This is a genomic window from Aromatoleum toluclasticum ATCC 700605, from assembly GCF_000378245.1.
GTDB lineage: Bacteria > Pseudomonadota > Gammaproteobacteria > Burkholderiales > Rhodocyclaceae > Aromatoleum > Aromatoleum toluclasticum.
On the sequence record NZ_KB899508.1, the window covers coordinates 1 to 56,281 of the forward strand.

Annotated in this window: 51 protein-coding genes and 3 tRNA genes (1 of these 54 cut by a window edge); 39 read left to right on the forward strand and 15 right to left on the reverse strand. The window is 63.4% G+C overall.

The genetic code is table 11. From position 1 onward, the window contains the following. The first annotated feature begins 19 nt into the window (after positions 1-19). The 4 genes from F464_RS0122690 to F464_RS0122705 all read left to right on the forward strand — a co-directional run bounded on the left by F464_RS0122690 (position 20) and on the right by F464_RS0122705 (position 1,402). Positions 20-95, forward strand: a tRNA-Ala gene (locus tag F464_RS0122690). A gap of 19 nt (positions 96-114) precedes the next feature. Continuing rightward, positions 115-190: transfer RNA gene (locus F464_RS0122695), tRNA-Glu, on the forward strand. 64 nt (positions 191-254) lie between these two features. Continuing rightward, positions 255-331 (forward strand) — tRNA-Asp (locus F464_RS0122700). A gap of 219 nt (positions 332-550) precedes the next feature. Beyond that, complete coding sequence (locus F464_RS0122705; RefSeq protein WP_018992158.1) at positions 551-1,402, forward strand: 3-hydroxybutyryl-CoA dehydrogenase; 852 nt, start codon at positions 551-553, stop codon at positions 1,400-1,402. 90 nt (positions 1,403-1,492) lie between these two features. Here F464_RS0122705 and rho read toward each other — a convergent pair whose 3' ends face one another. After that, positions 1,493-2,752 carry a transcription termination factor Rho gene (rho, locus tag F464_RS0122710; RefSeq protein WP_040395732.1) on the reverse strand — a complete coding sequence of 420 codons (1,260 nt, stop codon included), beginning with the start codon at positions 2,750-2,752 and terminating at the stop codon, positions 1,493-1,495. A 137-nt stretch (positions 2,753-2,889) separates the two neighbouring features. Continuing rightward, positions 2,890-3,216 carry a thioredoxin TrxA gene (trxA, locus tag F464_RS0122715; RefSeq protein WP_018992160.1) on the reverse strand — a complete coding sequence of 109 codons (327 nt, stop codon included), beginning with the start codon at positions 3,214-3,216 and terminating at the stop codon, positions 2,890-2,892. A 275-nt stretch (positions 3,217-3,491) separates the two neighbouring features. Between trxA and fdxA the strand changes: the two genes are divergently transcribed. From fdxA to F464_RS0122835, 24 genes are all read left to right on the forward strand, one after another. Then, positions 3,492-3,815, forward strand: coding sequence for a ferredoxin FdxA (fdxA, locus tag F464_RS0122720; protein ID WP_018992161.1), 324 nt, complete (start codon positions 3,492-3,494; stop codon positions 3,813-3,815). A 121-nt stretch (positions 3,816-3,936) separates the two neighbouring features. Then, the gene (locus F464_RS0122725; RefSeq protein WP_018992162.1) at positions 3,937-4,389 is read left to right on the forward strand and encodes a CBS domain-containing protein; all 453 of its coding nucleotides are present in this window, start codon (positions 3,937-3,939) and stop codon (positions 4,387-4,389) included. Positions 4,390-4,591: 202 nt separating this feature from the next. Further along, on the forward strand, positions 4,592-6,259 hold the full coding sequence (locus tag F464_RS0122730; protein ID WP_018992163.1) for a long-chain-fatty-acid--CoA ligase: 1,668 nt from the start codon (positions 4,592-4,594) through the stop codon (positions 6,257-6,259). Positions 6,260-6,525: 266 nt separating this feature from the next. Beyond that, positions 6,526-8,193, forward strand: a complete 1,668-nt coding sequence (ilvB, locus tag F464_RS0122735; RefSeq protein WP_026296242.1) for an acetolactate synthase large subunit — start codon at positions 6,526-6,528, stop codon at positions 8,191-8,193. 2 nt (positions 8,194-8,195) lie between these two features. After that, the gene (ilvN, locus tag F464_RS0122740; protein WP_018992165.1) at positions 8,196-8,510 is read left to right on the forward strand and encodes an acetolactate synthase small subunit; all 315 of its coding nucleotides are present in this window, start codon (positions 8,196-8,198) and stop codon (positions 8,508-8,510) included. A 102-nt stretch (positions 8,511-8,612) separates the two neighbouring features. Beyond that, entirely contained in the window at positions 8,613-9,746 is a 1,134-nt protein-coding gene (gene aroC, locus F464_RS0122745) for a chorismate synthase (protein ID WP_026296243.1), read from the forward strand. Between the two features lie 63 nt (positions 9,747-9,809). Further along, positions 9,810-10,991, forward strand: a complete 1,182-nt coding sequence (locus F464_RS0122750) for an MFS transporter (protein ID WP_018992167.1) — start codon at positions 9,810-9,812, stop codon at positions 10,989-10,991. 47 nt (positions 10,992-11,038) lie between these two features. Beyond that, complete coding sequence (locus tag F464_RS0122755; RefSeq protein WP_018992168.1) at positions 11,039-11,803, forward strand: M48 family metallopeptidase; 765 nt, start codon at positions 11,039-11,041, stop codon at positions 11,801-11,803. Positions 11,804-11,897: 94 nt separating this feature from the next. Then, the gene (gene leuC / locus F464_RS0122760) at positions 11,898-13,307 is read left to right on the forward strand and encodes a 3-isopropylmalate dehydratase large subunit (protein WP_018992169.1); all 1,410 of its coding nucleotides are present in this window, start codon (positions 11,898-11,900) and stop codon (positions 13,305-13,307) included. A 75-nt stretch (positions 13,308-13,382) separates the two neighbouring features. Further along, a complete protein-coding gene (gene leuD / locus F464_RS0122765) occupies positions 13,383-14,021 on the forward strand; it encodes a 3-isopropylmalate dehydratase small subunit (protein ID WP_018992170.1) in 639 nt (212 codons plus the stop codon). Between the two features lie 34 nt (positions 14,022-14,055). Then, on the forward strand, positions 14,056-15,108 hold the full coding sequence (gene leuB, locus F464_RS0122770) for a 3-isopropylmalate dehydrogenase (RefSeq protein WP_018992171.1): 1,053 nt from the start codon (positions 14,056-14,058) through the stop codon (positions 15,106-15,108). A gap of 27 nt (positions 15,109-15,135) precedes the next feature. Further along, entirely contained in the window at positions 15,136-16,269 is a 1,134-nt protein-coding gene (asd, locus tag F464_RS0122775) for an aspartate-semialdehyde dehydrogenase (RefSeq protein WP_018992172.1), read from the forward strand. A 236-nt stretch (positions 16,270-16,505) separates the two neighbouring features. After that, entirely contained in the window at positions 16,506-19,313 is a 2,808-nt protein-coding gene (locus F464_RS0122780) for a FimV/HubP family polar landmark protein (protein ID WP_018992173.1), read from the forward strand. A gap of 86 nt (positions 19,314-19,399) precedes the next feature. Then, positions 19,400-19,981: a CbiQ family ECF transporter T component gene (locus F464_RS0122785; RefSeq protein WP_018992174.1), complete on the forward strand. Its 582-nt coding sequence runs from the start codon at positions 19,400-19,402 to the stop codon at positions 19,979-19,981. Beyond that, positions 19,978-20,772 carry a tRNA pseudouridine(38-40) synthase TruA gene (gene truA, locus F464_RS0122790; RefSeq protein ID WP_018992175.1) on the forward strand — a complete coding sequence of 265 codons (795 nt, stop codon included), beginning with the start codon at positions 19,978-19,980 and terminating at the stop codon, positions 20,770-20,772. Before F464_RS0122785 ends, truA begins: the two co-directional genes overlap by 4 nt. Then, a complete protein-coding gene (locus tag F464_RS0122795; protein WP_018992176.1) occupies positions 20,773-21,396 on the forward strand; it encodes a phosphoribosylanthranilate isomerase in 624 nt (207 codons plus the stop codon). Then, positions 21,383-22,594, forward strand: coding sequence for a tryptophan synthase subunit beta (gene trpB / locus F464_RS0122800; protein ID WP_018992177.1), 1,212 nt, complete (start codon positions 21,383-21,385; stop codon positions 22,592-22,594). The genes F464_RS0122795 and trpB overlap by 14 nt, the downstream gene beginning before the upstream one ends. A 41-nt stretch (positions 22,595-22,635) precedes the next feature. Then, positions 22,636-23,451, forward strand: coding sequence for a tryptophan synthase subunit alpha (gene trpA / locus F464_RS0122805; RefSeq protein ID WP_026296247.1), 816 nt, complete (start codon positions 22,636-22,638; stop codon positions 23,449-23,451). Next, the gene (gene accD / locus F464_RS0122810; protein WP_018992179.1) at positions 23,448-24,317 is read left to right on the forward strand and encodes an acetyl-CoA carboxylase, carboxyltransferase subunit beta; all 870 of its coding nucleotides are present in this window, start codon (positions 23,448-23,450) and stop codon (positions 24,315-24,317) included. The genes trpA and accD overlap by 4 nt, the downstream gene beginning before the upstream one ends. 15 nt (positions 24,318-24,332) lie before the next feature. Further along, positions 24,333-25,610 (forward strand): bifunctional tetrahydrofolate synthase/dihydrofolate synthase, encoded by a 1,278-nt coding sequence (gene folC, locus F464_RS0122815; protein ID WP_018992180.1) that lies wholly within the window; start codon positions 24,333-24,335, stop codon positions 25,608-25,610. Positions 25,611-25,618: 8 nt separating this feature from the next. Continuing rightward, complete coding sequence (locus F464_RS0122820; protein WP_018992181.1) at positions 25,619-26,329, forward strand: SPOR domain-containing protein; 711 nt, start codon at positions 25,619-25,621, stop codon at positions 26,327-26,329. A gap of 19 nt (positions 26,330-26,348) precedes the next feature. Then, positions 26,349-26,840 carry a CvpA family protein gene (locus tag F464_RS0122825; RefSeq protein ID WP_018992182.1) on the forward strand — a complete coding sequence of 164 codons (492 nt, stop codon included), beginning with the start codon at positions 26,349-26,351 and terminating at the stop codon, positions 26,838-26,840. A gap of 10 nt (positions 26,841-26,850) precedes the next feature. After that, on the forward strand, positions 26,851-28,374 hold the full coding sequence (gene purF, locus F464_RS0122830; RefSeq protein WP_026296248.1) for an amidophosphoribosyltransferase: 1,524 nt from the start codon (positions 26,851-26,853) through the stop codon (positions 28,372-28,374). A gap of 19 nt (positions 28,375-28,393) precedes the next feature. After that, complete coding sequence (locus F464_RS0122835; RefSeq protein ID WP_018992184.1) at positions 28,394-29,563, forward strand: O-succinylhomoserine sulfhydrylase; 1,170 nt, start codon at positions 28,394-28,396, stop codon at positions 29,561-29,563. 42 nt (positions 29,564-29,605) lie between these two features. Here F464_RS0122835 and F464_RS30605 read toward each other — a convergent pair whose 3' ends face one another. Genes F464_RS30605 through F464_RS0122860 form a run of 5 tightly spaced genes read right to left on the reverse strand, consistent with a single transcriptional unit; the run spans position 29,606 to position 33,852 of the window. Continuing rightward, positions 29,606-30,322, reverse strand: coding sequence for a UDP-2,3-diacylglucosamine diphosphatase (locus tag F464_RS30605; RefSeq protein WP_084600586.1), 717 nt, complete (start codon positions 30,320-30,322; stop codon positions 29,606-29,608). Positions 30,323-30,360: 38 nt separating this feature from the next. After that, positions 30,361-30,855, reverse strand: coding sequence for a peptidylprolyl isomerase (locus F464_RS0122845; protein WP_018992186.1), 495 nt, complete (start codon positions 30,853-30,855; stop codon positions 30,361-30,363). A gap of 19 nt (positions 30,856-30,874) precedes the next feature. Beyond that, the gene (locus F464_RS0122850; protein WP_018992187.1) at positions 30,875-31,453 is read right to left on the reverse strand and encodes a peptidylprolyl isomerase; all 579 of its coding nucleotides are present in this window, start codon (positions 31,451-31,453) and stop codon (positions 30,875-30,877) included. Between the two features lie 39 nt (positions 31,454-31,492). Further along, positions 31,493-32,707 (reverse strand): L,D-transpeptidase family protein, encoded by a 1,215-nt coding sequence (locus F464_RS0122855; protein ID WP_040395733.1) that lies wholly within the window; start codon positions 32,705-32,707, stop codon positions 31,493-31,495. After that, a complete protein-coding gene (locus tag F464_RS0122860) occupies positions 32,704-33,852 on the reverse strand; it encodes a nuclear transport factor 2 family protein (RefSeq protein ID WP_018992189.1) in 1,149 nt (382 codons plus the stop codon). The genes F464_RS0122855 and F464_RS0122860 overlap by 4 nt, the downstream gene beginning before the upstream one ends. A gap of 204 nt (positions 33,853-34,056) precedes the next feature. Here F464_RS0122860 and cysS point away from each other — a divergent pair, with 204 nt between their 5' ends. Next, a complete protein-coding gene (gene cysS, locus F464_RS0122865; RefSeq protein WP_018992190.1) occupies positions 34,057-35,439 on the forward strand; it encodes a cysteine--tRNA ligase in 1,383 nt (460 codons plus the stop codon). A gap of 112 nt (positions 35,440-35,551) precedes the next feature. Here cysS and dnaJ read toward each other — a convergent pair whose 3' ends face one another. The 3 genes from dnaJ to grpE form a co-directional block, all read right to left on the reverse strand. After that, on the reverse strand, positions 35,552-36,679 hold the full coding sequence (dnaJ, locus tag F464_RS0122870; RefSeq protein WP_018992191.1) for a molecular chaperone DnaJ: 1,128 nt from the start codon (positions 36,677-36,679) through the stop codon (positions 35,552-35,554). 116 nt (positions 36,680-36,795) lie between these two features. After that, positions 36,796-38,733, reverse strand: coding sequence for a molecular chaperone DnaK (gene dnaK / locus F464_RS0122875; RefSeq protein WP_018992192.1), 1,938 nt, complete (start codon positions 38,731-38,733; stop codon positions 36,796-36,798). 130 nt (positions 38,734-38,863) lie between these two features. Then, positions 38,864-39,442, reverse strand: coding sequence for a nucleotide exchange factor GrpE (grpE, locus tag F464_RS0122880; protein WP_018992193.1), 579 nt, complete (start codon positions 39,440-39,442; stop codon positions 38,864-38,866). A gap of 171 nt (positions 39,443-39,613) precedes the next feature. On the opposite strand from grpE, the gene F464_RS0122885 reads away from it, so the two are divergent. Then, positions 39,614-40,975 (forward strand): serine/threonine-protein kinase, encoded by a 1,362-nt coding sequence (locus F464_RS0122885; RefSeq protein WP_018992194.1) that lies wholly within the window; start codon positions 39,614-39,616, stop codon positions 40,973-40,975. 110 nt (positions 40,976-41,085) lie between these two features. Here the strand turns inward: F464_RS0122885 and F464_RS0122890 are convergent, their stop codons facing one another. The 3 genes from F464_RS0122890 to hrcA are packed head-to-tail and all read right to left on the reverse strand — an operon-like array spanning position 41,086 to position 43,640. After that, entirely contained in the window at positions 41,086-41,481 is a 396-nt protein-coding gene (locus F464_RS0122890) for a phage holin family protein (protein ID WP_018992195.1), read from the reverse strand. A gap of 2 nt (positions 41,482-41,483) precedes the next feature. After that, positions 41,484-42,581, reverse strand: a complete 1,098-nt coding sequence (gene hemH, locus F464_RS0122895; RefSeq protein WP_018992196.1) for a ferrochelatase — start codon at positions 42,579-42,581, stop codon at positions 41,484-41,486. Between the two features lie 30 nt (positions 42,582-42,611). Next, positions 42,612-43,640 carry a heat-inducible transcriptional repressor HrcA gene (hrcA, locus tag F464_RS0122900; RefSeq protein WP_018992197.1) on the reverse strand — a complete coding sequence of 343 codons (1,029 nt, stop codon included), beginning with the start codon at positions 43,638-43,640 and terminating at the stop codon, positions 42,612-42,614. A gap of 84 nt (positions 43,641-43,724) precedes the next feature. On the opposite strand from hrcA, the gene F464_RS0122905 reads away from it, so the two are divergent. Beyond that, on the forward strand, positions 43,725-44,609 hold the full coding sequence (locus F464_RS0122905) for an NAD kinase (RefSeq protein WP_026296250.1): 885 nt from the start codon (positions 43,725-43,727) through the stop codon (positions 44,607-44,609). A gap of 37 nt (positions 44,610-44,646) precedes the next feature. Continuing rightward, complete coding sequence (gene recN, locus F464_RS0122910; RefSeq protein WP_018992199.1) at positions 44,647-46,311, forward strand: DNA repair protein RecN; 1,665 nt, start codon at positions 44,647-44,649, stop codon at positions 46,309-46,311. Here the strand turns inward: recN and fur are convergent. Further along, entirely contained in the window at positions 46,308-46,745 is a 438-nt protein-coding gene (gene fur / locus F464_RS0122915; protein WP_018992200.1) for a ferric iron uptake transcriptional regulator, read from the reverse strand. The genes recN and fur overlap by 4 nt on opposite strands. Before the next feature lie 120 nt (positions 46,746-46,865). Between fur and F464_RS0122920 the strand changes: the two genes are divergently transcribed. The 5 genes from F464_RS0122920 to greA all read left to right on the forward strand — a co-directional run bounded on the left by F464_RS0122920 (position 46,866) and on the right by greA (position 53,190). Beyond that, positions 46,866-47,279, forward strand: a complete 414-nt coding sequence (locus F464_RS0122920; RefSeq protein WP_018992201.1) for an outer membrane protein assembly factor BamE — start codon at positions 46,866-46,868, stop codon at positions 47,277-47,279. A 37-nt stretch (positions 47,280-47,316) separates the two neighbouring features. Next, positions 47,317-48,123, forward strand: coding sequence for a 4-hydroxy-tetrahydrodipicolinate reductase (dapB, locus tag F464_RS0122925; protein WP_026296251.1), 807 nt, complete (start codon positions 47,317-47,319; stop codon positions 48,121-48,123). A 169-nt stretch (positions 48,124-48,292) separates the two neighbouring features. Then, positions 48,293-49,435, forward strand: a complete 1,143-nt coding sequence (carA, locus tag F464_RS0122930; protein ID WP_026296252.1) for a glutamine-hydrolyzing carbamoyl-phosphate synthase small subunit — start codon at positions 48,293-48,295, stop codon at positions 49,433-49,435. Positions 49,436-49,489: 54 nt separating this feature from the next. After that, positions 49,490-52,717, forward strand: a complete 3,228-nt coding sequence (gene carB, locus F464_RS0122935) for a carbamoyl-phosphate synthase large subunit (protein WP_018992204.1) — start codon at positions 49,490-49,492, stop codon at positions 52,715-52,717. After that, positions 52,714-53,190 (forward strand): transcription elongation factor GreA, encoded by a 477-nt coding sequence (gene greA, locus F464_RS0122940; protein ID WP_018992205.1) that lies wholly within the window; start codon positions 52,714-52,716, stop codon positions 53,188-53,190. The genes carB and greA overlap by 4 nt, the downstream gene beginning before the upstream one ends. Positions 53,191-53,272: 82 nt before the next feature. Here greA and F464_RS0122945 read toward each other — a convergent pair whose 3' ends face one another. Then, entirely contained in the window at positions 53,273-53,740 is a 468-nt protein-coding gene (locus F464_RS0122945; RefSeq protein ID WP_018992206.1) for a YhbY family RNA-binding protein, read from the reverse strand. Between the two features lie 39 nt (positions 53,741-53,779). Here F464_RS0122945 and F464_RS0122950 point away from each other — a divergent pair, with 39 nt between their 5' ends. Both F464_RS0122950 and ftsH read left to right on the forward strand, forming a co-directional pair. After that, on the forward strand, positions 53,780-54,403 hold the full coding sequence (locus F464_RS0122950; RefSeq protein WP_018992207.1) for an RlmE family RNA methyltransferase: 624 nt from the start codon (positions 53,780-53,782) through the stop codon (positions 54,401-54,403). 118 nt (positions 54,404-54,521) lie between these two features. After that, a protein-coding gene (ftsH, locus tag F464_RS0122955) for an ATP-dependent zinc metalloprotease FtsH (RefSeq protein ID WP_018992208.1) crosses the window boundary here: on the forward strand, positions 54,522-56,281 show its 5' portion. The gene runs 136 nt beyond the window's last position; 1,760 of the gene's 1,896 nt are visible here — the first part of the coding sequence; it begins with the start codon at positions 54,522-54,524; its stop codon lies off the right edge, out of view.

The window sequence follows — 56,281 nt, forward strand, 5'->3', positions numbered from 1 at the left end:
TAAAATGCGCAGCTCTGTTGGGGGTATAGCTCAGCTGGGAGAGCGCTTGCATGGCATGCAAGAGGTCAGCGGTTCGATCCCGCTTACCTCCACCAACGAAGTAAAAAAGACGTTGTCCCCATCGTCTAGAGGCCTAGGACACCGCCCTTTCACGGCGATAACCGGGGTTCGAATCCCCGTGGGGACGCCAGATCAAGCATGGCGTCGCACAGACGACTTGCAGTCGGCAAATATAGTCGGCAACTGGTCAGCGCGGAGTGGTAGTTCAGTTGGTTAGAATACCGGCCTGTCACGCCGGGGGTCGCGGGTTCGAGCCCCGTCCACTCCGCCAACAAATGAAATGGGAGCCTTAGGGCTCCCATTTTTTTTGCTCCTGTATCGGCTTTCCCGAGGGCGGGCCATCTGAAGAGCTTCCGCTTGTGCTGCCTTGGGCGTCGTCACTGACGGGGCTTGCTGGCCCGCATCCCGACATTACGTTATAGTGCCATACGCATCAGTATGGTGTCGGTCAGTGATGGGCCGAACGTTACTTACCAAGGGAGCGGGAATAATGAATCTAAAGAAGATCGGCGTCGTAGGCGCCGGCACGATGGGTAACGGCATTACGCAAGCATTTGCTGTCGCCGGGTTCGACGTGGTGATGATGGACGTCTCCGAGGCGGCCGTGCAGCGCGGTCTGGCCACTCTGAGCGGGAGCCTCGATCGTCTGGTCAAGAAGGAGAAGATGACCGGGACGCAGAAAGCGGAGACCCTTGCGCGTATTGCGACGGCCAGCGACGTCGGGGCGCTTGCGGATTGCGATCTCGTGATCGAGGCGGCGACCGAGAACCTCGAACTGAAGCTGAAGATCTTTGCGCAGCTCGATGCGACGCTAAAAACCGATGCGGTGCTGGCATCGAACACCTCGTCGATCTCGATCACCAAGCTCGCCGCCTCGACCAGGCGTGCGGACAGGGTTGTCGGCATGCACTTCTTCAATCCGGTGCCCATGATGGCGCTGGTCGAACTGATTCGCGGCCTGCAGACGTCCGATGCGACCTATGCCGCTGTCGAGACGGTCGCGAAGGCGATCGGCAAGACTCCCGTCCAGGTGCGCAACAGCCCGGGTTTCGTCGTCAATCGCCTGCTCTGCCCGATGATCAACGAGGCGATCTTTGCGCTGGGAGAAGGTCTTGCCACGGCCGCGGAGATCGACGAGGCAATGAAGCTCGGCTGCAATCACCCGATCGGGCCGCTGGCCCTCGCTGACATGATCGGCCTCGACGTCGAACTGGCGGTGATGCAGGTCCTGTTCGAGGGCTTCAAGGACCCGAAGTACCGCCCCGCGCCGCTGCTCGTCGAGATGGTCGAGGCGGGCTATCTTGGCCGCAAGTCCGGCAAGGGTTTCTACGACTACAAGTAAACGCGCTGCGGCCTTCGTGGCCCCGTGTCCCGGTCGGGAAAACAAAAACGCCACCGATGAGGTGGCTTTTTTTTGTTTTGACCGCCCAGGTCAGCCGCGGCGCATCGCGTCGAAGAACTCCGCGTTGCTCTTGGTCGCCTTGACCTTGTCCATCAGGAATTCCATCGCGTCGATGTCATCCATGCCGTACAGAAGTTTGCGCAGCACCCACACCTTCTGCAGTACATCCGATTTCATCAGCAGTTCCTCGCGACGCGTGCCGGAGCGATTGACGTTGATGGCTGGATACACACGCTTCTCGGCCATGCGGCGGTCGAGGTGCAATTCCATGTTGCCGGTGCCCTTGAACTCCTCATAGATCACCTCGTCCATGCGGCTTCCGGTGTCGATCAGGGCTGTCGCGATGATGGTCAACGAGCCGCCTTCCTCGATATTCCGCGCTGCGCCGAAGAAACGCTTGGGCTTCTGCAGGGCGTTTGCGTCGACACCGCCGGTGAGTACCTTGCCGGAGGCCGGGACCACGGTGTTGTAGGCCCGCGCGAGGCGCGTGAGCGAATCGAGCAGGATTACAACATCCTTCTTGTGTTCGGTGAGCCGCTTGGCTTTTTCGATGACCATCTCGGCGACCTGCACATGGCGCGAAGCAGGTTCGTCGAAGGTGGATGCCACCACCTCGCCCTTGACCGAGCGTTGCATTTCCGTGACTTCTTCAGGGCGCTCGTCGATCAGAAGGACAATGAGGACGACGTCCGGGTGGTTGGCCGAGATCGCGTGTGCAATGTGCTGCAGCATCACGGTCTTGCCGCTTTTCGGCGGCGCCACCAGCAGACCGCGCTGTCCCTTGCCGATCGGCGCGATCATGTCGATGATACGGCTGGTGATGTTCTCCTCGCCACGGATGTCACGCTCGAGCTTCAGGCACTCGTTCGGGTGCAGTGGGGTGAGGTTCTCGAACAGGATCTTGTGTTTGCAGGCTTCGGGAGCCTGACCGTTGATCTTGTCGAGTTTCACCAGGGCGAAATAGCGCTCGCCATCCTTCGGGGTTCGGATCTCGCCCTCGATGGTGTCGCCGGTGTGCAGGTTGAAGCGGCGAATCTGTGACGGTGACACGTAGATGTCGTCAGTCCCCGCCAGGTACGAGATGTCGGGTGAGCGCAGGAAGCCGAATCCATCGGGCAGGACTTCGAGTGCGCCATCACCATAGATCGGCTCGCCCTTTTTTGCGCGGTTCTTGAGCAGGGCAAAGACCAGTTCCTGCTTGCGCAAGCGGTTGGCGCCATCGATTTCGTTTTCGATGGCCATTTCCAGCAGCTGGCTGACGTGGAGAGACTTGAGCTCCGATAATTGCATGGCGAGAGGGCGCAACGGGGCGCAGGTGGATGAAACCGATGGAGGGGAGGGTGCTGCGGAAAGGTCTTGCTGCGGCGCCGGAAGGCCGGCTTCGGGAGCGGCGGCGCCGTGCAAGTAGGCCGGGACTTTAGCCCCGGTCAGAGATTGCTGTCAATGAAAGCCGTCAGTTGAGACTTCGAAAGCGCACCAACCTTGGTCGCTTCGACATTGCCGCCCTTGAAGAGCATCAGCGTCGGGATGCCCCGGATGCCGAATTTCGCCGGCGTTTCCTGGTTTTCGTCGATATTGAGTTTGGCTACCTTGAGCTTGCCCGCATATTCCTTGGCGATGTCGTCGAGGATAGGGGCGATCATCTTGCACGGGCCGCACCATTCGGCCCAGTAATCGACCAGCACCGGGGTTTGTGCCTCGAGCACCTCGGCCTGGAAGTTGCCGTCGGTGACGTAATGGATATGCTCGCTCATGATTCCTCGCATCAGGGTCTTGCTGTCTTTCGGATTGGGAGTCGGGCCGGTACGGCCCTCGGGGACCATGGCAGGAGAGGCCTGCCACTACAGAGTGTCGGGAAAAGTTATGCCAAGCTGCCGCGCGCGTCAAGCATTTCGCCCTTTTTTGCCGTCTGTACGATCGGGGTTTGGCCGTTCGTGTGTCAAAACGGGGAGGCTCTCGGCTATATTGTCGAAGAAGCCGGAGCGCCCGGGGCGGTGCGTGCCGGCTTGACCAACTGGAGTTAAAGACGATGGCCTACGTAGTGACAGAAGCCTGCATCCGCTGCAAGTACACTGACTGTGTGGATGTGTGCCCCGTGGACTGCTTCCGCGAGGGTGCGAATTTTCTCGTGATCGATCCGACGGAGTGCATCGACTGCACCTTGTGTGTGGCTGAGTGCCCGGTCGAGGCCATCTATGCCGAGGACGACGTGCCCGAGGGGCAGCGCCATTTCATCGCCCTCAACGCGGATCTGGCGAAGGCGTGGAAACCGATCGTCGAGCGCAAGGATCCGCTCGCGGATGCCGACGAGTGGGCTGCCCGAAAGGACAAGCTGGGCGAACTGAAGCGCTGAGGCCGTGGGGACAGGCCTTTGGAGTCGGTTCGATTGTGCGTTCGCGTGGTCTTTTCCTGATCGGGACTATGCAATATCATGCACTTGGGTCAGTTGATATGAATTTGGAAAGGGGATTGGCATGCTGGTGAGCGAGATTCTTGCGATCAAGGGCAAGGTGCTCTACACCATAGCGCCGAACAGGGGCCTTGCCGAGGCGGTCGAGGTCATGACCGAGCAGGATGTCGGTTCGCTCGTGGTCTTTTCGCACGGCCAGATGGTCGGCATGCTGACCTTCCGCGAAGTATTGCGTTCGGTGCATAGGGGGGGCGCCGAATGGGCGAAGATGACGATCGAGGAGGCAATGTTGTCCGGCCCCATCGCGGCATCGCCGAACATGGAGATGGACGAGCTTCGGCGTCTCATGGTGGAACATCGCCAGCGCTATCTGCCGGTGATGGACGGGACGACGCTGCTCGGGGTCGTTTCTTTCCATGACGTGGCCAAGGCGGTGCTCGAGGAGCAAAGTTTCGAGAACCGCATGCTCAAGAATTACATCCGGAACTGGCCGCAGGAGCCGGGCGAAGAGGCCTGAGGCAAGGCAGGCCGGTCCTGCCGCAGTTCCTTCCTCGCGCCGGGAGGTGCGAGGGACAAGGCACAACACGACCTTCGCCCGATGAGGCGTGGGCATGCAGCTGGAAGCCGGTGGCGCGGACGACGCGTTGCCGGCGATGCCTCGGGAGGGCACCGCCGGGTGTTGCTGGTCCGGCGCCGATTCCAACTGTTGGAGGAGTGCTGTGGAAAAAATATGGCTTAAAAGCTATCCGCCCGGAGTTCCCGCGGAAATCGACGTAAACGAGTTCACGTCGCTTGCCGACGTGTTTTCCAAGGGGGTGCGAGAGTTCGCCGACCGCGTCGCCTACGTGAATATGGGGAAATCCATCACGTACGCGGAGCTGGACCGCCTTTCGGCGCAGTTTGCCGGTTATCTGCAGGGCGAACTGAAGTTGCCGCGCGGGGCCCGCGTGGCATTGATGATGCCCAACCTCCTGCAGTACCCGATCGCGATGTTCGGCGCCTTGCGTGCCGGCTATACGGTCGTCAACGTGAATCCTCTCTACACCGCCCGGGAGCTCGAGCACCAGCTCAGGGATTCGGGGGCGGACACGATCGTCATCGTGGAAAATTTCGCGCGCACGCTCGAGGACGTCCTGCAGCGCCTGCAAGTGCGCAACGTCGTGGTGACCAGTCTCGGCGAGTTGCTCGGTTTCCCGAAGAGCATGCTGGTAGACCTCGTCGTGCGCCACGTCAAGAAGATGGTGCCGTCGTGGAAGATCCCGGGCTGCGTGCGGTTCTCGGAGGCTCTGGCAACGGGCGGACGTCATCCGCTGCAGGCGGTGGAGATCGGTCATGATGACGTCGCCTATCTCCAATATACCGGCGGCACGACAGGCGTGGCGAAAGGTGCGGTCCTGACGCATGGGAATGTCATTGCGAACCTGCAGCAGGCGCATGCATGGATCAAGCCCTATCTGCGAAAGGAGGGGGAGATCATCATCACCGCCTTGCCCCTTTATCACATCTTCTCGCTGACGGCGAACTGCCTGACATTTTTCAGGGTCGGAGCGATGAACGTGCTGATCACCAATCCGCGTGATATTCCCGGGTTCGTCAAGGAGCTCGCGAAATACCGGTTTACAGCGATTACCGGTGTGAACACGCTGTTCAACGCGCTGCTGAACAACGAGGACTTCAGCAAACTCGATTTTGCATCCCTGCACATAACGTTGGGTGGCGGCATGGCCGTCCAGCAAGCCGTGGCCGAAAAGTGGCGTCGCGTGACCGGGCGCCCGCTCGTGGAGGCTTACGGTCTGACCGAAACGTCTCCGGCGGTGACGATCAATCCGCTCGATTTGCCGCAGTTCAACCATTCGATCGGGCTGCCGGTCTCGTCGACGGAGGTCAGCATCCGGGGTGACAGTGGAGAGGAGGTGCCCCTGGGGCAGCCGGGCGAGCTGTGCGTGCGCGGCCCGCAGGTGACGCGGGGATACTGGCAGCGGCCGGAGGAGACGGCCAATGCCTTTACCGCGGACGGTTTCCTGCGTACCGGAGACGTGGCGACCATCGACGAACGCGGTTTCGTCCGTATCGTCGATCGCAAGAAGGACATGATCCTTGTGTCGGGCTTCAACGTCTTTCCGAACGAGGTCGAGGATGTTATCGCCAGCCATCCGGGGGTGCTCGAGGTGGCAGCCGTCGGAGTGCCGGATGAACGGACGGGCGAAGCGGTGAAGGTGTTCATCGTGCGCAAGGACCCCGCCCTGACGAAAGAGGACATCGTCGCGCATTGCCGGACGAATCTGACCGCCTACAAGGTGCCGCATCTGGTCGAGTTTCGTGAGGAGTTGCCGAAGACGAACGTCGGAAAGATCCTGCGGCGACTCCTGCGTGACGGGCAGGCGTGAACCACGTTGCTTGTGTTTCCGTCGTGCCTGTGTTTATATCTGACCGCTAACTTCTTGTTGTTGTCCTGATGACCCACCTGGTTCGCGCCCTCGTCGTAGTAAGCCTGTCCGTACGCGTAGTAGTACGCGTAGGCGATCGCGCGTCTCGAGGGTAAGGACAGAAGCAAGCAACGGATTCCAACCCCCGCCGGCGCGCAAGCCCGGCGGGGGTTTTGTTTTTTGCGCCGCCGGTTTTGATGCCCGACACCGAACCGAAGGAGCGCAAGATGATGCAGATGACCGGCGCCGAGTTGATCGTGCGCCTGCTTGAACGGCAGGGTATTCGTACCATTGCAGGGATTCCCGGGGGGGCGATCCTGCCCCTGTACGATGCCTTGTCGGGTAGCGACATCATCCGCCACGTGCTCGCGCGTCACGAGCAAGGCGCGGGCTTCATGGCACAAGGCATGGCGCGGGTGTCCGGGCGTCCCGAAGTGTGTTTTGCGTCCAGTGGTCCGGGTGCCACGAATCTGGTGACGGCGATCGCGGATGCGCGTCTCGATTCGATCCCGATGGTCGCGATCACCGGCCAGGTGCCGCTGTCGATGATCGGCACGGACGCCTTCCAGGAAGTCGATATCTACGGCATGACCGTGCCGATCACCAAGCACAACTTCCTCGTCAGGTCCGCGGCGGATCTGCTGGAGGTGATCCCGCAGGCGTTCCGCATTGCGATGTCCGGCCGCCCCGGCCCGGTGCTCGTCGATATCCCGAAGGACGTGCAGAACCAGATCGTGAGCTTCGATGCCTACCCCGAGCCAGCCGTGCCGGATTCGATGCCCGTGCCGGACATGGCCGCGATCGAGTCTGCGGCGAAGATGATCGACGAGGCGGAGCGCCCGGTGCTGTATCTGGGCGGGGGTGTGGTGCATTCGGGGGCATCGCGGCTGGCGGTTACGCTGGCGGAGCAGGCGGGATTGCCGACGACGATGACGTTGATGGCGCTGGGTACGATGCCTATCGACCATCCCCTGTCCATCGGCATGCTCGGCATGCATGCGGCGCGCTACACGAACTTCATCCTCGAGGAGTCGGACCTGCTGATCTGTGTCGGTGCGCGCTTCGATGATCGGGCCATCGGCAAGGCGGCGCAGTTCTGCCCCAATGCGCAGATCATCCACATCGACATCGACCCGGCCGAACTGCACAAGATCAAGACCGCCCATGTGGCGATCAACGGTGATGTCGCGACCGTCCTGGAGGCTTTGCTTCCGCGCGTGAAGCAAAGCTTGCGCAAGCGCTGGCTGTCTCACGTGGATGGCCTGAAGTCGCGTTTTCCGATGGCGATGCCCGGGCGGGACGATCCGCGCACCCACTATGGTCTGGTGCATGCAGTCGCGGCCGCGCTGGACAACGAGGCCGTCATAGCGACCGACGTGGGACAGCACCAGATGTGGGTGGCCCAGGCCTATCCGTTCCGGCGTCCGCGTCAGTGGCTGACCTCGGGCGGCCTCGGGACGATGGGTTTCGGGGTGCCGGCCGCGATCGGCGCCGCGCTCTCCGAGCCCGATCGTACCGTGGTGTGTTTCACGGGTGATGGCAGCTTCAAGATGAACATCCAGGAGCTTGCGACGCTCGCCGAGGAGGGGCTGAACGTCAAGATCGTGCTGATGAACAACAACTCGCTTGGCCTGGTGTACCAGCAGCAGAACCTGTTTTACGGCAAGCGCGTGTTTGCGTCGAAGTACCGCGGCGAGCCCGATTTCCTGAAGATTGCCGAGGGCTTCGGCATCGCGGCGGTGGATCTGGACAGTTCGCCGAATCCGCGTGCGACGCTCGCGCAGGCGCTGCAAAGCCGTGGGCCGTGCCTGATCCACGCGTCGATCAGCCGCGAGGAATTCGTCTACCCGATGGTGCCGCCGGGCGCTGCCAACACTGAAATGATCGGAGGTTGAACATGATCGAGCAAGTCGCCGAGCCCCTGCAGCAACAAGGCTTCGCCAAGGTGGTGCTGGAACTGGAAGTGAATAACCACCCGGGCGTGATGAGCCACATCTGCAACCTGTTCGCCCGCAGGGCGTTCAACGTCGAGGGCATTCTTTGCATGCCGATGTCGGACGCGAGCCGCAGCCGTATCTGGTTGCTGGTGTTCGAGGATCAGCGTCTCGAACAGATGGTGTTGCAGGTCGAGAAGCTGGTCGACGTGCTTTCGGTGCGCCGGCACGGTGCGGAGCACGAAGTCTTCGAGCGTCTCGAGAAGTACTTTCATTGATGCCCGACCGGGCGAATCGCCCGGTTGCCGTCCGGGAGGGGCCTGGTGGCGCTGTGTTAAACTGCAATGCTCCTTCCGATTCACGTACTGGTCGAGATTGCGATGTCCGGCAACACCCTAGGCAAACTCTTTTGTGTCACCTCCTTCGGTGAATCCCACGGCCCGGCGATCGGCTGTGTCGTGGACGGGTGTCCGCCGGGGCTGCCGATTTCGGTCGAAGAGATCCAGGTCGAGCTCGATCGTCGCAAGCCCGGCACTTCGCGCCACGTGACCCAGCGCCGTGAGCCGGACGAGGTGGAGATCCTGTCCGGAGTATTCGAGGGGGTGACGACCGGTACGCCGATCGCCCTCCTGATCCGCAACCAGGATCAACGCTCGCGTGACTACGGCAACATTGCCGAGACTTTCCGTCCCGGGCATGCGGACTACGAGTACTGGCAGAAATACGGAATTCGTGACTATCGTGGCGGCGGGCGGGCGTCCGCGCGCGAGACGGCGGTGCGGGTGGCTGCCGGCGCGATCGCACGAAAGTGGCTGAGGGAGCGTTACGGCGTCGCGATCCGCGGCTTCATGTCGCAGCTCGGGCCCATTCCGATTCCCTTCGAGAGTTGGGATGAGGTTGCGCGTAACCCGTTCTTTGCGCCTAATGCCGGAATCGTTCCGCAGCTCGAGGCCTACATGGACGAGCTGCGCAAGTCCGGGGATTCGATCGGCGCGCGCATCGACGTCGTCGCCACGGGCGTTCCGGTGGGCTGGGGGGAACCGGTCTATGACCGGCTGGACGCCGACATCGCGTATGCGATGATGGGCATCAATGCCGTGAAGGGCGTCGAGATCGGGGCCGGTTTCGAGTGCGTGACGCAGCGCGGCACCGAACACTCGGACGAGATGACGCCCGAGGGCTACCTGACGAACAACGCGGGCGGTGTGCTCGGTGGCATTTCCAGTGGTCAGGACATCATCGTGAGCATGGCGGTGAAGCCGACCTCCAGCATCCGTCTCGATCGCCGCTCGATCGACAAGCAGGGCAACCCGGTGATCGTGAATACTCAGGGCCGGCACGACCCCTGCGTCGGCATCCGTGCGACCCCCATCGCCGAGGCGATGCTGGCGATCGTGCTCATGGATCATGCGTTACGTCATCGCGCGCAATGTGGCGACGTGACGACCGGGACGCCCAGGATCGCACGGCTGGCGCCGCAGGGCGTGCAGCGCGTCTCGCCTCCGCGCGCGTGAGTTCGGCGGAGTTGTCGGTGTCGAGGACCGGACCCCTCGCCGGCCTCCGGGGCGTGGCCTGAATTGCATCCAGGCGTCGCAGAGGTCCCATACTGGCGGCTCTCGGCCTACTACTTTTCCTATTTCGCGTTCGTCGGGGCGTTTTCGCCCTATTTCACGCTCTACCTGCAGTCGATCGCCCTGTCTGCGACCGACATCGCGCTCTTGATGTCATTGATGCAGGTGATGCGCGTGCTGGCTCCCAGCATGTGGGGCTGGCTTGCCGAGCACTTTGGCCGGCGACTCACGATCATCCGCGTGTCGGCGTGGGCGAGCCTCGCCGGCTTCTGCGTCTTCTTCTTCACTACGCGTTTCGAAGGGCTTTTCGTGGCCATGGCCTTGATGGCTTTCTTCTGGAGTGCGGCTCTTCCTCTGGTAGAGAGCCTGACGTTTGCCCATCTGGGCGCGCATGCGGGGCGATACGCCAGTATCCGCGTGTGGGGGTCGGTCGGTTTCATCGCGGCCGTTCTCGCGCTCGGCCACGTGCTCGATTTCCTTCCACTCGATTCGGTGTTGTGGATCACTGCGGCAATCCTCGCGGCGATCGTTCTGTGCGGGGCGGCCCTGCCCGAGGCCGCGCGACCGCTCGTTCATCGCGAAAGCGCGAGCCTGCATGAGACGCTCCGGCGTCCCGAGGTTCGGGCGCTCCTGGTCGCCTGCTTTCTGATGTCGGCCGCACACGGTGCGCTGTACGTCTTCTATTCGATATTCCTCGTCGATCACGGCTACGACAAGTCGGTGGTCGGCTGGATGTGGTCGCTCGGCGTGGTCGCGGAGATCGTGGTCTTCATGTTCATGCCCCGGATGCTGCGCCGGTATTCGATGCGTGCGATCCTGATCTTCGCCTTCGCCTGCGCCGTCGTGCGCTTTGCGGCGATCGGCTGGGGTGTTAGGTCGCTTGCAGTGCTGGCGTTCGCCCAGCTTCTGCACGGAGCAACCTTCGGTGCCTACCATGCAGCGGCGATCGCGGCGGTGAATCAATGGTTTCGCGGCAAGCTGCAATCGCACGGGCAGGCCCTCTACGGAAGCATTTCCTTCGGTGCGGGCGGAATGCTGGGCGGGCTGGTGAGTGGATTGATGTGGGACACCGCAGGGCCGGCGTGGACCTATACTTTGGGGTCACTGTTCGCGCTGGCGGGCCTCGCCTGGCTGATTCTGGGCTGGCGCAGTGGTGTGGAGACGATAAAGGAAGGGGGGCTCGGATGAGGCGTCGAATTGCGAAGAGAGTGTCGGTTGTAGCGGCCGCGTGCCTCATGTCGGCCTGCCAGACTGTGCAGACGACGGGCGGCGGCGCGGTGGGCGTCGATCGCGGTCAAATGATGATGGTGTCGGCTGCGGAAGTCGAGCAGGCCTCGGGCAAGCAGTACCAGCAGGTGATCGGTGAGGCGCGCCAGAAGGGCGCGCTCAACCGCGATCCGGCGCAGCTCGCACGCGTGCGAGCAATCTCCAATCGCCTGATTCCTCAGTCCGTCGTGTTTCGCCGGGATGCGGCGCAGTGGCAATGGGAGGTCAACGTGATCCGATCCGACGAGCTCAACGCCTGGTGCATGGCGGGAGGCAAGATGGCGGTTTACTCCGGGCTCATCGATCAACTCAAACTCACCGACGACGAGCTCGCGGCGGTGATGGGGCATGAGATCGCGCACGCCCTGCGGGAGCATTCGCGCGAGCAGATTTCGAAGGCAATGGTGACCAGCGTCGGGGCGTCCGTCGCCGGCGCGATTCTCGGTGTCGGACAGCTCGGTACGGATCTGATGGGCATGGTCGGCAAAGTGACCTTCGAGCTGCCGAATTCGCGTCTGCATGAAACCGAGGCGGATCGTATCGGCGTCGAGCTTGCCGCGCGTGCGGGCTACGATCCGCGGGCTGCCGTGAGCCTCTGGGACAAGATGGGGGCACGCTCGAACGGCGCTCCCCCGCAGTGGCTGTCGACTCACCCCGGGCACGATACGCGGCGCAAGGATCTCGGCGAGTACGCCCAGCGGGTCATGCCGCTCTACGAGCAGGCGCGCCACTGAAGGCGATGCTGCGAAGGTCGGGTCCGCCTATCCAGTCGGCGACGCGTGTGAAATAATCAAAACCTTTTCCTTGTCTTTCCTCGGGATATATTGGATGGAAGCCCAGACGCTGTACGAAAAGTTGTGGTCCAGTCACGTCGTCCATGAAGAGGCTGATGGCACTGCGCTCATTTACATCGACCGCCACCTGGTACACGAGGTAACCAGCCCGCAGGCCTTCGAGGGCCTCAAGCTCGCCGGCCGCAAGCCGTGGCGCGTGAGTTCCATCGTCGCGACCGCCGACCACAACACGCCGACCGATCACTGGGAGCGGGGCATCGAGGATCCGGTTTCGCGCCAGCAGGTCGAAACGCTCGATGCGAACATCCGCGAAGTCGGCGCGCTGGCCTATTTTCCGTTCAAGGACTCACGCCAGGGCATCGTTCATGTGATCGGGCCGGAGAATGGCGTCACGCTGCCCGGCATGACTGTCGTCTGCGGTGACTCGCACACCTCGACGCACGGTGCGTTCGCCTGTCTGGCGCACGGCATCGGTACATCCGAGGTCGAGCACGTGATGGCGACGCAGTGCCTGCTGCAGAAGAAGTCGAAGACCATGCTGGTGAAGGTCGACGGCAAGCTTGGGCGTGGCGTGTACGCGAAGGACATCGCACTTGCCGTGATCGGCCGCATCGGGACTGCAGGCGGCACGGGTTATGCGATCGAGTTCGGCGGCAGCGCGATCCGCGCGTTGACGATGGAAGGGCGCATGACCTTGTGCAACATGGCGATCGAGGCAGGCGCGCGTGCCGGTCTCGTCGGTGTCGATGACATCACGATCGACTACCTGCGTGACAAGCCCTTCGCGCCCAAGGGCGAAGTCTGGAACAAGGCGGCGGACTACTGGCGCACCCTGAAGTCTGATGAGGGCGCGCGCTTCGATCGCATCATCGAACTCGACGCCTCCGCGATCCTGCCGCAGGTCACCTGGGGAACCTCGCCCGAGATGGTCGAGACCGTGGCCGGCCGCGTGCCCGATCCGGCGGAGATCTCCGATCCGGTGAAGCGTGAAGGCGTCGAGCGCGCGCTCAAGTACATGGGCCTTGCGCCGAATACGCCGATCAGCGAGATCCCGGTGGACCAGGTGTTCATCGGGTCGTGCACCAACTCGCGCATCGAGGATCTGCGCGAAGCTGCGGCGGTCGCCAAGGGACGCAAGAAGGCGTCGAGCGTCAAGCGCGTGCTGGTCGTGCCCGGTTCGGGCCTGGTGAAGCGCCAGGCCGAGAGCGAAGGGCTCGACAAGGTCTTCATGGAGGCGGGTTTCGAGTGGCGTGAGCCGGGTTGTTCGATGTGTTTGGCAATGAACGCGGACCGTCTCGAGCCGGGCGAGCATTGCGCCTCCACCTCAAATCGCAATTTCGAAGGGCGCCAGGGTGCGGGCGGTCGCACGCACCTCGTCAGCCCCGCGATGGCGGCGGCGGCGGCCGTGGCCGGGCGCTTCGTAGATGTGCGCGAGCTTTCCTGAACCCGTCCGGCGCGAGGCTGCGCCGACGACCGATATTGACAGGGATGGCCGAGCCATCCAGAGGGTAGTGAAAGAATGAAACCGTTTACCACACTCGACGCGCTGGCCATGCCGCTCGATCGTGCGAACGTCGACACCGATGCGATCATCCCCAAGCAGTTCCTGAAGTCGATCAAGCGCAGCGGCTTCGGCCCGAACCTCTTCGACGAATGGCGTTACCTCGATCGCGGCGAGCCAGGTCAGGATTGCAGCGATCGTCCGAAGAATCCGGATTTCGTGCTGAACAGGGCGCGCTACCAGGGTGCGCAGATCCTGCTGACCCGTGACAATTTCGGCTGCGGCAGCTCGCGCGAGCATGCGCCCTGGGCGCTTGAGGACTATGGCTTCCGCGCGTTGATCGGCACGAGCTTCGCCGACATCTTCTTCAACAACTGCTTCAAGAACGGCGTGCTGCCCATCGTGCTGCCGGCGGCGCAGGTCGATGAGCTTTTCCGTCAGTGCGAGGCGACCGACGGCTATCGCCTCGTCGTCGATCTCGCGGCGCAGACGGTCACCCGTCCGGACGGCACGGCCATCAAGTTCGACGTGGATCCGTTTCGCAAGGAATGCCTGCTGAACGGCTGGGACGACATCGGCTTGACGCTGCGCCACGCCGAGAAGATCCGCGCTTTCGAGGAAAAGCGCCGCGCCGAACACCCCTATTACTTCGCCTGAGCAGCACTGCAAGGGCACCAGGAGAAGACTGCTGATGAAGATTTGTGTTCTGCCGGGCGATGGAATCGGTCCGGAAATCACGGCCGAAGCCGTCCGCGTGATCGAAGCGCTGGACCTGAAGTTCGAACTCGAAGAGGCTCTGCTGGGCGGTGCCGCGGTCGATGCGACCGGCGATCCGTATCCGGACGCGACGCGCAAACTCGCGCGCGAGGCCGACGCCGTGCTGCTCGGTGCCGTCGGCGGTCCCAAGTGGGACAATCTGCCGCGCGAACAGCGTCCCGAGCGCGGCCTGTTGGGCATCCGCAAGGATCTTGGCCTGTTCGCCAACCTCCGTCCGGCGATCCTGTATCCCGAACTCGCGAACGCCTCCACACTCAAACCTGATGTCGTGTCGGGCCTGGACATCCTGATCGTGCGCGAACTCACCGGCGACATCTACTTCGGCCAGCCGCGCGGCATCGAGAATCGTGATGGCGAGCGCTATGGCTTCAACACGATGCACTACACCGAGTCGGAGATCCGCCGTATCGGCCGCGTCGCCTTCGAGGCTGCGCGCAAGCGCAACAAGCGGCTCTGTTCGGTAGACAAGATGAACGTGCTGGAAACCACGCAGCTGTGGCGCGACGTGATGATCGAACTCGCCCCCGAGTATCCGGACGTCGAGCTCACCCACATGCTCGTCGACAATGCCGCGATGCAGCTTGTGCGCGCACCCAAGCAGTTCGACGTGATGGTCACCGGCAACATGTTCGGCGACATCCTGTCCGACGAGGCCTCGATGCTCACGGGTTCGATCGGCATGCTGCCGTCGGCCTCGCTGGACGCCAACAACAAGGGCCTCTACGAGCCCTCGCACGGTTCGGCCCCGGACATTGCCGGCAAGGGGGTGGCGAACCCGCTCGCGACGATCCTGTCGGCGGCGATGATGTTGCGCTATACGTTCAACAACGAGGCCGCCGCTGCCCGCGTCGAGACGGCCGTGAAGAAGGTTCTCGCGCAGGGGTATCGCACCGGCGACATCTACGAGCCGGGCACGACGAAGGTGGGCACGAAGCAGATGGGCGACGCCGTGCTGGCGGCGCTCTGAGATTTTTGGCAATTCGAGGTAGCGCAAATGAACAAGGTTGGTCTGGTCGGTTGGCGTGGCATGGTCGGTTCCGTGCTGATGCAACGCATGGTCGAGGAGGGCGACTTCGCCCACATCGAGCCGGTGTATTTCTCGACGTCCGCGGCTGGCGGCAAGGCGCCCGCTTTCGGCGGCAAGGAAGCCTCGCTGCCGCTGCAGGATGCTTCGAACATCGACATGCTCAAGCAGATGGACATCGTCATCACCTGCCAGGGCGGCGACTACACCAAGGCCGTTTATCCCCAGTTGCGTGCCGCCGGGTGGAAGGGCCACTGGATCGACGCCGCGAGTGCCCTGCGCATGGAAGACAATGCGGTGATCATCCTCGATCCGGTCAACATGAACGTGATCAAGGATTCGCTCGTCAAGGGCGGGCGCGACTGGATCGGCGGCAACTGCACGGTGTCCCTGATGCTGATGGGCCTCGGTGGCCTGTTCCAGAACGACCTCGTCGAGTGGGTGTCGGCGATGACCTATCAGGCGGCCTCCGGCGCCGGCGCGCAGAACATGCGCGAGCTGCTCGCGCAGATGGGGGCGCTGCACGATGCGGTGAAGACCGAACTGGCCGACCCCGCTTCCGCGATCCTCGACATCGATCGTAAGGTCGCCGCGACCATGCGCTCGTCCGAGTTCCCGGTGAAGAATTTCCGCGGCGCCGCGCTTGCCGGGAGTCTCATTCCGTGGATCGACGTGCCGGTCGACAATGGCCAGTCGAAGGAGGAATGGAAGGGCGGTGCCGAGTGCAACAAAATCCTCGGCCGGCCCGCATTCCTTAGTCCCGGCAGCATCCCCATCGATGGCCTGTGCGTGCGCATCGGCGCGATGCGCTGCCATTCGCAGGGCCTCACGATCAAGCTGCGCAAGAACGTCCCGCTCGACGAGGTCAGCGACGTCATCGCGCAGGCCAATGACTGGGTGAAGGTCGTTCCGAACGAGCGTGAGATCTCGGAGCGCGAACTGACGCCGGCGGCCGTCACCGGCACCCTTACGGTCCCCGTCGGTCGTCTGCACAAGATGGCGATGGGGCCCGAATACCTCGGCGCCTTCACCGTCGGCGACCAGCTGTTGTGGGGGGCTGCTGAGCCCCTGCGCCGCATGCTGCGCATCCTTCTCGATCGCTGATCGTCATGACATGAGGAAACGGCGTTTGCATCGCCGTTTCCTGTGTCCTATGCCTTGGTCCTCAAGGCAAGATAACGGTATTTGCGGTTTGGAAAATAGTCTTGGCAATTAAAGAATTGCTGCCAAGACTTAAACAAAATGTTAGATTGCCGGGGCACAACGGATGCCCGGCTGCGTCCGCGACGTCCATATTCCACGTAGTTTGGTACCCAGACTAGGGTGCGGATGATAAGACAATGATGAAGACATCGATCAAGGCTTCCCTGATCGCGACGGCGATCGCCATGTTCCCTTTGGGCAGCAATGCCGCCGGACTCGGTTCGATCCATGTTTTCAGCGGCATCGGACAGCCGCTCAGGGCAGAGGTCGAGCTGAACGCGAGCAATGAGGAGCTGCAGTCGCTTTCGGCGCGCGTTGCTCCGCCCGAAGCGTTCCGCCAGGCAAGTCTGCAATATACCGCTGCAATATCGGGGCTGCGCTTCTCGGTGGAACGCAGGGGTAGCCGGTCCGTTGTCAAAATCATCAGCGACAGGCCGTTCAACGACCCGTTCGTAGATCTCCTGATCGAATTGAATTGGGCGTCCGGTCGGCTGTTGCGCGAATACACTTTCCTGCTCGACCCGGTGCCGGCAGGCGCTCCGGCCCCCGCGGTGGGACGCGGAGCGGCTCCGGTCGCCGCGCCCATTGGAGCCTCGGCGCCGGCTACGCCCGCGCAACGCAAGGCGCCGGCCGCAAACCAGCCGCCGGCTGCAAGCCAGACGACCGGGGGAGGCGGCGAACGTCATGAGATCAAGAAGGGCGATACGCTTCATCGCATCGCAGAGGCGAACCGGCCCGAAGGCACCAGCCTCGACCAGATGCTCATTGCACTGTTTCGCGAGAATCCCGACGCCTTCGAAGGAAACAACATCAATCGCCTGCGTACCGGTTCGATCGTGACCGTTCCGTCCGATGTACGGGTACGCGAGATCGACCCCATCCGCGCGCGCCGCGAGGTCCAGGCACAGTCCGCCGATTTTGCGGCCTATCGCAGGAAGCTCGCTGGAGCGGTCGCCGCCCGGCCGGCGGCGTCCGAATCCGCGCCGTCGCGCAGCGATACAGGCACAATCGTGCCGAAAGTCGATGAGCCGGCACGATCGGTGGCAGGCGACCAGGTCAAGGTTTCCGGTGCGCCGTCCGAGCAGGGCGCCGCGAAAGGCGCCGACAAGGCCAGCCTCGCCCGGCTCCAGGCGCTCGAGGAAGAGCTTGTCGCGCGCGACAAGGCGCTCGATGAAGCGAACAGTCGCGTCGCAGCCCTCGAGGCTAGCGTCAAGCAAATGCAGGAATTGTTGAGCCTGCGCAGCGAAAGCATGGCACAGCTGCAGCAGCAGGCGACCGCAGCGCCTTCGGCGCCGACGCAGGAGCCGTCCGCAGTGCCTTCGGCTCCCGCGCAGCAGCCCCCCGCGGCGGAGCCGCAGCACGCGGCAGAGCCGACACCGGCTCCCAAGCCTGCACCGGTACAGGCACCTGCACCTGCACCGGTGCCGGTCGAGGAGCCGGGCTTCGTTCAAAGCCTGATCGGCGATCCCGCGGTACTGGCCGGCGGTGGCGGAATTCTGGCGCTCCTCCTCGCGTACGTCGGCATCAAGGCGCGGCAGCGGCGCAAGCAGGCTGAGGAGCATGGGGTCGAGTCCGTCGCGAGCGCCTTCCCCCCGCCGACCAATTCGGTGTTCGGGGCGACGGGTGGGCAGAGCGTCAATACGGGCGAGAGCAGCCTGCTTCACACCGATTTCAGCCAGTCCGGTCTTTCGGCGATCGATACCGACGAAGGCGTCGACCCCGTTGCCGAGGCCGATGTGTACATGGCTTACGGGCGCGATGCCCAGGCCGAGGAGATCCTCCTCGATGCCTTGAAGACCGACACGACGCGGATGGCGATCTACGTCAAGCTGCTGGAGATTTACGCCCAGCGGAAGAATCTCAAGGCGTTCGAGAATACCGCGACGGACCTCTATTCGCGGACCGGTGGCGACGGGGGAGATTGGGAGAAGGCGGCAGAGATGGGGCGTCGCCTCGATCCCGACAATCCTCTTTATCGTGCCTCGGCGGCCAGCGGCATCCCGACCGCAGGCTTTGCTGCGGGGGCGGCCAGCCTTGCGGCGGCGGCCGCTCACGTAGGCGATCCCGATTCTGGGCTGACTGCGTCGTTTGCGGCGGCCCGCGAACCATTGTCGACAGAGATGCCGGACGACGCGGGAATCGAAGCCTTGCCGGAGGTCGACGCGGGGGCGCTCGACTTCGATCTCGACGCGGGCCTCGACTTGGGTGCGGCCGTGGCAGCGGATGTGCCCATGCCGCAAATCGATGCCGTTCCGTCCGTCGAAACGGTGCAGCCTTTTGCGGCAGCAGCCTCTTTCGATCTTGACGTCGGCGGGGTAAGCGGGCGGGGGGACGAAATGGAGCCGGTTTCTAGACCTGCAGCCGATCCGATGCTCGCAACCGTGATTGGTCAGGGGATGGATTTTGCGGCGGCTGACCAGGCCCTCGAATTCGATCTTGCGCCGGATCTCGATGTTTCTCTGGCGTCGGTTACGGGCGAGGTCAGCCTCAATGAGACCGTGATTTCGCCCGATAGCGGGCCGGCGGCGAGTGGCAACGGGCCGGCAGATGATCTTGAGAAAACGTCTTTCGACAGTAGTCTGCTGGATTTCGATTTCAACCTTGACGGCGGGGCAAACCAGCCGGCGGCAACTTCGCCGGGACTCGATCTCGCGGGTATCGATCTGAACCTGGAAGCAACCTCTTCCGCGCCGCTGTCGCCGAAGGGGGCATCCGAAATTCCGGACATCGGCGATGCTGTTGGATTCTCGGGCGAAGTGCCTGCAGATGGGCTGGCTCCCGGGGCGGATGTGATCGAAGAGGTCAACACAAAACTCGAGTTGGCCCGTGCCTACGAAGAAATGGGCGATACCGAGGGGGCTCGCGAACTCATCGAGGAGGTGTTGCGCGAGGGCTCGGCGGAACAGCGGGACGCGGCTGCACGCTTGGCTCAGCGACTCGGTTAACGGCCGAAGTTGCAAAGCCGTGCGCATTGCGGGGGCCGCCGTCGGGCGGCCCGTTCATTTTGATGCATTCCGGATTCGTGATCGCAATGTGGATGGCGTGTGTCGTCATCCTGCAGTTTCTGTCACCCAAAGCGCTGGCGGTCGCGGTAGGTCTATGCGCTCTCGCCGGATGGTGGCTTGCGCCATCACGTAGCCTGAAGCTGCTGCGGCGTGTACGCTTTCTGGTTCTCGCAATACTCGTGCTATTCGCCGGATTCACGCCAGGCGAGGCGCTATTGCCTGCGCTTCCGGAGCTAAGTCCGAGCCGCGAAGGGATAGTATTGGCTGCCGAGCATGTGGGGCGTCTGGTTGCGGTCGTGCTGTGCGTGGCGATCCTCCTTGAGGGGCTGCCCGTGGCGCGTCTCGTCGGCGGTCTGCATGCCCTGCTGAGGCCCTTGGGGTGGGTGGGCCTCCCCTCCGAGAGGCTGGCGGTACGCCTCATGCTCGTTCTGCGCTACGTCGAATCTGCGTCTCCGGGAGCATGGCGCGATTGGCTCGATGACGAAGTCATTAGTGGCAACAGCGCTGACCGGATGGTGTTCACGCGAGAAGCCTTTGGATGGCGGGATCTTGCGGCGCTGCTCGTGGTGCTGGTCGTGGCAACGTTGTGGTTTGGAGTGGCACGATGAGAATTGCGCTTGGCGTCGAATATGCCGGCGACGCTTTTCAGGGCTGGCAGAGCCAGTCGCATGGGAAGACCGTGCAGGATCACCTCGAGGCAGCCCTCTCGGGCATGGCCGGTCACCCGGTGCGACTCCATTGCGCCGGGCGGACCGACGCCGGCGTCCATGCGACGGCGCAGGTGGTGCATTTCGACACGCCGTCGGCGCGTGCGCTGCACGGCTGGGTTCGTGGCACCAATGCCCGGATGAGAGGACCGGTCGCGGTGCGTTGGGCGGTGGAGGTCGGCGACGATTTTCATGCGCGCTTCTGCGCCGTTTCGCGCCGTTACCGCTATATCCTGTACAACTCGGCCGTGCGGCCAGCGCTGCTGGCCGGTCGCGTGGGATGGTTCCATCCGCCGCTCGATGAAGCGGCGATGGCGGAGGCTGCCCGCTCCATCGTCGGCTGGCGGGATTTTTCCGCTTTTCGGGCCGCCGGGTGTCAGGCGAAGTCGCCGATCAAGTTGATGCACGAGGCGCAGGTGAGGCGCGACGGGGACTATATCGTCTTCGATTTCTGGGCGAATGCTTTCCTTCATCATATGGTGCGCAACCTGGTCGGCTCGCTGGTGTATGTCGGGAAGGGGTGTTATCCGCCCGGGTGGATGGCGGAAGTCCTGCAGTCGCGCGACCGCAGCCGTGCGGCGATGACCTTCTCCCCCGATGGGTTGTACCTCGCCGGTGTCGAGTACGCCTCGCACTGGTCGCTGCCCGATGAAGGGCGTATCATCGCGCTCCCGCGTATCCCTTTCGTCTGAGTGTCCAGAACCCGAATCAAGATCTGCGGCCTGACCCGCGCCGAGGACGTGCATGCTGCCGTCGAGGCGGGTGCGGATGCGATCGGTCTGGTCTTCTACCCGCCCAGCCCGCGTTTCGTCGCGTTCGAGCGTGCGGCGGAGCTGGCCGCGCTGGTGCCGCCCTTCGTCACGACGGTGGGCCTCTTCGTGAATCCCGATCCGGCCTACGTGCGGCAGGCGCTCGCACAGGTGCCGCTACAGCTTCTGCAGTTTCACGGCGACGAGCCCGAAACCCTGTGCGCGGCTTTCGGTCGTCCCTGGATCAAGGCCGCGCGAGTGCGTCCGGGGGTCGATCTGGTAGAATTCTCGGCTTCCCACCCATCCGCTTCCGGATTGCTGCTCGACGCGTTTGTCGAAGGCTACGGCGGTGGAGGCAAGGTTTTCGATTGGTCCCTCATTCCCGAGCGCCTCGGGCGGTCGCTGATCCTTTCCGGTGGGTTGGATCCCGATAACGTCGCCGAGGCAGTCCGCCGCGTAAGGCCGTGGGCTGTCGATGTGTCCAGCGGTGTGGAGTCGGGCAAGGGTATCAAGGATGCGGCACGGATTGCCGCGTTCGTCGCTGGAGTACGCAATGCAGACGGCTGACAAGCCATACCGGTTTCCTGATTCGCACGGACATTTCGGGCCGTACGGAGGCGTGTTCGTTGCCGAGACGCTGATTCCTGCGCTGGACGAGCTCAATGCCGCCTACGAGGCGTGCCGGAGCAACCCGGCCTTCATCGCCGAGTTCGAGTACGAGCTCAAGCACTACGTTGGCCGGCCGAGCCCGATCTATCACGCGAAGCGCATCTCGGATTCGCTCGGCGGCGCGCAGATCTACCTCAAGCGCGAGGATCTGAACCATACCGGCGCGCACAAGGTGAACAACTGCATCGGCCAGGCGCTCGTTGCGCGCTACATGGGCAAGCCGCGCGTGATCGCGGAGACCGGTGCCGGGCAGCATGGGGTCGCTACGGCGACGGTCGCGGCGCGCTACGGTATGGAGTGCGTGGTGTACATGGGGGCCGAGGACGTGAAGCGCCAGGCCGCGAATGTGTACCGCATGAAACTCCTGGGAGCGAAGGTTGTTCCGGTCGAATCGGGCTCCAAGACCCTGAAGGACGCGCTCAACGAAGCGATGCGCGACTGGGTCACGAACATCCACAACACCTTCTACATAATTGGCACGGTGGCGGGGCCGCATCCCTACCCGATGATGGTGCGCGACTTCCAGACCGTCATCGGCAAGGAATGCCTCGTGCAGATGCCGGAGATGACCGGTCGCCAGCCCGACTATGTGATCGCCTGCGTCGGTGGCGGTTCGAACGCGATGGGCATCTTCCATCCGTACATCGACGTTCCCGGGGTCCGGTTGATCGGCGTGGAAGCCTACGGCGAGGGCCTGGAGTCCGGGCGTCATGCGGCCAGTCTTACCGGTGGCACGCCCGGCGTGCTGCATGGTAACCGCACTTACCTGCTCCAGAGCGAAGACGGCCAGATCATCGAGACGCATTCGATTTCGGCCGGTCTCGACTATCCGGGCGTAGGGCCCGAGCACGCCTGGCTCAAGGACAGCGACCGCGCCGAGTACGTCGGCGTCACGGACCAGGAGGCGCTGGCCGCTTTCCACAACCTGTGCCATCTCGAAGGCATCATCCCGGCGCTGGAGTCGTCACACGCCCTCGCGTATGCCGCGAAGCTGGCGCCGACCCTGCCGCGCGACAAGATCTTGCTGGTCAATCTCTCCGGTCGAGGCGACAAGGACATGCATACCGTCGCCGAGAAGTCCGGCATCCAGTTCTGACTCCGCGGGCCGTGACAGGCCCGCGCATCCTGATACCGCTTATGTCCAGAATCCAGTCAGTTTTTCAGCGCCTGCAGGCCTCGGGGCGGCGGGCGTTGATCCCCTTCATCACTGCGGGCGACCCCGCTCCCGAACTCACCGTGCCGCTGATGCACGCGCTAGTCGAGGGGGGGGCGGACATCATCGAGCTGGGCGTGCCCTTCTCCGATCCGATGGCGGACGGTCCGACCATCCAGCGCGCGTCCGAGCGTGCCCTCGTCAACGGGATGAGCCTGCGCAAGGTGCTCGCGCTGGTGTCCGACTTCCGTGCGACGAATTCCGACACGCCGGTTGTCCTGATGGGTTATGCGAATCCGATCGAGGCCATGGGCGTCGATCGCTTCGTCGCCGCCGCTGGTGCAGCCGGAGTGGACGGGGTCCTCGTAGTCGATTATCCGCCTGAGGAATGCGAAGCATTTGCACGCACGCTCAAGGCGGGCAGCATGGATCCTATCTTCCTGCTGGCGCCGACCTCCACCGAGCAGCGCATCCGTGAGGTCGCGACGATCGGCAGCGGCTACATCTACTACGTCTCGCTCAAAGGCGTGACCGGTTCGGGGGCGCTCGATTTCGACGATGTCGCCGCCCGCATGCCGCAGATTCGCCAAGGCGTTGGTATGCCGGTCGGTGTCGGCTTCGGCATTCGCGACGCCGAATCGGCCCGCCGTATCGGAGAGGTGGCGGATGCGGTCGTGATCGGCAGCCGCATCATCGAGGAAATCGAGGACAGTCCGCGCGATCAGGCGGTAGCCCGGGTAAAGAACTTCGTTGAGGGCGTGCGTGCCGCGCTCGACCAGATCCAAGGAGCTCCGCGATGAGTTGGCTTCAGAAACTGCTGCCGCCGAAGATCAAGCGCGCCGAATCCGCTGCGCGCAAGTCGATTCCGGAAGGTTTGTGGAGCAAGTGCTCGGCTTGTGAGGCCGTGCTCTACCGCTCGGATCTCGAAAGCAACCTGAGCGTGTGTCCGAAGTGCGGCCACCACCAGCGTCTGCGCGCGCGGGCGCGGCTCGACATGTTGCTCGACGCGGAAGGGCGCTTCGAGATCGGGAGCGAGGTCATGCCGGTCGATCCATTGAAATTCAAGGATTCGCGGCGCTACACCGAGCGTCTGTCGGCAGCGAACGACGATACCGGCGAAGCCGACGCGATGGTCGTGATGCAGGGCTCTATCCTGACGGTGCCGGTCGTGGTCGCCTGCTTCGAGTTCGATTTCCTGGGCGGATCGATGGGGTCCGTCGTGGGCGAGCGTTTCGTGCGGGGTGCAAAGGCTGCTCTGGAGCAGCGTCTGCCCTTCATCTGCATCACCGCTACCGGCGGCGCCCGAATGCAGGAGGGGCTGTTCTCCCTGATGCAGATGGCCAAGACCACGGCTGCGATCACGCAACTCGCCGAGCGCAAGCTGCCGTTCCTTACCATCCTCACCGATCCGACGATGGGTGGCGTGTCGGCCAGCTTTGCCTTCATGGGTGACGTCGTGATCGCCGAACCGGGGGCCCTGATCGGTTTTGCGGGCCCGCGCGTGATCGAGCAGACCGTGCGCGAAACGCTGCCGGAGGGTTTCCAGCGCTCCGAGTTCCTGCTTGAGAAAGGCGCGATCGACATGATCGTCGATCGGCGCGAGATGCGCTCGAAGGTTGCCGAGTTACTTACCCTGCTAACGCACCAGCCGGCCATTGGCGTCTGATTTCCGTTCCGCCTCATGCATTTTCCCAATTCCCTGAGCGGTTGGCTCGAACTGCTCGAAAGCCGCCATGCTGCCCAGATCCAGCTTGGTCTGGATCGTGTTTCGCGCGTGCGCGATGCGCTCGCCGTTCGCAGCGATGCCGTGGTGATAACCGTCGGCGGCACCAACGGCAAGGGCTCGACCTGTGCGATGCTCGAGGCGATCCTGCTTGCCGCCGGCTATCGCGTCGGCTGCTACACGTCCCCGCACCTGCTGTGCTACAACGAACGCGTGCGTATCGATGGGCGCGAAGTTGACGATCAGACCCTGGTGGACGGCTTTCGCGCAGTCGAGGGGGCTCGCAGCGACACCCCGCTGACCTATTTCGAGCACGGTACGCTCGCCGCCTGGTGGGCATTTTCCCGTGCGCCGCTCGACGTCGTGATCCTCGAAGTCGGCCTTGGCGGGCGCCTCGACGCAGTTAATGCGATTGACCCCGACTGCGCGATCGTGACCGGCATTGCGATGGACCACATGGACTGGCTGGGCGATACGCGGGAGAAAATCGGCTTCGAGAAGGCCGGCATCTTCCGCGCGGGGCGTCCAGCGATCTGTTCCGATCCGATGGTTCCTCTCACGTTGGTCGAGCATGCACGTGCGATCGGCGCCGATCTGAAACTGGTTGGTGAGGATTTCGGCTTCAGCGGCGACCGCACTCAATGGACGTGGTGGAGCAAGGGTGGCGCGCGTCGAGGGGGGCTTGCCTATCCTGCGCTGCGGGGCGCCAACCAGCTCCTGAACGCGTCGGCAGTGATGATGGCGCTGGAAACCCTGCGGAAGCGGATTCCCGTGTCCATGCAGGCGGTTCGTCAGGGGCTGATGCTCGTTGAACTCCCCGGCCGCTTCCAGGTGCTGCCGGGGCGGCCCTCGGTGGTGCTCGATGTCGCACATAACCCGCAGGCTGCTGGCGTATTGTCCGAGAACCTGTCCAACATGGGGTTCTACCCTGAAACGTGGGCAGTCTTGGGCATGCTCTTGGACAAGGACGTTGAAGGTGTCGTGAAGCTGATCCAGGATCGCGTCGATCATTGGATGCTTGTCGGCCTTCCGGGTGCTCGCGGGCTTAACGCTGAGCGTCTCGAACAGCGCGTGCGCAGCGTCGGCGTGCGCGGCGACATCCTGCGATTCGACAGCCCCGCGGAAGGCTATGCGGCTGCCCGGAAATCTGCAGGCGAGGGTGATAGAATTGTTGCCTTTGGCTCATTTCTGACCGTCGCGGACGTGCTGGCTGCCGCCCGCGCCGCTCGTCATTGAGGCTCCGCGTGACCGATAGCGACAACGTCGAACTCAAGAAGCGCGCCAGGCGCCGCTTGGTGGGGGCGGCTGCTCTGGCGCTGCTCGCCGCGATCATCCTCCCCATGGTGATGGATCAGGAGCCGAGCGCCCCGGCGCAGGATATTCAGGTAACGATTCCCGACCGCGAGGCTGACAACACCCTGTCGCGTCCTATTGCCAGCCGCCCGGCACGCGAATCCGAGCCGCAACTTGCGCCGGCTCCCGAAGAACAGCCGCCCGCACCTGCCTCTCCGGACGTGCCACGGCAGGATACCGCCGCAAGGATCGCTCCGCCTCCGCAACGTCCCGCTCCGTCGCACGTTGCGAGTGACGTGCCAAAGGCTCCAGCCCCCGCAAGCGCTGCGGCGGAGCCCCTGAAGCCCGCGCCTTTGCCGCCGGTCAAGAATACTGCGACCGATAGCGGCCGTGCCCAGGCAATCCTGGAGGGCAAGCCGACTGCAGCTTCCACGGCCGCAGCGGGAAGCGCCTTCGTCGTTCAGATCGGTGCCTTCGGTGACGGCGGCAAGGCGGCATTGATTGCGGCAGACCTGAAAAGACGAGGGTTCTCCGCCTACACTGAAAAAGTTGGCGCGGTGACGCGCGTGCGGGTCGGACCATTCGGCGGACGTGAGGATGCCGAGAGGGCCGCCCAGCGCGTCCGGGCGAGCGGAATGAGCGGTTCGGTCGTGCCGAAATGAGCACGCGCAGATCCCTGCGATGACGGTATTCGATTACGTATTCCTCGGAGTTCTCGCCTTGTCGGCGGCGGTCGGCGTGTGGCGCGGGCTGGTTAGCGAGGTGATCGCGCTGCTTGCGTGGGCGGTCGCGCTCTTTGCGGCCTGGCGTTACGCTGGCGAAGCGGCGGCGCTGTTTGGCGGCATGATTGTCGAACCGGCCTGGCGGCAGATCGCAGGGTTCGCGCTGATCTTCGTCGCGGTCCTGATGCTTGCCGCCTTGTTGCGTTACCTGCTTCGCGAACTGCTCAAGGCGGTTGGGCTGGGTACGGCCGACCGTGTGTTCGGCGCCTTGTTCGGTGTCGCCCGCGGCGTTGCCATCGCGCTCGCGGTGGTGCTGCTCGGCGGCGTGATCGGAATTGCGCGCGAACCGTGGTGGTCCAACGCAATGTTCGCTCCTCCGCTGGAGACGGCGGTCATCGCTGCCAAACCGTGGCTGCCCGACGTGGTGGCTACAAAGATTCGATTCAGATAGGTGCTATTCCATGTGCGGAATCATTGGGGTCGTTGCAAATTCCCCGGTCAATCAGTTGCTTTATGACGGCCTGCAGGTGCTGCAGCACCGCGGACAGGATGCGGCGGGCATCGCGACGTCGGAGGGCGGGCGCTTCCTCATGCACAAGGGGCCCGGGCTCGTGCGCGACGTGTTCCGCACCCGCAACATGCGCAATCTGGTCGGCAACTGGGGTATCGGCCATGTCCGCTACCCGACCGCGGGGTCGGCCTGCAATCCGGCCGAAGCGCAGCCTTTCTATGTCAATTCGCCCTTCGGCCTGCTGCTGGCCCATAACGGCAACCTGACGAATTCGGAGGAACTGAAGCGCGAGATGTTCCTCTCCGACCTGCGCCACATCAACACCAACTCTGATTCGGAGGTGCTGCTGAATGTGCTCGCGCACGAACTTCAGGCGGCCGCCAAGGGCTTCAAGCTCGACGAAGACGCGGTGTTCCGCGCCGTGGCGGGCGTGCATCGCCGTTGCCGTGGCGCCTACGCGGTCGTTGTGATGATCGCCGGCTACGGGCTGCTCGCCTTCCGTGATCCGTTCGGCATTCGTCCGCTCGTCGTCGGGCGCAACGATGCCAATGGTGGTCACGAGTGGCTCGTCGCATCCGAGTCGGTGGCGATGGACGTGCTCGGGTTCAAGACGCTGCGTGACGTGGCGCCGGGCGAAGCGATCCTCATCGATACACAGGGCAATTTCCGCAGTCGCCAGTGTGCGGAAAAGACCGTCGAAGCGCCGTGCATGTTCGAGTTCGTGTACCTCGCGCGACCGGATTCGGTGATAGACGGCGTCTCGGTATACGAGTCGCGCGTGAAGATGGGTGAATTCCTCGCCGACAAACTCAAGCGCGTGGTACCACACGCGGACATCGACGTCGTGATCCCCATCCCCGATTCCAGCCGCCCCGCTGCGATGGAGATGGCCCATCGGCTGAACCTCCCGTACCGCGAAGGCTTCGTGAAGAACCGCTACATCGGGCGCACCTTCATCATGCCTGGCCAGGCGACGCGGCGTAAATCGGTGCGCCAGAAGCTCAACACCATCCCGCAGGAATTCAGGGGCAAGAAGGTGCTGCTGGTCGACGACTCCATCGTCCGTGGCACCACGAGCCGCGAGATCGTCACGATGGCTCGCGAAGCCGGTGCGGTGAAGGTGTACCTCGCGTCAGCGGCGCCGCCGGTCCGCTATGCGAATGTGTACGGCATCGACATGCCGACCCGCACCGAACTGATCGCGGCCGATCGCAACGAGGAAGAGATCTGCCGCGTCATCGGGGCTGACGGCCTGATCTATCAAGACATCGCCGATCTCAAGGCTGCTGTCCGTGCGGTCAATCCCGCGATCAAGTTCTTCGAGACCTCCTGTTTCGACGGCTCCTACATCACTGGTGATATCACTCCCGAATACCTGAGCGGCGTTGAGAACCAGCGCGGCGAGAGCAAGTCGGGTGACGACGGCGAAGGCGGGCAACTCGACCTGAACCTGGTCGCCAATCAGGACAACTGAGCAGGACAACCGGGCGGACATGAGCGAGTACGAGTTCGACACCCTGGCGGTACGCGCGGGCATTGCGCGCAGCCAGTTCAACGAACACAGCGAAGCTCTCTATCTTACGTCGAGCTTCGTGTTCGAGAGTGCCGCGCAGGCAGCAGCCCGCTTCTCGGGCGCGGATGAGGGCAACGTCTACGCGCGCTTCACGAACCCGACCGTAACCGCGATGCAGCAGCGCCTCGCCGCCCTGGAAGGGGGCGAATCCTGTGTCGCGACCGCCTCGGGTATGTCTGCGATTCTCTCGCTGGCGATGGCAACCCTGCAGGCGGGTGACCATGTGGTTGCGTCGATGGGCCTTTTCGGAGCGACGCAGCAGCTCTTCGGGACGATCCTCGCGAAGTTCGGCATCGAGACGACCTTCGTGCCCGCGACGGATCTGGATGCCTATCGTGCTGCGATCAAGGCGCGCACGCGCTTATTCTTCATCGAAACGCCGTCGAACCCTCTCACCGAGGTTATCGACATCGCCGGCGTGGCAGAGATCGCGCACGCTGCCAGCGCGATCCTCGCCGTCGACAATTGTTTCTGCACTCCCGCGCTTCAGCGCCCGCTCGAGCTGGGGGCCGACGTCGTCGTGCATTCCGCGACGAAATACCTGGATGGCCAAGGCCGGGTGTTAGGCGGTGCGGTCGTCGGCAAGAAAGTCATCGTCGATGAAGTGCTGAAGTTCCTGCGCACGGCCGGACCTTCAATTTCACCCTTCAACGCGTGGGTGATCCTTAAGGGGCTGGAAACCTTGCGCATCCGCATGGAGGCGCAGTCGGCAACCGCACTCGACCTCGCGAGCTGGCTCGAGCAGCAGGCCGGGGTCGTGAGGGTGCATTACCCCGGCCTGGTCTCCCACCCGCAGCACGAACTCGCGATGCTCCAGCAGAAGTCCGGCGGGGCGATCGTCAGCTTCGAGGTCGCCGGCGGGCGTGAGGGCGCATGGCGGGTCGTGGATTCGACGCGCATGATCTCGATCACCGCGAACCTTGGCGATGCCAAGACCACCATTACCCACCCGGCCTCCACTACGCATGGGCGCATCAGCGCCGAAGCGCGTGCTGCGGCTGGCATTACCGAAGGATTGCTGAGGATAGCAGTCGGGCTGGAGTCGGTCGAGGATCTGCGCGCGGATCTGGCGCGCGGCCTGGCGGGCTGACAGTCGTCATAGGGGCGGGCGCCCGGCGCTCGCGGGAATTCGTCAAGGGCCGGGGCTGAAGGCTGCTCCGTCCCAGTGCAGCCAGGTCGCCGTTCCGCGCCAGTCGGAGAGAACCCAGCGTTCGCACGCAAGGCCGTCTACATGATGTATATGGTGTGCCGGCCGGTGCGTGTGGCCATGGATGAGTGTCGGGTAATCGTGTGCACGCAGCAGGGCATCGACGGCTGCCGAGTTTACATCCATGATCTCCAGAGCCTTTTCCTGCTTTGCGGTTTCGCTGTGCCGGCGCAGGCTCTCAATCATCAGTTTGCGTTCTTCGAGGGGGCGGGCAAGAAATGCCCTCTGCCACTGAGGGGCGCGGACCTGATGTCGAAAAGCCTGATAGGTGTGGTCATCGGTGCAAAGGTTGTCGCCATGGGTGACCAGCACCCGCCGCCCGTCGAGATCGAGCACCGTGGGATCGGCGAGGATGTTCAGGCCGGCATCGCGGGCGAAGACCTCGCCAACGAGGAAATCGCGATTTCCTGCGATAAAGCCGATTCGAGTACCTTGTGCTGCGAGTGTCGCAAGGGCCTCTCCGACCTCGCGGTTCAGCGGGGTATCGCGATCGTCGTCTCCGGCCCAGTACTCGAACAGATCCCCTAGGATGTACAGGGCATCCACGTCGCGCGCCAACCCTGCAAGCAGGTCAAGGAAAGCACGGGTGTTTTCCGGGCAATGGTCCGAGAGGTGCAGATCCGCGATGAAGAGGGCCGACATGCGTGTATGGAATGCTGGAGCAGGTCGGCCCGACCGAATCAGACGATTTCGGCGCGTTCGATGATGACGTCCTCGACCGGCACGTCCTGGTGGAAGCCGCTCGAACCCGTACGCACCGCGCGAATGCTGTTCACGACGTCCATACCCTCAGTGACGCGGCCGAAAACGCAGTAGCCCCAACCCTGGATGTCCGGCGCGCGGTAATTGAGGAAGTCGTTGTCGACGACGTTGATGAAGAACTGGGCCGTGGCGGAGTGGGGCGCCTGGGTGCGCGCCATCGCGATCGTGCCCACGAGATTCTTCAGTCCGTTGTCGGCCTCGTTCTTGATCTCCGCGCGGGTGGGCTTCTGCGTCATGCCGGGCTCGAAACCGCCGCCCTGAATCATGAAGTTCTTGATCACGCGATGGAAGATCGTGTTGTCGTAGTGGCCGGCGCTGACGTAGTCGAGGAAGTTCTTGACCGTTTCCGGTGCCTTGTCCGCGTCGAGTTCGAGGGTGATCGTGCCGTGGTTCGTATGAAGTTTGACTGCCATGTGGGGCTCCTTGGGGGCGTTACTTGGTTTGACCTGTCTTGGCCGACTCGATGAGGCGGACCGATTCGATGATCATCGGTTCGGCCGGGACGTCGGGCATGCCGCGAACGACGCCGGTGCGCGTCTTGCCGATCTTCTGGACGACGTCCAGGCCGCTCGTGACCTTGCCGAACACGGTATAGCCCCAGCCGTCGCGCGACGGGTAATCGAGGAAGTTGTTGTCGGCGAGGTTGATAAAGAACTGGGCGGTGGCGGAATGAGGGGCGGAGGTCCGTGCCATTGCGAGCGTACCCGTTTCGTTGCGCAGGCCGTTCTTGGCTTCGTTCTCGATCGGCGCGCGCGTCGGTTTCTGGTTCAGCGATCCGTCGAAGCCTCCGCCCTGGATCATGAAGCCGTCGATGACGCGGTGGAAGATGGTGCCGTTGTAGTGGCCGCTCTTCGCGTACTCGAGAAAATTCTCGACAGACTTGGGCGCCTTGTCGGCAAACAGTTCGAGCATGATGATGCCCTGGCTGGTCCGCATTTCGATGACGGGATTGGCGGCCTGCGCGATGGCGCAGCAGAGGAGGAGGAACAGGCCTGCAAATAGGCGTTTCATGTCGAGCTTCCGTTCGGGAGTGAAATTGTCGGTCGGCCCTCAGGCCTTGCCTTCATAGACGATCTTCCAGCGGCCGCCTTCCTTGAGCCAATACTGGCGCTTGCGGATACGGTCGGAAAGGTCGTCGCTGCGATAATCCTGCTCAAAGGTCACGACCACGATGTCGTCGCGTCCCGGATTCCGGAACATGCTCAATTTGTCGAGGCGCACCTTGATCCATTGGCGGCTCGCCGCGACCTTGCGCTTCTGTTCCGACCATTCCGCGAGATTCTGCGTGTCGCTGCGGAAGTCCTTCGAATAGTGCGAGAGGTAACGGCCCACGTCGCCGGCCCTTTCCCAGTCGCGGCGCCAGTCTTCGATTGCAAGCTGCAGGTTGCGACGTTCCGCCTGCCAGTCGTCCAGCGACAGCCATTCGATTTCGTTGCTGATGATCACCGGTGTCAGTCCGGGCTCGACGAAGTTCGAAAGCTTGAGAAAGTCCTGATTCGCGAGCGTGACACAGCCTTCGGACGATAGCGGCGGGCGGGCGTAGGTGTTGCTCGGTGTCCCGTGCAGCCAGATTCCGTGTCCGGTGCGGCCGAGCCGTCGGTCCCATTCGTTCGGATAATTGATCGGGAAGGCTCCGCTGCCGTAAAGATCCGGCAGTTTGGCCTGCTCGATGAAGGAGGTCACTTCATACACGCCGAGCGGAGTCTTGTTGTCGCCTTCGACGCGCTTGTCCGTGCCGCCCTTGCCATGACTGATGTAGTAGTCGGCGACGAAGCGCGGTTTTCCGCCCTCGTTGGCGTACACGTACAGACGTGCGCGCTTGGTGTCGACGACGACCGCAAAGCGCTGGTCCGGTCCCATCTGCAGCAGGTAGCGCGGGATGTAGGTCGCCGCGGCGGGGCGCTCGCGATAGGCGCGCAGCCGCGCAATTGCTTCGTCGCGCAGTTCATTGACCCGTTCGGCTGGCGCCGACGCATTGCCGAACGTCGAGATCGGCTTGGAGCGGGCCAGCAGCAGGTCGCCCTTGATCAGATGGGCGAGCCGGAAATTGGGGTAGGCCCGCAGCAGTTCCTCTGTTCTTTGGAGTGCCGCATCGAGCCGGTTCGCTTCGATCTCGATGAAGACGTATTCGAGCGATGCGTCCGGGCCGGAATCGGAGATGCCACGTGGAGCCGGTGCGCCAGCGGCCGCCAGCGGCAGGATCGCCGCGGCCAGCATTGCGAGTAGTCGGGCGAACGGCATTCGCCCGAGGGGTATCCCCTTCATCCTCCGACGCGCTCCTGTCGAATGCGCCACGAACCATTACGCTTGACGAGTTCGATTGTCTTTGTCGTGCTGGAGGTGAAGCCTGAGGACTCGTAGTTTTGACGGAAACGTACCGTTGCGACGTCGCCTTCGATCTTCGTGTTGGGCTTGTCGATCTCGACGGCAATACGGCCGGGCTTGCCCACGCGTTGCTCGCGCTCGTCTTCCCAGGCCTTGCGAGGCACGCCGCCCGGGGTACGGAAGTCCTTGTCGTAGAAGCCGAGGTAAGCCTTTATGTCCTTGCGCGACCACGCCTTGGCCCACGCTTCGACGGTCTGTAGTGCCTCGCGCTCGGCGTTGGAGTCGGTCGCGGCGACGACAGCGGGTTCTGGCGCTGCAGGGCGGGGCGTGTGCGGCGCAGCCGCAGATGCGGGCGATGCGGCCGGGGCTGTCGGTACGCCCGCGGGGGGCGGTACGACGACAGGCGCTGCCGGTTTGGCAGCCGGGGTGGTCGTGGTGGCTGCTGGCGGTGCGGACGGCGCGGGGGCCGCCGGCGCAGCTGCGACGACCGCCGCCGGTGCTGAGGCCGGAGCGGGAACAGCAGTAATGCGTGACTGCCCGCCCTGCCCGGCGACACGCGGCCGCGTACCGGAGGACATCATCTCGCGGATCAGCGCGAGCTTGGACTGTGCGGCCGCATTGGCGGAGTCGAGCTGAAAGGCCTTGTCGTAGGCCTGGCTCGCGAGGCGTGCGTAGACGTCGCCGAGGTTCTCGTGCGCCGTCGCATAGCTCGGATGGGTGCGAATCGCCATTTCCAGGGCTGCGCGCGCCTTGTCGTACTGGCGCTGCTGCGCGTATAGGACCGCAAGGTTGTTATAGGGCTCGGGCAGCTCGGGGAAATCCTCGGTGAGCTTCTGGAACACCGCGACGGCTTCGTCCTGGCGATTGAGTTCGGTGAGGGCAATTCCCTTAAGGAAGCGCGCCTGCGGTTCCTTGGCGTTGCCTGCGAGCACCCGGTCGGCCATTGCCAGCGCCTGCGCATGCTGGCCCTGATTCACGAGCGATTGAATCTGGGCGACGTTGTCGGCCGCGTGCAGCAGTGGAGCCGCGCCGAGGCCGACGATGAGGGCCATCACAGCCAGGGCGGAATTGGGACGCATGTTCATTGTGTTAGAATCGGTCGGTTTCCGTTGATTTACGCGGATTTAACGTAACATTCTATCAAATAACGGGAGCTGCATCACGGCGGGACAGTGGCCCCGGTGCGAATGCTGCGGTTCTCTTCGACGCGTTCCGGATAGTGGCTCGCCTGTGAGCGGAAAACTGTTCCGTCGAATGCTGTCTTTCTGTGCCGCCTTGCGGAAAATGCCATGCTTCAGATCCACAACACACTGACGCGAAAGAAAGAAATCTTCATTCCGATCGAGCCCGGAAAGGTTCGGATGTATGTATGTGGCATGACGGTGTATGACTTTTGCCACCTTGGTCATGCCCGCGTGATGGTTGTGTTCGACATGGTCGCGCGTTGGCTGCGGGCCAGTGGCTTCGATCTTGCGTATGTCCGGAATATTACGGATATCGATGACAAGATCATTCGTCGTGCTAGGGAGAACGGGGAGTCGATCCGCGTGCTGACCGATCGCTTCATCGCCGCAATGCATGAGGACGCGGATGCGCTCGGCGTGACCCGACCCGACCACGAACCGCGTGCGACGGAGTACGTGGGGCAGATGCAATCGCTGATCGAGCGCTTGCACGACAAGGGGCTCGCGTACGTCGCAGAGAACCGCGACGTGTGCTACTCGGTGCGCAAGTTCAACGGCTACGGCAAGCTGTCGGGCAAGTCGCTGGACGAACTGCGTGCCGGCGAACGTGTGGAGATTGCGGGCGAAAAGAACGACCCCCTCGATTTCGTGCTGTGGAAGCATGCGCGCACCGAGGAGCCCGCGGAGGTGAAGTGGACGTCGCCGTGGGGGGAAGGCCGCCCCGGCTGGCACATTGAATGCTCCGCGATGAGCTCGGACCTGCTCGGCGACCATTTCGACATCCACGGCGGCGGGCAGGACTTGCAGTTCCCGCATCATGAAAACGAAATCGCGCAGTCGGAGGGGGCCCATGGCCACACCTTCGTGAACTACTGGATGCATAACGGCTTCGTCCGCGTCGATGACGAGAAGATGTCGAAGTCGCTCGGCAATTTCTTCACGATCCGTGACGTGCTGAAGAAGTACGACGCCGAAGTGGTGCGCTTCTTCATTCTCCGTGCGCACTATCGCAGTCCGCTCAATTACTCGGACGCCCATCTCGAGGATGCCCGCCAGTCGCTCACTCGATTGTATACGGCGCTGCGCAACGTCGCGCCGGCGGATGCTTCGATCGATTGGGAGGAGACGCACGCGCGGCGCTTCCGCGAAGCGATGGATGATGATTTCAATACCGCCGAGGCGGTCGCCGTGCTGTTCGATCTCGCGAACGAGGCGAATCGCAGCGGCTCTGCGGCCGTGGCGGCCCAGCTGAAGGGTTTGGGCGGGGTGCTGGGCCTGCTCGGCCGCGACCCGCTTGCCTTCCTCCAGGGCGGTGCTTCGGAAGCGGGGGGTGACGAGGCGGGCGAGATCGAGGCGTTGATCGGGCAGCGCGCACAGGCCAAGGAGGCGAAAGATTTCGCCGAGGCAGACCGGATCCGTGCCGAGCTGCTGGCGCGAGGCATCGCGCTCGAGGACTCGCCGCAGGGTACCCTGTGGCGGCGCGCATAAGCGCCTGATGGGTTTGTGCCCCGCGATGCGGGGCGCAAACGGGCGGACTCGAACGGACTCCGAGTCTGCCGTGCCGTGGTTGCCCTCGGCGCGGCCGGGGTCCGTGCGGGCGTCAGCCGCCGAAAAACTCCTTCACCTTGTCCATCCAGGACTTGGCCTTGGGGTTGTGGCGATCCGCATCGCCACGTGACACTTCCTCGAATTCACGCAACAGTTCCTTCTGACGCTCGGTGAGGTTCACCGGGGTCTCGACGACGACGTGGCACATGAGGTCGCCGTGGGCCTGTGAGCGCACATTGCGGATACCCTTGCCACGCAGGCGGAAGACGCGCCCGCTCTGGGTCTCGGCCGGAATCTTGAGGCGTGCCATGCCCTCGAGCGTCGGGATCTCGATCTCTCCGCCCAGCGCAGCGGTCGTGAAGCTGATAGGCATCTCGCAGTGCAGGTCGTCGTGTTCGCGCTGGAACACCGAGTGCTGGCGAATGTGAATCTCGACGTAGAGATCGCCCGAGGGGCCGCCATTGACGCCCGGCTCACCGTGGCCGGCGTGGCGCAGGCGCATGCCTTCGTCAATGCCTGCAGGAATCTTCACTTCCAGCGTCTTCTGGCGCTTCACACGGCCGGCGCCGCCGCAGTCGCGGCAGGGGTCGGGAATGATGCGGCCGGTGCCGTGGCACTTCGGGCAGGTCTGCTGAATCGAGAAGAAGCCCTGCTGGATGCGCACCTGGCCGGCGCCGCCGCAGGTGGGGCAGGGCTTGGGCTGGGTGCCCGGCTTTGCGCCACTGCCGTGGCAGGTGTCGCACTCTTCCACGGTCGGAATGCGGATCGTTTTCTCCGCTCCGCGTGCGGCTTCTTCCAGCGAAATCTCGAGGTTGTAGCGCAGGTCGGCGCCGCGATAGACATTCGAGCGGCCGCGACCGCCGCCGCCACCGAAGATATCGCCGAAAATGTCCGAGAAAGCGTCGGAAAAGCCGTCAAAGCCCTGTCCGCCCGGGCCGGGACCGGCGGAAGGATCGACCCCGGCGTGGCCGTAGCGATCGTAGGCGCCGCGCTTTTGTGCGTCGGAGAGGATCTCATAGGCCTCCTTGGCCTCCTTGAACTTCTCCTCGGCCTCCTTGTTGTCCGGATTGCGGTCCGGATGGTGCTTCATGGCCAGCTTGCGGTAGGCCTTCTTGATTTCGTCGTCCGCGGCGTCGCGATTGACGCCAAGTACGTCGTAGTAATCCCGTTTCGTTGCCATTTTCTGTCGCTCAGGCTGGGGTGGCCGCACGGGCCACCCTGTCATGCAAAGGCCGAGCCTGCCGGAAATGCTGACCCGGCGTCGGCTCGGCCATCATCTCGCCGCCTGGCGAGCGGTCACTTCTTGTCTTTGACCTCGGTGAACTCGGCGTCGACCACGTCGGCATCAGCCGCCTTCGATCCGCCTGCCGATGCACCGCCGGCGGACGCTCCGGCTGCACCCGCCTCGGCGCCCTGGGTCTGGGCGTACATCTGTTCGCCGAGCTTCTGGCTAGCCATCGCGAGGGCCTGGGTCTTGGCTTCGATGGTGGCCTTGTCGTTGCTCTTCAGCGACTCTTCCGCCTCCTTGATCGCGGCTTCGATCTTCGCCTTTTCTTCGGCGTCGATCTTGTCACCGTACTCGGTCAGCGATTTCTTCACCGAATGCACCAGCGCATCGCACTGGTTACGCGTGTCGACCAGCTCGTGGGCCTTCTTGTCTTCTTCGGCGTGCGCAGCGGCGTCATTCACCATGCGCTGGATTTCTTCATCCGACAGACCGGAGTTGGCCTGGATCTTGATCTTGTTTTCCTTGCCGGTGGCTTTGTCCTTGGCCGATACGTGGAGGATGCCGTTGGCGTCGATGTCGAAAGTGACTTCGATTTGCGGCATGCCGCGCGGTGCCGGCGGGATGTCGGACAGGTTGAACTGGCCGAGGCTCTTGTTGCCGGCAGCCATTTCACGTTCGCCCTGCAGGACGTGGATGGTCACGGCGTTCTGATTGTCGTCCGCCGTGGAGAACACCTGGCTCGCCTTGGTCGGGATCGTGGTGTTCTTCTGGATCAGCTTCGTCATGACGCCACCGAGGGTCTCGATACCCAGCGACAGCGGGGTGACGTCGAGCAGCAGCACGTCCTTGACTTCGCCCTGCAGCACACCGCCCTGGATCGAGGCACCGACGGCGACGGCTTCGTCCGGATTTACGTCCTTGCGCGGCTCCTGGCCGAAGAACTCCTTCACCTTCTCCTGCACCTTCGGCATGCGCGTCTGGCCGCCGACGAGGATCACGTCGTCGATGTCGCTGATCTTGACGCCGGCGTCCTTCAGCGCGACCCGGCACGGCTCGATCGTGCGCTGCACGAGATCCTCGACGAGCGATTCGAACTTCGCGCGCGTGATCTTGACCGCGAGGTGCTTCGGACCGGACGCGTCAGCGGTGATGTAGGGCAGGTTCACTTCGGTCTGCTGAGAAGACGACAGCTCGATCTTCGCCTTTTCGGCTGCTTCCTTCAGACGCTGCAGCGCGAGCACGTCGTTTTTGAGGTCGACGCCCTGGTCCTTCTTGAACTCGGTGACGATGTAGTCGATCAGGCGCTGGTCGAAGTCCTCGCCGCCGAGGAAGGTGTCGCCGTTGGTTGCGAGCACTTCGAACTGGTGTTCGCCGTCGATGTCGGCGATCTCGATGATCGAGATGTCGAAGGTGCCGCCGCCGAGGTCATACACGGCGATCTTGGAGTCGCCCGGCTTCTTGTCCATGCCGAAGGCTAGCGCCGCGGCCGTCGGTTCGTTGATGATGCGCTTGACTTCGAGGCCGGCGATGCGGCCAGCGTCCTTGGTCGCCTGGCGCTGGCTGTCGTTGAAGTACGCCGGCACGGTGATGACCGCTTCGGTGACTTCCTCGCCGAGGTAGTCTTCGGCGGTCTTCTTCATCTTGCGCAGCACTTCGGCCGAAACCTGCGGCGGGGCGATCTTCTTGCCGCGCACGTCGACCCATGCGTCGCCGTTGTCGGCCTTGGCGATCGTGAAGGGCATCAGGTCGATGTCCTTCTGCACTTCCTTTTCCTCGAAGCGGCGGCCGATCAGGCGCTTGACCGCGAACAGCGTGTTTCTCGCGTTCGTGACCGCTTGGCGCTTGGCCGGCGCGCCGACGAGGATCTCGCCGTCGTCCGCGTAGGCGACGATCGAGGGGGTCGTGCGTGCGCCTTCGGAGTTTTCGATGACCTTGGGCTTGCCGCCTTCCATCACGGAAACGCAGCTGTTGGTGGTGCCCAGGTCGATGCCGATGATCTTGCCCATATCAGTTCCTTTCGGTTTAGGGTGAGGCCGGGGAGGCGGGCGCTTCGCTCCGCTCGGGGGCCTCGGCTTGCCGGATTGCGTTGTCAGTTAGTTAGGGGTGTCGTCGCCGATTTCAAGTGGCAGCCGGAATTCAGGCACTCTTGCCCTTGGAGACGGTCACCATTGCCGGACGCAGCACGCGCTCGTGCAGCAGGTAGCCCTTTTGCAGAACAGTTACCACGGTGTTCGGCTCGCCGTCGGCTTCGATCATCGCGATGGCCTGGTGGCGGTTGGGGTCAAATTTGCTTCCGACCGGGTTTTCATCGGTCACGCCGGCGCTCTGGAAGGCAGCGGCGAGCTGTTTCAGGGTCAGCTCGACGCCTTCGCGCAGGCTTTCGAGTGTCTGGTTGTCGGTCGCCAGTGCGGCCTCGAGGCTGTCCTTGACGGGCAGCATGGCATTCGCGAATTTTTCCGACGCGAACTTCGATGCTTTGGTGATGTCTTCCTGCGCACGCCGGCGGATGTTTTCGGCGTCGGCCTTTGCCCGCAGCCAGGCATCATGATGCTCGGCAGCCTTCAGTTCGGCCTGGCGCAGCGATTCCTCGAGGCTGGGCATCGTCTCGCCCGTGGCTTCGGGGGCTGCTTCGTCAAGGGGGGTGTTGCCGGATTGTTCAGCGACAACCTGCAACAGCTCTTCGGGGGTCTCGGCGGAGGGCTTGTTTTCCTGCATGGGGTGGAACTCCCTGTGTTCGTTCGACGGGCGGGAGATGGGGGCAGGTGTTCCCGTTTCAAGGGTACGGTTAGAAAAAGTTTGCCGGGTTGCCCTTGAACGCCCGCGTATGTCAGGATTGAACTCCGCACAAGCTTCCAAAGCCGGGCGAGATCCGAGGCCGTATCACACATGAGCGAGATGCCGCTGACAATCGGGAAGTACCGCATCGTGAAGGAGGTGGGCCGCGGTGCGACGGCGATCGTCTATATGGCGGAGTCTGCCGACTGGCCGGTGCCGGTCGCCGTCAAGCTGATCCGTTTCAACGACAAGTCGAAGGACGAGTCGAAGTGGAACCGGCGTCTGCTGAAGCTGCTCAAGGCGGAACAGGCCGTCTCGACTCGCCTGGATCATCCGCACATCATTCACGTGCACGACGTTGTGATCGAAGCCGAGCAGGCCTACGTTGTCATGGAGTATTTCCCCGGAGAGTCACTGGAGCGCTACTGCAGCTTCGAGCATCTGCTGCCCGTCCATCGGGCGATCGGGATCGTGTTCAAGTGCTGCATGGCGCTGGACTACGCCTATCGGCAGGGCATCGTCCATCGCGACATCAAGCCGGCAAACATCCTCGTCGATGATCAGGACAACGTGAAGATCACCGACTTCGGTCTCGCGCTGAACATCAGCAAGAAGGTCGAGTCCGACTCGACCTTCATCATGGGGGTCGGCTCGCCGGCCTACATGAGCCCGGAGCAGATCAAGGGCTATCCGCTCAATCAGAAGACCGACCTGTATTCGCTCGGGGTCGTGCTGTTCAATCTCCTCACCGGGCGCCTGCCCTTCCGGGCGAGCAATCCGGCGCAGCTGATCTACAAGATCATCAATGCCGATCCGCCGCGGGTCTCGCAGCTCAATCCCGAGTTGCCGGAGCAGATCGATGCGGTGATTCGCAAGGCCCTCGAAAAGGACCTGTATTCCCGCTACAAGAACGGCGCCGAGTTCGCCAAGGAGCTCTCGACCGTACGCTACCAGCTGGTGGACGACACCTATGTGCCACCCGACACCAGCCGCTTCTCCCTGCTGCGCAAGCTGGCTTTCTTCACCGAGTTCGATGATGTCGAGCTGTGGGAGGTGCTGCGCATTTCGGCGTGGCGCGTCGTCGATTGCGGGACGACCCTCATTCGCGAGGGCGACGCGGACCAGCGCTTCGGTGTCGTCGTCGACGGCGAGGTGGAATTGTCGGTCGATGGCCGCCGTGTGACCCGACTCGGCGTGGGCGAGGTGTTCGGCGAAATCGCATGGCTCGACAGCGTCGGACATCGACACATGACGACGGTCACCTCGGCGAATCCGACGACTTATCTCGAGGTCAATCCGTCCGCCCTGGCGCTCGCGACCGACGAGTTGCGCGAGCGATTCCGTGCGATGCTGGCGACGATTGCCGTTCGGCGCCTCGGTGAAGCGCTGCGTGACCTTTCGGCAAACGGCGAGCCGGCGATGGTCAGCAAATTTACGGCGTCCGGACTCGACCTGCAGTTGGTCGAGGACTGAGCGCCCCCTGCGATCTACTCAACCGCAGGTTTTGACGGGGCAGATTTCGGAAATCTTCAGGGTGACCGCAGCGCGCGCCGGACATGCGCCCGTGGGGCCGCCTGATGCGGTCAGTCTCGGCGATGCCGGAACCGCACGCGCATGCGCGCATCGCCTGAGTCGGCGAGCGCGAGGTTTACGAGCGAAGTGAGCAGGCTGTAGAGCAGGGCGCTCCAGAATGCCGTCCAGAAGTCGGTGACATGCACGCCGCTGACCAGTCCTGCAACCCCCCAGAAGAGGAATGCGTTGATGATCAGCGTGAACAAGCCGAGCGTCAGGACCGTGATCGGCAGCGTGATGAGGATGAGCAGCGGCCGGATCAGTGCGTTGATCAGGCCGAGCAGCAGCGCGGTGACGAGGGCTGCCGTGTAGCTCTCCACTCGCAGACCGTCGATGATCTCTGGCAGGAGCATCAGCGCGAGCGCGTTCAGCAGCCAGCGCAGCGCGAGTTTGAGGCGCGGATCCATCGTCAGCACGTCGCACCGGCGGTGCGCGCGCGCTGGGCGCTGGCGCCGAGTTCTTGCGCTCCTGCGGTCGGGCGAGTCAGCCAGCTGCCGAGGTTGTCGCTGACGATGTCGGTCAATGCCGCGATCCAGTCGTCGCGTTCATTGAGGCACGGAATGTAGTGGAATTCCTTCCCGCCGCAGGACAGGAAGGCATGGCGGCACTCGATCGCGATTTCCTCGAGCGTCTCCAGGCAGTCGGCCGGAAAGCCCGGACACATCACGTCGACACGTTGCGTGCCCTGGCGTGCCAGCGATTCGAGCGTCGGCTGGGTATAGGGCTTGAGCCATTCGGCCTTGCCGAAGCGCGACTGGAAGGTCAGCTGCCAGCGGTCGTCCGTCAGGCCAAGTTCCTTGGCGAGCAGGCGCGCCGTCACGTGGCATTCGCAATGATAGGGATCGCCAAGGTCGAGCGATCGCCGCGGGATGCCATGGAAGCTCATGACTAGCTTGTCGCCCTCGCCGTTCTTCATCCAGTGGTCGCGCACGCTCTGGGCGAGCGCCGCGATATAGCCTGGGTGGTCGTGGAAGTTTCGCAAGTAGCGGATTTCGGGCTGATTGCGCCAGTGAGCGAGGCAGTTCGCGACTTCGTCCAGCACGCTTGCAGTCGTGCTGGCGGCATACTGCGGGTACATCGGCACGATCAGGATGCGATTGCAGCCGTCAGTCTTCATGCGGTTCAGCATGTCAGGCACCGAGGGCGAGCCGTAGCGCATCGCCCATTCGACCTGCAGCCCGGTGATGCCGCGGTGGCCAAGGTAGCCGGCAAGCAGCTTGGTCTGACGCCTGGTGTGCACCGTCAGCGGCGAACCTTCGTCCATCCAGATCGTCGCGTATTTTGCAGCCGATTTCCGCGGACGGGTGTTCAGGATGATGCCGTTGAGGATGGGCCACCAGACCGGAGCGGGAATCTCGACGACCCGCGGGTCAGACAGGAACTGCCTGAGGTATGGGCGAACGGCTGCTGCAGTGGGGGCCTCGGGGGATCCGAGGTTGACGAGCAAGATGCCCGTGCGCGCAGGCGTGCCGTGCGTCCAGGCAGGTTCGGGCCAGTAACGGGCCATGCTGATCCTTGTGTGATTGCGGAGCGTCGCTCAGTTCGCGTTCGACAGCGCGTTCGAGAGCAGGCGTGCCGTGATGTCGACGATGGGAATCACGCGATCATAAGCCATGCGCGTCGGTCCGATCACGCCGACCGAGCCGACGATGCGGCCGTTGACCTCGTAACCGGCGGTCACGACGCTGCAGCCGTCGAGCTGCGCCAGCCCCGATTCGTCGCCGATGAAGATCTGCACCCCCTGGGCGCGATTGGACAGATCGAGGAGCTGGATGAGCCCGGTCTTCTGCTCGAACAGCTTGAACAGCTCGCGCAACTGCGCCATGTTCGAAGACAGGTCCTCGACGTCGAGCAGATTGGTCTCGCCCGACAGCACGTAGCGCGAGCTGTCGTCCTCGGCCGCGGCGCTGCCCGTTTCGACCGCCGCATTCATCAGCTCGCTCATGTCGCTGCGCAACTGTTTCAGCTCGGCCCGGATGCGCGTGCGAATGTCTTCGAACCCCTGTCCGGCGCAGTGTTCGGTGAGATAGTTCGCCGCTTCGACCAGTTCGGACGGCGAGTATGAGCGTCGCGTGTGGATGATGCGGTTCTGCACGTCGCCCGCCGTGGTGACGATGATCAGCAGGATGCGGTTTTCCGACAGGCTGATGAATTCGATCTGGCGGATCTTGATCAGGTCGCGGTGCGGCGAAATGACGACTCCCGCAAACTGCGTCAGCTCGGACAGCAGGTGCGACGCGGAGCTGATCAGGCGCTGAGGCTGGTCGGGCTGCAGATGCCCCTTGAGTTCGCGCAACTGCGCCTGCTCCAGCGGTTGCACCGTCAGCAGCGAGTCGACGAAGAAGCGGTAACCGAGCGCCGTCGGAATGCGTCCGGCCGACGTGTGCGGACTCGCGATGAAGCCCATCTCCTCCAGGTCGCTCATCACGTTGCGCACGGTAGCGGGCGACAACTCGAGCCCCGAGTAGCGTGACAGGGCGCGCGAGCCCACCGGCTGCCCTTCCACGATGTAGCGTTCGATGAGGGTCTTCAGCAGGATCTGTGAGCGCGGGTCGAGGGGTTTCATGACGGTACGAGGTTATTTCCCCGATTCTATGGAAGTGCCGGCGTCTCTGCCAAGGTTCTCGGCGATTGTGGTTTAATCCGCGGCATGAGCCACAGCTTTAATACCATTGCCCTGATCGGCAAGTACCAGAGCCCGGATGTCGCTGGCGCGGTCCTTTCGATAGCCAGTTTCCTGCGTGAAAGGGGGTTGGCAGTATGGATCGAGCAGGGTACGGCAAGTTCCATCGGGCTTGTCGGCGAATTCGCCACCGTGACCTATGACGAGATCGGCGCACAGGCCGACCTTGCGGTGGTGCTCGGGGGCGATGGCACGATGCTGAATACCGCGCGCCGCTTGTCCGAACATGCTGTCCCACTGGTCGGCATCAACCAGGGCAGGCTGGGCTTTCTGACCGATATCCCGCGCAAGGAGGCATTGAGCAAGCTCGCCGAAATCCTCGACGGCCGCTATGTCGAAGAAGCGCGCACAATGCTCGATGCCGAAGTCGTCCGTGGGGGGCAGCGGGTGTTCCACACGCTCGCGTTCAACGATGTCGTCGTGAACAAGGGCGATCTCGGTCGCATGATTGAGTTCAATCTGTCGATCGACGGTGAGTACGTCTACACGCAGCGTTCGGACGGCATGATCATCACGACCCCGACCGGATCCACTGCTTACGCGCTGTCCGCCAACGGGCCGATCCTGCACCCGACGGTCGGCGGAATTGCCCTCGTGCCCTTGTGTCCGCACGCACTCACCGCCCGGCCGATCACGCTGCCCGACAGTTGCCGGATCGAGATCGAGCTCCTTTCTCCGCACGACGCGCGCATCCATTTCGACGGACAGACGCGCTTCGATGCGCATTCCGGCGACGTCGTCCGGCTCACGCGTTCGCCCAAGGTGGTGCGCTTTCTGCACCCCGAAGGCTACAGTTACTTCGCTATGCTGCGCGGAAAGCTCCACTGGAGCGCCACGCCGCGACTGCCCTGACGGGGCTTCCCTCCTTGAGTACTGACTTGCGACGCCTATGCTCCGCCGCCTGACCATCCGTGACTTCGTGATCGTCGATCGCCTCGAACTCGAATTCCAGACGGGCTTCGGGGCTCTTACCGGGGAGACGGGCGCGGGTAAGTCCATCCTGCTCGACGCGCTGGGACTAGCGCTGGGCGGTCGCGCCGATGCCGGTGCGGTGCGTGCCGGCCGCGACAAGGCGGACATCGCCGCCGAATTCGATCTTCCGAAAGACGGCAGCCTGTCGGACTGGCTCGCCGCGCAGGATCTGCCGGCCGATGAGGACATGGCGATCCTGCGGCGCGTCGTCGAGGCGGGAGGGCGATCACGTGCCTGGATCAACGGCGTGCCCGTGACGCAGGCGCAGTTGCGTGAGGCAGGAGAGCGGCTGGCCGACATCCACGGCCAGCATGCGCACCATGCCCTGCTCAGGGGCGATGCCCAGCGCGCGCTGATCGATGCCCATGCAGGAGCCGTCTCACTTGCAGGCGAGGTCGCAGAACTCTTTCGCGGGTGGCATAGGCTGGTCGAGCTGCGACGGACGGCCGAGCAGGATTCGGCCGCCTCGGGGCGCGAGCGCGAATTGCTCGCGTGGCAGGTCGACGAATTGCGCAACCTGGCTTTCGATGCCGACGAATGGTCCGAGATCAATCAGGAGCACGGCCGGCTGGCGCATGCAGCGGGTCTGATGGAAGGGGCGGACGAAGCCTTGGCAACGCTGGGCGAGGGGGAGGCGGCCGTAACGACACTGTTGCGGCACATCAACGTGCGCGTCGATGCGATGGCCGACATCGATCCCGGGCTGGGCGACGTGCGGGAGCTGCTTTCCGGAGCGGCAATCCAGGCGGACGAGGCGTTGCATGCGCTGCGCCGCTATCGCGACCGGCTGGATCTCGATCCGCAGCGCCTCGCCGAGATCGAGCGCCGCATCGGCGGTGTGACCGATCTGGCGCGCAAGTATCGCGTCGATCCCGAGGGCTTGCCGGAGTTGCTCGATGACTGGACGCGGAAGCTCGACGAACTCGTCGCGCGGGCGGATCCTGTCCATCTTGCCGAGCAGGAAGCGCAGGCCAGGGCGGTCTACGAACAGGCGGCTTCACGCCTCTCGGCTGCGCGCCGGCCGGCCGCCGAGCGCCTGTCGCACGAGGTCAGCGAGGCAATGCAGATGCTCGCGATGGCGGGCGGCCAGTTCGCCGTAGCGCTCGAACCCTGTGCGCCGTCGCTGCATGGCGTCGAAACGGTCGAGTTCCGCGTGGCAGCCAATCCTAGCCAGCCACTGCGCCCCCTGGCCAAAGTGGCCTCGGGAGGTGAGCTATCGCGCATCGGTCTGGCGATCCAGGTCATGACGAGTCGCGATTCCGCGACGCCGACGCTGATCTTCGACGAAGTCGATGTCGGCATCGGCGGCGGTGTGGCGGAAATCGTCGGCAAGCTCCTGCATCGGCTGGGCAGCGAAAGGCAGGTGCTGTGCGTCACCCATCTTCCCCAGGTTGCCGCATGTGCGGACTGGCAATGGAATATTGCCAAGTCGAACCGCGGCAACGAGGTTGTCAGTGCCGTCACGCCGCTCGCAACCGAAGGCCGGATCGAGGAGATCGCCCGCATGCTCGGTGGTGTCAATATCACGGACACCACCCGCCGCCACGCGGCCGAAATGCTTGGGGTGAGTGTGGCTACCTAGCCGCCCAGTTTGCGATTCGGGCAGTCCTTTCTGAGGCAATCGACGTAGAGATACAGCGCGTGTTCGCGAACCGCAAAACCGCGCTCCTGCGCGATCTGGTTCTGGCGCCGCTCGATTTCCGCGTCGAAGAATTCTTCCACCTTGCCGCACTGCACGCAGACCAGATGATCGTGATGACCGCTTTCCTTCAGTTCGAAGACGGCTTTGCCGGATTCGAAATAGTGCCGCTCCAGCAGACCTGCCTGCTCGAACTGCGTCAGGACGCGGTAGACGGTAGCAAGTCCGATGTCCATGCCTTCCGCCATCAGCAGTCGATACACGTCTTCGGCGGTAAGATGCCGCAGATCCGACGTCTGGAACAGATCGAGGATCTTCAGGCGCGGGTAGGTGGCCTTGAGTCCTATATTTTTTAGGTTTTGCGAATTCTCTGACATAGTCGCTCTGTTGGCTTGCAGTTCGCGCGGCAGCGTGGCTGCTGGCTACGTATGATATATTTTTTCGCCTTTGTCTGAAAAAGATACGCCGTTCGGCGCCAACGACCAAGATCTCCATCCATGCGTGTATTGATTCTTCCGGCGGTAGTCGCCGTCGCGGGCCTCATGGCCGGTTGTTCCCTTACCCCCCTGACCGATCGGCTGAACCCCCATCGCGTCGATGTGCGTCAGGGTAATTACGTCGATCAGGAAATGGTCGCGCGCCTCAAGAAAGGCATGACTCGGGAGCAGGTGCGCTTTGCGCTTGGTACGCCCCTCGTGTCGGATGTCTTCCACGCCGACCGCTGGGATTACGTCTATACCTTCCGCCCTGGGCGCGGGGATCCCCAGCAGCGCGTCCTCAGCGTTTTCTTTGACGGCGACAAGCTCGATCGGGTTTCCGGCGATGTGCAGTCGGGTGACGCGCCAGCTGCCGCGACAGCCGTGCAGACGGAGCGTGCCCGCGTGATCGAGATCTCGCCCGCAGCCAAGTAGTGAAAGCTTGTTTGCTTCGCTCACAGGATCTGACTGAATGAATCCCTTACGTATTGCAATTGCGGGCGCATCCGGCCGCATGGGGCGGATGCTGATCGAGGCCGTGCTGAACGATGGCGAGGTTGTCCTTGCCGCTGCGTTCGACAGGGCGGACACACCCTTTATCGGTCGCGACGCCGGCGAACTGGTCGGCAGTGCCTGCGGCGTCGTGGTGACGGACGATGTCCGTGGCGCAATCGCCGCGGCAGATTGCGTGATCGATTTCACTCGCCCGGAAGGAACGCTCGTCCATCTGGGCATCGCACGCGAGCTCGGCAAGGCGATGGTGATCGGCACGACCGGCTTCTCCGCGGCGGAAAAGGAGCTACTCGTCGCGGCGGCGGGCGATATCCCCGTGGTGTTCGCCCCGAACATGGCCGTCGGCGTCAATGCCGTGTTCAAGCTCCTTCAGGTGGCCGCACGTATCCTCAACGAAGGTTACGACGTGGAAGTCATCGAGGCGCATCACCGCTTCAAGGTCGACGCCCCTTCCGGTACGGCGCTGCGCATGGGCGAGGTGGTCGCGCGCGAGCTCGGGCGGAGTCTCGACGACTGCGCGATATACGGGCGCGAAGGCGTCACGGGCGAGCGCAAGCCCGAGACGATCGGCTTCTCGACGATCCGCGGCGGTGACGTCGTGGGCGATCACACCGTGCTCTTTGCCGGCATTGGCGAGCGCATCGAGATCACCCACAAATCCGGTAGCCGCATGCCCTATGCGCTGGGATCCGTCCGTGCGGCGCGTTTCCTCGCCGGGCGAAAGAGCGGCCTGTTCGACATGCAGGACGTCCTCGGCTTGCGCTGATTCGTCGCGGCGATCCTTCGTCATCGTTGCCTCGGGCGGCGCCAAACGATACAATTCAGCGGTTTAGACAAGCGGGATTGGCCGAACAGCGGCTCGTCCCGTTTTTTTCACGTTCGGGCAGGCCCGTTGCGCCTGTCCTCGTCTTTTCGGCTGAACTCAGGAGTTTGTCGTGACTGCTTCCCCGCCCGCCCTACTAGCACTCGCCGATGGGACGGTATTTTTCGGCAAGGGAATCGGTGCGGCCGGCAGCACGGTTGGTGAGGTGGTGTTCAACACCTCGATGTCCGGTTACCAGGAAATCCTCACCGACCCGAGCTACTGCCGCCAGATCGTAACGCTGACCTATCCGCACATCGGGAATACCGGCGTGAACCGCGAGGACGTCGAGTCCGGCCGCGTGCACGCCGCCGGCCTCGTCATCCGTGACCTGCCCATCCTCCCGTCCAACTTCCGCATGGACCAGACCCTCGACGCCTATCTCAAGGCCGAGAACGTGGTCGCCATCGCCGGCCTCGATACCCGCAAGCTGACGCGTGTGCTGCGGGAGAAGGGCGCCCAGGCTGGCTGCATCGTCACCGCTGCCGACGGCGCATCGCTCAATGCGGAAGCCGCGATCGCGCAGGCGCGCGCCTTTCCGGGTCTTGCCGGCATGGACCTCGCAAAGGTCGTGAGTGCGGACCGCGCCGTCGAATGGAGCGAAGGCGAATGGGAGCTCGGCTCGGGTTATCAGGCCGACCCGAAGGCTCGTTTCCATGTCGTCGCCTATGATTTCGGTGTCAAGCGCAACATCCTGCGCATGCTGGCGAGCCGCGGTTGCAGGCTCACCGTCGTGCCCGCGCAGACGCCCGCTGCGGAAGTGTTCGCGCTCAATCCGGACGGCATCTTCCTGTCGAACGGCCCCGGTGACCCCGAGCCCTGCGACTACGCGATCGCTGCGATCCGCGAATTCCTCGCCCGCGGCATCCCGACCTTCGGCATCTGCCTCGGCCATCAGCTCATGGCGCTCGCGTCCGGCGCGAGAACCGTGAAGATGAAGTTCGGCCATCATGGCGCGAACCACCCGGTCAAGGATCTCGATACCGGACAGGTGCTCATCACCAGCCAGAACCACGGCTTCGCCGTCGATGCCGACACCCTGCCGGCGAACCTGCGTCCGACCCACGTCTCCCTGTTCGACGGTAGTCTGCAGGGCATGGAGCGCACCGACGTGCCGGCGTTCTGCTTCCAGGGGCACCCCGAGGCGAGCCCGGGTCCGCACGACGTCGCTTACCTGTTCGACCGCTTCATCAAGTTGCTCGAAGCGCGCAAATGATTCGCAAGCGTCAGCCCGTGCTGCCGCTCCCCAACGCAAGACCGAGGTTAGGCAATGCCTAAGCGCACAGACATACAAAGCATTCTCATCATTGGCGCCGGCCCGATCATCATCGGCCAGGCGTGCGAATTCGACTATTCCGGCGCCCAGGCCTGCAAGGCGCTGCGTGAGGAAGGCTACAAGGTCGTCCTCGTCAACTCGAACCCGGCAACGATCATGACCGACCCGGGTACGGCAGATGTCACCTACATCGAGCCGATCACCTGGCAGGTCGTCGAGCGCATCATCGAAAAGGAGCGCCCGGATGCGCTGCTGCCGACTATGGGTGGCCAGACTGCGCTGAACTGCGCACTCGATCTCGCCAGGCATGGCGTGCTGGAAAAGTACGGCGTGGAGCTCATCGGTGCCTCGCGCGACGCGATCGACAAGGCCGAGGATCGCCTGAAGTTCAAGGACGCGATGACCAAGATCGGTCTCGGGTCGGCGCGCTCGGGCATCGCCCACAGCATGGAAGAGGCGCTGCAGGTTCAAGGAGGCATCGGCTTCCCGGCGATCATCCGTCCGAGTTTCACGCTCGGCGGCACTGGCGGTGGCATCGCCTACAACATGGAAGAGTTTCAGGAGATCTGCAAGCGCGGCCTTGAGGCGAGCCCGACCAACGAGCTGCTGATCGAAGAGTCGCTGCTCGGCTGGAAAGAGTACGAGATGGAAGTCGTCCGCGATCGCGCGGACAACTGCATCATCGTCTGTTCGATCGAAAACCTCGACCCGATGGGCGTGCACACTGGCGACTCCATCACCGTCGCGCCAGCGCAGACGCTCACCGACAAGGAATACCAGATCCTGCGCAACGCCTCGATCGCGGTGCTGCGCGAGATCGGCGTGGATACCGGCGGTTCGAACGTGCAGTTCGCGATCAACCCCAAGGACGGTCGCATGATCGTCATCGAGATGAACCCGCGCGTGTCGCGTTCGTCCGCGCTTGCCTCCAAGGCGACCGGCTTCCCGATCGCCAAGGTTGCGGCCAAGCTCGCCGTCGGCTACACGCTCGACGAGCTCAAGAACGACATCACCGGCGGTGCGACGCCTGCCTCGTTCGAGCCCTCGATCGACTACGTCGTGACCAAGATTCCGCGTTTCGCCTTCGAGAAGTTCCCGCAGGCGAACGACCGCCTCACTACGCAGATGAAGTCGGTCGGTGAAGTGATGGCGATGGGGCGCACTTTCCAGGAGTCGTTCCAGAAGGCCCTGCGCGGCCTGGAGGTCGGCGTCTACGGTCTGGACGAAGTCGAAACCGACCGTGCCGACCTCGAACACGAACTCGCGAATCCCGGTCCCCAGCGCATCTGGTACGTCGGCCAGGCTTTCCGTGAAGGCTATACGCAGGAGCAGGTGTTCAATCTGACCAAGATCGATCCCTGGTTCCTCGCCCAGATCGAGGATATCGTCCTGACCGAGAAGGCCATCGCCGGCCGCTCGCTGAAGGCGATCCAGGCGCCCGAACTGCGCGGGCTGAAGCGCAAGGGCTTCTCCGATCGTCGCATCGCCAAACTGCTCGGCGTGGATGAAACCGCCGTGCGCCTGCACCGTCACGCCAACGGCGTGCGACCGGTGTTCAAGCGCGTCGACACCTGCGCGGCCGAATTCGCGACATCGACCGCCTACATGTACTCCTCCTACGAGGAAGAGTGTGAGGCGCGCCCGACCGACAAGAAGAAGATCATGGTCCTCGGCGGCGGCCCCAACCGCATCGGCCAGGGCATCGAGTTCGACTACTGCTGCGTCCACGCCGCACTCGCCCTGCGCGAAGACGGTTACGAGACGATCATGGTCAACTGCAACCCCGAGACCGTCTCGACCGACTACGATACTTCCGATCGCCTGTACTTCGAGCCGATCACGCTCGAAGACATCCTCGAGATCGTGCACATCGAGAAACCCGTCGGCGTCATCGTCCAGTTCGGCGGCCAGACCCCGCTCAAGCGCGCGCAGGCACTGGAAGAGAACGGCGTGCCCATCATCGGCACCAGCCCCGACATGATCGATGCGGCCGAAGACCGCGAGCGCTTCCAGAAGCTGCTCAACGACCTCGGCCTCAAGCAGCCGCCCAACCGTACCGCGCGCACGCCCGAGGCGGCCGTGCGGCTGGCGGCGGAGATCGGCTACCCGCTCGTCGTGCGCCCGAGCTACGTGCTCGGCGGCCGCGCGATGGAAATCGTCCATGAGCAGAAGGATCTCGAGCGCTACATGCGCGAGGCCGTGAAGGTCTCCAACGAGTCGCCCGTGCTGCTCGACCGCTTCCTCAACGACGCCACCGAGGTGGACGTCGATGCGCTATCCGACGGCGAGCAGGTGATCATCGGCGGGATCATGGAGCACATCGAACAGGCGGGTGTTCACTCCGGTGATTCCGCATGCTCGCTGCCTCCTTACACGCTGTCCGCGAGACTGCAGGACGAACTGCGCCGTCAGACCGAGGCGATGGCCCGGGCGCTCAACGTTTGCGGTCTCATGAACGTCCAGTTCGCCATCCAGGGGGAAGGCGATGACGCGACGGTCTACGTCCTCGAAGTGAACCCGCGCGCATCGCGCACGGTGCCCTTCGTCTCCAAGGCCTGCGGACTGCAGCTCGCGAAGGTCGCTGCCCGTTGCATGGCGGGGCAGAGCCTCGTCAGCCAGGGCGTCACGCGCGAAATCGTTCCGCCGTACTTCTCGGTCAAGGAAGCCGTGTTCCCGTTCGTCAAGTTCCCGGGCGTGGACACCATCCTCGGGCCCGAGATGAAGTCCACTGGCGAAGTCATGGGCGTCGGCCGCAGTTTCGCGGAAGCGTTCGTGAAGTCGCAGCTCGCCGCGGGCGTGCGTCTGCCGCAATCGGGAACGGCCTTCATCAGCGTGAAGCCGACCGACCGCGGCGGCGCGGTTGAAGTCGCGCGTGAGCTGCACGAACTCGGTTTCCGTCTCGTCGCCACGCGCGGCACGGCTTCGGCGATCGACGCAGCGGGGATTCCCGTGAACGTCGTCAACAAGGTCACCGAAGGGCGTCCGCACATCGTGGATATGATCAAGAACAACGAAGTCAGCATGGTCATCAACACCGTCGAGGAAAAGCGCCAGGCGATCGTCGACTCGCGTTCCATCCGTACGAGCGCGCTCGCTGCGAAGCTGACGGTATTCACGACCATCGAAGGTGCCCGCGCGGCCTGCATGGGCATGCGCCACCTCGAAGGGCTCGAGGTCTATGGCCTGCAGTCCCTGCACGCGGAACTTAACAAGCAATCATGAACAAGATTCCCCTTACCGTGAACGGTGCGGAAAAACTCCGCGTCGAACTGCACCGCCTCAAGACTGTGGATCGTCCCAGCGTCATCGCTGCGATCGCCGAAGCGCGCTCGCACGGCGACCTCTCCGAAAACGCGGAATACGACGCGGCGAAGGAGCGTCAGGGCTTCATCGAGGGCCGGATCAAGGAAGTCGAGGGAAAGATTGCGAATGCGCAGATCATCGATCCGCGCCTTCTCGACGCCGACGGGCGCTGTGTGTTCGGCGCTACCGTGAACCTCGAGGACATGGACTCCGGGCTGGCGGTCACCTACCAGATCGTCGGCGAAGACGAGGCCGACATCAAGGAGAACAAGATTTCCATCAGTTCTCCGATCGCTCGCGCGCTGATCGGCAAGTACGCCGGCGATATTGCCGAGGTGCAGGCACCGGGTGGCGTACGTGAGTACGAGATCATCGAAGTACGCTACATCTGAAAGCAAACGGGCCGGGACTCATGCCCCGGCCCGTTGCGCGATTCCACGAGGGGCTGGATCTGCCCCCGCCGCAATCCTGTGATCACTTGCTGCCGCGCGAACCCGACTTGCGAACGAGGCTTCTGGTGCGCTTTTCGGCCAGCCGCCTCTTGTCCGCGGCGGCCTTGATGAGCGCCGTGCGCCGTGCGGCGGCTGCGAATGCACGGGCCGACTTGGCCTTCGCGGCTCCCGGCGTGTTCACCGCGGAGGCGGACTTCGGCGCCGCGGCCGCTTGTTCTTCGCGACGTTCGCGCCAAACGACCAGGATTGTTCCGATGTGTTGCACCGGGGCTGCATCGAGCTCCGCGCAGATCGCCTGCATCAGTGCATCGCGGTCAGTGCGCTCGGCACCATGAACCTTGATCTTGATAAGCTCGTGTGCCTGCAGGGAACGGTCGATCTCGCCCAGTACGGCCGGAGTGAGCCCGTTGCCCGCGACGCTGACAACAGGGTTCAGATGGTGGGCCGCGGCCCGCAATTCGCGGCGACGGGCAGGGGATAGGTCGATCATCATTTTCTCAAATCTTTCAGGGGCATGGATTCTACTCCCATGACTAGGACCAAGACCAGCAAGGCATGGATGCACGAGCATGTGAACGACACCTACGTGCAGCGTGCGAAGAGCGAAGGCTACCGTTCACGCGCCGCGTACAAGCTGTTGGAGGTCGATGACAAGGATCATCTGCTGCGACCAGGGATGGTCGTCGTCGACCTCGGAGCGGCACCCGGGTCCTGGACGCAAGTCGCCTTGCAGCGCGTCGGCAGGGCGGGGCGTGTGTTCGCGCTCGATCTGCTCCCCGTCGAGCCATTGCCTGGCATGGAATTCATTCAGGGCGACTTTCAGGAGGATCCCGTGCTGGCGGAGCTCGAGAGCCGGCTCGCGGGTGAGCCGGTCGACCTTGTACTTTCCGATATGGCCCCCAATATGTCGGGTATCGACACGGTGGACCAGGCGCGTTCCATCCATCTGGGTGAGCTGGCCCTCGATTTCGCGGTACGACATCTGAAGCCCGGTGGAAGCTTTCTTATCAAGGTGTTTCAGGGCGCAGGGTTCATGGAGTTCCGCGGCGAGATCCAGCGCCATTTCGCCTCGCTTCAGGTGCGCAAGCCGAAGGCCTCGCGAGACCGCAGCGCCGAGGTCTATCTCCTGGGGCTGCGGCGCAAGCCCGACTGATCCGGATCTCCGGCGTCGATTGACAGTTTCGATCGTGACCATTGGTTTACGCCGCGGAACGTTCGCCACTAGAATGGGTCAATGTTTCGCTGCCCCGACGGGCTCATAAGGAAAGAAGTTGAATAATCTCTTCAAGAATCTCGCGATCTGGATGGTCATAGGCGTCGTCCTGATGACGGTGTTCAACCAGTTCAATTCGCGCCAGGTCTCGACCAACACGATGGAATATTCACAGTTCCTCGAGGAGGCGAAGGCGGGACGCATCGCGAAGGCGACCGTTGACGGCCGGCTCGTGCGCGCAACCACGCAGGAAGGCCGCCAGATAACCGTTTACACGCCCGGCGTGCAGGATATCTGGATGGTGTCAGACCTGATCCGGGCCGGCGTTGCTGTCAATGCGAGCAAGCCCGAGGAAGAGCAGTCCTTCCTGATGAGCATCTTCGTGTCCTGGTTCCCGATGCTCCTGCTCATCGGGGTGTGGGTATTCTTCATGCGCCAGATGCAGGGCGGCGGACGCGGCGGCGCGTTCTCGTTTGGAAAGTCGAAGGCCCGCATGCTCGACGAGTCGGCCAACTCGTTGAGCTTCGCTGACGTCGCCGGATGTGACGAGGCCAAGGAGGAGGTGTCGGAACTCGTCGATTTCCTCCGTGATCCGTCCAAGTTCCAGAAGCTCGGCGGCCACATCCCCAAGGGCGTCCTGATGGTCGGTTCCCCTGGGACCGGCAAGACGTTGCTGGCGAAGGCCATCGCCGGCGAGGCGAAGGTTCCCTTCTTCTCGATCTCCGGTTCGGATTTCGTCGAAATGTTCGTCGGCGTCGGGGCAGCGCGCGTGCGCGACATGTTCGAGCAGGCCAAGAAGCACGCCCCGTGCATCATCTTCATCGACGAGATCGATGCCGTCGGCCGCCAGCGCGGCGCTGGTATGGGCGGCGGCAACGACGAGCGCGAACAGACGCTCAACCAGTTGCTGGTTGAAATGGACGGCTTCGAGGGGCAGACCGGCGTGATCGTGATTGCCGCCACGAACCGTCCCGACGTGCTTGACCCGGCCCTGCTTCGTCCGGGGCGCTTCGACCGCCAGGTCGTCGTTCCGCTGCCGGACATCCGCGGTCGCGAGCAAATCCTCAAGGTTCACATGCGCAAGGTTCCGATCGCGCCGGACGTCGAACCGGTCGTTCTCGCCCGCGGAACGCCCGGCTTCTCCGGTGCCGACCTTGCAAACCTCGTCAATGAGGCGGCTCTGTTCGCCGCACGCGGGAGCAAGCGTCTGGTCGACATGGAAGACTTCGAGCGCGCCAAGGACAAGATCATGATGGGCTCGGAGCGTCGCTCCATGGTCATGCCCGAAGAAGAGCGCCGCAACACCGCCTACCACGAGTCGGGGCATGCAGTGGTCGCCAAGCTGCTCGACAAGACCGATCCGGTGCATAAGGTCACGATCATTCCGCGCGGTCGGGCCCTGGGCGTGACGATGCAGCTGCCAGAGACCGATCGCTACAGCCAGGATCGCGAACGGCTGCTCCAGATGATCGCTGTGTTGTTCGGCGGACGGATCTGTGAAGAGATATTCATGAAGCAGATGACCACGGGGGCTTCGAACGACTTCCAGCGCGCGACCGATCTCGCGCGCAGGATGGTGACCCAGTGGGGCATGTCGGACAACCTCGGCCCGATGGTGTATGGCGAGGAAGAAGGCGAGATCTTCCTCGGCCGGCAGGTGACCACTCACCGTAACGTGTCGGAAGCCACGATGCAGAAGGTGGATGCTGAGATTCGTCGAATCATCGACCAGCAGTACGCGCTGGCGCGCCGCCTGATCGAAGAAAACAGCGACAAGATCGAGGCGATGACCAAGGCGCTTCTCGAGTGGGAAACGCT

What these genes read in the sequence shown, in the direction of transcription:
- F464_RS0122705 (WP_018992158.1), top strand. Translation starts at nt 551, where the DNA reads ATGAATCTAAAGAAGATCGGCGTCGTAGGCGCCGGCACGATGGGTAAC.
- rho (WP_040395732.1), bottom strand. Translation starts at nt 2,752, where the DNA reads ATGCAATTATCGGAGCTCAAGTCTCTCCACGTCAGCCAGCTGCTGGAA.
- trxA (WP_018992160.1), bottom strand. Translation starts at nt 3,216, where the DNA reads ATGAGCGAGCATATCCATTACGTCACCGACGGCAACTTCCAGGCCGAG.
- fdxA (WP_018992161.1), top strand. Translation starts at nt 3,492, where the DNA reads ATGGCCTACGTAGTGACAGAAGCCTGCATCCGCTGCAAGTACACTGAC.
- F464_RS0122725 (WP_018992162.1), top strand. Translation starts at nt 3,937, where the DNA reads ATGCTGGTGAGCGAGATTCTTGCGATCAAGGGCAAGGTGCTCTACACC.
- ilvB (WP_026296242.1), top strand. Translation starts at nt 6,526, where the DNA reads ATGATGCAGATGACCGGCGCCGAGTTGATCGTGCGCCTGCTTGAACGG.
- ilvN (WP_018992165.1), top strand. Translation starts at nt 8,196, where the DNA reads ATGATCGAGCAAGTCGCCGAGCCCCTGCAGCAACAAGGCTTCGCCAAG.
- aroC (WP_026296243.1), top strand. Translation starts at nt 8,613, where the DNA reads ATGTCCGGCAACACCCTAGGCAAACTCTTTTGTGTCACCTCCTTCGGT.
- F464_RS0122755 (WP_018992168.1), top strand. Translation starts at nt 11,039, where the DNA reads ATGTCGGCCTGCCAGACTGTGCAGACGACGGGCGGCGGCGCGGTGGGC.
- leuC (WP_018992169.1), top strand. Translation starts at nt 11,898, where the DNA reads ATGGAAGCCCAGACGCTGTACGAAAAGTTGTGGTCCAGTCACGTCGTC.
- leuD (WP_018992170.1), top strand. Translation starts at nt 13,383, where the DNA reads ATGAAACCGTTTACCACACTCGACGCGCTGGCCATGCCGCTCGATCGT.
- leuB (WP_018992171.1), top strand. Translation starts at nt 14,056, where the DNA reads ATGAAGATTTGTGTTCTGCCGGGCGATGGAATCGGTCCGGAAATCACG.
- asd (WP_018992172.1), top strand. Translation starts at nt 15,136, where the DNA reads ATGAACAAGGTTGGTCTGGTCGGTTGGCGTGGCATGGTCGGTTCCGTG.
- F464_RS0122780 (WP_018992173.1), top strand. Translation starts at nt 16,506, where the DNA reads ATGATGAAGACATCGATCAAGGCTTCCCTGATCGCGACGGCGATCGCC.
- F464_RS0122785 (WP_018992174.1), top strand. Translation starts at nt 19,400, where the DNA reads ATGTGGATGGCGTGTGTCGTCATCCTGCAGTTTCTGTCACCCAAAGCG.
- truA (WP_018992175.1), top strand. Translation starts at nt 19,978, where the DNA reads ATGAGAATTGCGCTTGGCGTCGAATATGCCGGCGACGCTTTTCAGGGC.
- trpB (WP_018992177.1), top strand. Translation starts at nt 21,383, where the DNA reads ATGCAGACGGCTGACAAGCCATACCGGTTTCCTGATTCGCACGGACAT.
- trpA (WP_026296247.1), top strand. Translation starts at nt 22,636, where the DNA reads ATGTCCAGAATCCAGTCAGTTTTTCAGCGCCTGCAGGCCTCGGGGCGG.
- accD (WP_018992179.1), top strand. Translation starts at nt 23,448, where the DNA reads ATGAGTTGGCTTCAGAAACTGCTGCCGCCGAAGATCAAGCGCGCCGAA.
- folC (WP_018992180.1), top strand. Translation starts at nt 24,333, where the DNA reads ATGCATTTTCCCAATTCCCTGAGCGGTTGGCTCGAACTGCTCGAAAGC.
- F464_RS0122825 (WP_018992182.1), top strand. Translation starts at nt 26,349, where the DNA reads ATGACGGTATTCGATTACGTATTCCTCGGAGTTCTCGCCTTGTCGGCG.
- purF (WP_026296248.1), top strand. Translation starts at nt 26,851, where the DNA reads ATGTGCGGAATCATTGGGGTCGTTGCAAATTCCCCGGTCAATCAGTTG.
- F464_RS0122835 (WP_018992184.1), top strand. Translation starts at nt 28,394, where the DNA reads ATGAGCGAGTACGAGTTCGACACCCTGGCGGTACGCGCGGGCATTGCG.
- F464_RS30605 (WP_084600586.1), bottom strand. Translation starts at nt 30,322, where the DNA reads ATGTCGGCCCTCTTCATCGCGGATCTGCACCTCTCGGACCATTGCCCG.
- F464_RS0122845 (WP_018992186.1), bottom strand. Translation starts at nt 30,855, where the DNA reads ATGGCAGTCAAACTTCATACGAACCACGGCACGATCACCCTCGAACTC.
- F464_RS0122850 (WP_018992187.1), bottom strand. Translation starts at nt 31,453, where the DNA reads ATGAAACGCCTATTTGCAGGCCTGTTCCTCCTCCTCTGCTGCGCCATC.
- F464_RS0122855 (WP_040395733.1), bottom strand. Translation starts at nt 32,707, where the DNA reads ATGAAGGGGATACCCCTCGGGCGAATGCCGTTCGCCCGACTACTCGCA.
- F464_RS0122860 (WP_018992189.1), bottom strand. Translation starts at nt 33,852, where the DNA reads ATGAACATGCGTCCCAATTCCGCCCTGGCTGTGATGGCCCTCATCGTC.
- cysS (WP_018992190.1), top strand. Translation starts at nt 34,057, where the DNA reads ATGCTTCAGATCCACAACACACTGACGCGAAAGAAAGAAATCTTCATT.
- dnaJ (WP_018992191.1), bottom strand. Translation starts at nt 36,679, where the DNA reads ATGGCAACGAAACGGGATTACTACGACGTACTTGGCGTCAATCGCGAC.
- dnaK (WP_018992192.1), bottom strand. Translation starts at nt 38,733, where the DNA reads ATGGGCAAGATCATCGGCATCGACCTGGGCACCACCAACAGCTGCGTT.
- grpE (WP_018992193.1), bottom strand. Translation starts at nt 39,442, where the DNA reads ATGCAGGAAAACAAGCCCTCCGCCGAGACCCCCGAAGAGCTGTTGCAG.
- F464_RS0122885 (WP_018992194.1), top strand. Translation starts at nt 39,614, where the DNA reads ATGAGCGAGATGCCGCTGACAATCGGGAAGTACCGCATCGTGAAGGAG.
- F464_RS0122890 (WP_018992195.1), bottom strand. Translation starts at nt 41,481, where the DNA reads ATGGATCCGCGCCTCAAACTCGCGCTGCGCTGGCTGCTGAACGCGCTC.
- hemH (WP_018992196.1), bottom strand. Translation starts at nt 42,581, where the DNA reads ATGGCCCGTTACTGGCCCGAACCTGCCTGGACGCACGGCACGCCTGCG.
- hrcA (WP_018992197.1), bottom strand. Translation starts at nt 43,640, where the DNA reads ATGAAACCCCTCGACCCGCGCTCACAGATCCTGCTGAAGACCCTCATC.
- F464_RS0122905 (WP_026296250.1), top strand. Translation starts at nt 43,725, where the DNA reads ATGAGCCACAGCTTTAATACCATTGCCCTGATCGGCAAGTACCAGAGC.
- recN (WP_018992199.1), top strand. Translation starts at nt 44,647, where the DNA reads ATGCTCCGCCGCCTGACCATCCGTGACTTCGTGATCGTCGATCGCCTC.
- fur (WP_018992200.1), bottom strand. Translation starts at nt 46,745, where the DNA reads ATGTCAGAGAATTCGCAAAACCTAAAAAATATAGGACTCAAGGCCACC.
- F464_RS0122920 (WP_018992201.1), top strand. Translation starts at nt 46,866, where the DNA reads ATGCGTGTATTGATTCTTCCGGCGGTAGTCGCCGTCGCGGGCCTCATG.
- dapB (WP_026296251.1), top strand. Translation starts at nt 47,317, where the DNA reads ATGAATCCCTTACGTATTGCAATTGCGGGCGCATCCGGCCGCATGGGG.
- carB (WP_018992204.1), top strand. Translation starts at nt 49,490, where the DNA reads ATGCCTAAGCGCACAGACATACAAAGCATTCTCATCATTGGCGCCGGC.
- greA (WP_018992205.1), top strand. Translation starts at nt 52,714, where the DNA reads ATGAACAAGATTCCCCTTACCGTGAACGGTGCGGAAAAACTCCGCGTC.
- F464_RS0122945 (WP_018992206.1), bottom strand. Translation starts at nt 53,740, where the DNA reads ATGATCGACCTATCCCCTGCCCGTCGCCGCGAATTGCGGGCCGCGGCC.
- F464_RS0122950 (WP_018992207.1), top strand. Translation starts at nt 53,780, where the DNA reads ATGACTAGGACCAAGACCAGCAAGGCATGGATGCACGAGCATGTGAAC.